General features: G+C 30.8%; 44 protein-coding genes, 1 tRNA gene and 1 riboswitch (1 of these 46 only partly in view). Of the genes, 20 read left to right on the forward strand and 25 right to left on the reverse strand.

Annotation, left to right across the window (positions count from 1 at the left end):
- Positions 1 to 31: 31 nt before the first annotated feature.
- The gene (locus ASC36_RS06800) at positions 32 to 1,549 is read right to left on the reverse strand and encodes a DUF4270 family protein (protein ID WP_055425742.1); all 1,518 of its coding nucleotides are present in this window, start codon (positions 1,547 to 1,549) and stop codon (positions 32 to 34) included.
- 7 nt (positions 1,550 to 1,556) lie between these two features.
- Complete coding sequence (locus ASC36_RS06805; protein ID WP_055425743.1) at positions 1,557 to 2,366, reverse strand: glycogen/starch synthase; 810 nt, start codon at positions 2,364 to 2,366, stop codon at positions 1,557 to 1,559.
- Between the two features lie 105 nt (positions 2,367 to 2,471).
- Here ASC36_RS06805 and panC point away from each other — a divergent pair, with 105 nt between their 5' ends.
- The 3 genes from panC to ASC36_RS06820 are packed head-to-tail and all read left to right on the forward strand — an operon-like array spanning position 2,472 to position 4,754.
- Entirely contained in the window at positions 2,472 to 3,314 is an 843-nt protein-coding gene (gene panC / locus ASC36_RS06810; RefSeq protein ID WP_055425744.1) for a pantoate--beta-alanine ligase, read from the forward strand.
- A 47-nt stretch (positions 3,315 to 3,361) separates the two neighbouring features.
- Positions 3,362 to 3,712, forward strand: coding sequence for an aspartate 1-decarboxylase (gene panD, locus ASC36_RS06815; protein WP_055425745.1), 351 nt, complete (start codon positions 3,362 to 3,364; stop codon positions 3,710 to 3,712).
- 10 nt (positions 3,713 to 3,722) lie between these two features.
- Entirely contained in the window at positions 3,723 to 4,754 is a 1,032-nt protein-coding gene (locus tag ASC36_RS06820; protein ID WP_055425746.1) for a lysylphosphatidylglycerol synthase transmembrane domain-containing protein, read from the forward strand.
- A 152-nt stretch (positions 4,755 to 4,906) separates the two neighbouring features.
- Here the strand turns inward: ASC36_RS06820 and ASC36_RS06825 are convergent, their stop codons facing one another.
- From ASC36_RS06825 to ASC36_RS06840, 4 genes are all read right to left on the reverse strand, one after another.
- On the reverse strand, positions 4,907 to 5,488 hold the full coding sequence (locus tag ASC36_RS06825) for a 50S ribosomal protein L25/general stress protein Ctc (RefSeq protein ID WP_055425747.1): 582 nt from the start codon (positions 5,486 to 5,488) through the stop codon (positions 4,907 to 4,909).
- A gap of 6 nt (positions 5,489 to 5,494) precedes the next feature.
- On the reverse strand, positions 5,495 to 6,430 hold the full coding sequence (locus tag ASC36_RS06830; RefSeq protein ID WP_055425748.1) for a ribose-phosphate pyrophosphokinase: 936 nt from the start codon (positions 6,428 to 6,430) through the stop codon (positions 5,495 to 5,497).
- Between the two features lie 117 nt (positions 6,431 to 6,547).
- Positions 6,548 to 7,963 (reverse strand): SGNH/GDSL hydrolase family protein, encoded by a 1,416-nt coding sequence (locus tag ASC36_RS06835; RefSeq protein WP_073961239.1) that lies wholly within the window; start codon positions 7,961 to 7,963, stop codon positions 6,548 to 6,550.
- 10 nt (positions 7,964 to 7,973) lie between these two features.
- Positions 7,974 to 9,212 carry an OmpP1/FadL family transporter gene (locus ASC36_RS06840; RefSeq protein WP_055425750.1) on the reverse strand — a complete coding sequence of 413 codons (1,239 nt, stop codon included), beginning with the start codon at positions 9,210 to 9,212 and terminating at the stop codon, positions 7,974 to 7,976.
- Positions 9,213 to 9,438: 226 nt separating this feature from the next.
- On the opposite strand from ASC36_RS06840, the gene ASC36_RS06845 reads away from it, so the two are divergent.
- The 9 genes from ASC36_RS06845 to ASC36_RS06885 all read left to right on the forward strand — a co-directional run bounded on the left by ASC36_RS06845 (position 9,439) and on the right by ASC36_RS06885 (position 22,014).
- Positions 9,439 to 9,678 carry a FeoA family protein gene (locus ASC36_RS06845; RefSeq protein ID WP_055425751.1) on the forward strand — a complete coding sequence of 80 codons (240 nt, stop codon included), beginning with the start codon at positions 9,439 to 9,441 and terminating at the stop codon, positions 9,676 to 9,678.
- Between the two features lie 7 nt (positions 9,679 to 9,685).
- Positions 9,686 to 11,716 (forward strand): ferrous iron transport protein B, encoded by a 2,031-nt coding sequence (gene feoB, locus ASC36_RS06850; RefSeq protein WP_055425752.1) that lies wholly within the window; start codon positions 9,686 to 9,688, stop codon positions 11,714 to 11,716.
- 571 nt (positions 11,717 to 12,287) lie between these two features.
- Positions 12,288 to 13,943 carry a fatty acid--CoA ligase gene (locus ASC36_RS06855; RefSeq protein ID WP_055425753.1) on the forward strand — a complete coding sequence of 552 codons (1,656 nt, stop codon included), beginning with the start codon at positions 12,288 to 12,290 and terminating at the stop codon, positions 13,941 to 13,943.
- Between the two features lie 220 nt (positions 13,944 to 14,163).
- Positions 14,164 to 15,390 (forward strand): isocitrate dehydrogenase (NADP(+)), encoded by a 1,227-nt coding sequence (locus ASC36_RS06860; protein ID WP_055425754.1) that lies wholly within the window; start codon positions 14,164 to 14,166, stop codon positions 15,388 to 15,390.
- Positions 15,391 to 15,571: 181 nt separating this feature from the next.
- Positions 15,572 to 15,823, forward strand: a complete 252-nt coding sequence (locus tag ASC36_RS06865; protein ID WP_055425755.1) for a type B 50S ribosomal protein L31 — start codon at positions 15,572 to 15,574, stop codon at positions 15,821 to 15,823.
- A 138-nt stretch (positions 15,824 to 15,961) separates the two neighbouring features.
- A complete protein-coding gene (locus ASC36_RS06870; protein WP_055425756.1) occupies positions 15,962 to 16,276 on the forward strand; it encodes a hypothetical protein in 315 nt (104 codons plus the stop codon).
- Between the two features lie 75 nt (positions 16,277 to 16,351).
- Positions 16,352 to 17,068: a bacillithiol biosynthesis deacetylase BshB1 gene (gene bshB1, locus ASC36_RS06875; RefSeq protein WP_055425757.1), complete on the forward strand. Its 717-nt coding sequence runs from the start codon at positions 16,352 to 16,354 to the stop codon at positions 17,066 to 17,068.
- A gap of 39 nt (positions 17,069 to 17,107) precedes the next feature.
- Positions 17,108 to 17,181: transfer RNA gene (locus tag ASC36_RS06880), tRNA-His, on the forward strand.
- A 1,272-nt stretch (positions 17,182 to 18,453) separates the two neighbouring features.
- Positions 18,454 to 22,014: a C10 family peptidase gene (locus tag ASC36_RS06885; RefSeq protein WP_167336875.1), complete on the forward strand. Its 3,561-nt coding sequence runs from the start codon at positions 18,454 to 18,456 to the stop codon at positions 22,012 to 22,014.
- A 73-nt stretch (positions 22,015 to 22,087) separates the two neighbouring features.
- Here ASC36_RS06885 and ASC36_RS06890 read toward each other — a convergent pair whose 3' ends face one another.
- The 8 genes from ASC36_RS06890 to ASC36_RS06925 form a co-directional block, all read right to left on the reverse strand.
- Positions 22,088 to 23,353, reverse strand: a complete 1,266-nt coding sequence (locus ASC36_RS06890) for an APC family permease (protein ID WP_055425759.1) — start codon at positions 23,351 to 23,353, stop codon at positions 22,088 to 22,090.
- A gap of 28 nt (positions 23,354 to 23,381) precedes the next feature.
- Positions 23,382 to 25,826 (reverse strand): TonB-dependent receptor plug domain-containing protein, encoded by a 2,445-nt coding sequence (locus tag ASC36_RS06895; protein WP_055425760.1) that lies wholly within the window; start codon positions 25,824 to 25,826, stop codon positions 23,382 to 23,384.
- A 109-nt stretch (positions 25,827 to 25,935) separates the two neighbouring features.
- Positions 25,936 to 26,034: riboswitch (SAM riboswitch) on the reverse strand.
- A gap of 85 nt (positions 26,035 to 26,119) precedes the next feature.
- Complete coding sequence (locus ASC36_RS06900; RefSeq protein ID WP_055425761.1) at positions 26,120 to 27,262, reverse strand: MFS transporter; 1,143 nt, start codon at positions 27,260 to 27,262, stop codon at positions 26,120 to 26,122.
- A 94-nt stretch (positions 27,263 to 27,356) separates the two neighbouring features.
- Complete coding sequence (locus tag ASC36_RS06905) at positions 27,357 to 29,888, reverse strand: ATP-dependent Clp protease ATP-binding subunit (RefSeq protein ID WP_055425762.1); 2,532 nt, start codon at positions 29,886 to 29,888, stop codon at positions 27,357 to 27,359.
- Between the two features lie 159 nt (positions 29,889 to 30,047).
- On the reverse strand, positions 30,048 to 30,383 hold the full coding sequence (locus ASC36_RS06910) for a DUF2149 domain-containing protein (protein WP_055425763.1): 336 nt from the start codon (positions 30,381 to 30,383) through the stop codon (positions 30,048 to 30,050).
- 9 nt (positions 30,384 to 30,392) lie between these two features.
- Complete coding sequence (locus tag ASC36_RS06915) at positions 30,393 to 30,989, reverse strand: MotA/TolQ/ExbB proton channel family protein (protein WP_055425764.1); 597 nt, start codon at positions 30,987 to 30,989, stop codon at positions 30,393 to 30,395.
- 49 nt (positions 30,990 to 31,038) lie between these two features.
- Positions 31,039 to 31,719, reverse strand: coding sequence for a hypothetical protein (locus ASC36_RS06920; RefSeq protein ID WP_073961240.1), 681 nt, complete (start codon positions 31,717 to 31,719; stop codon positions 31,039 to 31,041).
- Between the two features lie 19 nt (positions 31,720 to 31,738).
- Positions 31,739 to 34,852 (reverse strand): cobaltochelatase subunit CobN, encoded by a 3,114-nt coding sequence (locus tag ASC36_RS06925; RefSeq protein ID WP_082435419.1) that lies wholly within the window; start codon positions 34,850 to 34,852, stop codon positions 31,739 to 31,741.
- Here ASC36_RS06925 and ASC36_RS06930 point away from each other — a divergent pair.
- Positions 34,851 to 35,432 (forward strand): TonB-dependent receptor domain-containing protein, encoded by a 582-nt coding sequence (locus tag ASC36_RS06930; protein ID WP_260182351.1) that lies wholly within the window; start codon positions 34,851 to 34,853, stop codon positions 35,430 to 35,432. The two genes, ASC36_RS06925 and ASC36_RS06930, sit on opposite strands and share 2 nt — an antisense overlap.
- 240 nt (positions 35,433 to 35,672) lie before the next feature.
- On the forward strand, positions 35,673 to 36,725 hold the full coding sequence (locus tag ASC36_RS06935; RefSeq protein WP_055425768.1) for an HmuY family protein: 1,053 nt from the start codon (positions 35,673 to 35,675) through the stop codon (positions 36,723 to 36,725).
- Positions 36,726 to 36,765: 40 nt separating this feature from the next.
- Here the strand turns inward: ASC36_RS06935 and ASC36_RS06940 are convergent, their stop codons facing one another.
- The 6 genes from ASC36_RS06940 to rsfS all read right to left on the reverse strand — a co-directional run bounded on the left by ASC36_RS06940 (position 36,766) and on the right by rsfS (position 42,549).
- Positions 36,766 to 37,659 (reverse strand): bifunctional 5,10-methylenetetrahydrofolate dehydrogenase/5,10-methenyltetrahydrofolate cyclohydrolase, encoded by an 894-nt coding sequence (locus ASC36_RS06940; protein ID WP_055425769.1) that lies wholly within the window; start codon positions 37,657 to 37,659, stop codon positions 36,766 to 36,768.
- A 262-nt stretch (positions 37,660 to 37,921) separates the two neighbouring features.
- The gene (locus ASC36_RS06945) at positions 37,922 to 38,578 is read right to left on the reverse strand and encodes a phosphatidylserine decarboxylase family protein (protein WP_055425770.1); all 657 of its coding nucleotides are present in this window, start codon (positions 38,576 to 38,578) and stop codon (positions 37,922 to 37,924) included.
- A complete protein-coding gene (locus ASC36_RS06950; protein WP_073961234.1) occupies positions 38,575 to 39,438 on the reverse strand; it encodes a phosphatidate cytidylyltransferase in 864 nt (287 codons plus the stop codon). Before ASC36_RS06950 ends, ASC36_RS06945 begins: the two co-directional genes overlap by 4 nt.
- A 12-nt stretch (positions 39,439 to 39,450) precedes the next feature.
- The gene (locus tag ASC36_RS06955; RefSeq protein WP_055425772.1) at positions 39,451 to 40,020 is read right to left on the reverse strand and encodes a hypothetical protein; all 570 of its coding nucleotides are present in this window, start codon (positions 40,018 to 40,020) and stop codon (positions 39,451 to 39,453) included.
- 94 nt (positions 40,021 to 40,114) lie between these two features.
- Complete coding sequence (gene ftsH, locus ASC36_RS06960) at positions 40,115 to 42,127, reverse strand: ATP-dependent zinc metalloprotease FtsH (RefSeq protein ID WP_055425773.1); 2,013 nt, start codon at positions 42,125 to 42,127, stop codon at positions 40,115 to 40,117.
- A gap of 47 nt (positions 42,128 to 42,174) precedes the next feature.
- Positions 42,175 to 42,549, reverse strand: coding sequence for a ribosome silencing factor (rsfS, locus tag ASC36_RS06965; protein ID WP_055425774.1), 375 nt, complete (start codon positions 42,547 to 42,549; stop codon positions 42,175 to 42,177).
- A gap of 125 nt (positions 42,550 to 42,674) precedes the next feature.
- Between rsfS and ASC36_RS06970 the strand changes: the two genes are divergently transcribed.
- The 4 genes from ASC36_RS06970 to ASC36_RS06985 all read left to right on the forward strand — a co-directional run bounded on the left by ASC36_RS06970 (position 42,675) and on the right by ASC36_RS06985 (position 45,938).
- A complete protein-coding gene (locus ASC36_RS06970) occupies positions 42,675 to 43,370 on the forward strand; it encodes a biotin--[acetyl-CoA-carboxylase] ligase (protein ID WP_055425775.1) in 696 nt (231 codons plus the stop codon).
- A gap of 108 nt (positions 43,371 to 43,478) precedes the next feature.
- A complete protein-coding gene (locus tag ASC36_RS06975) occupies positions 43,479 to 44,855 on the forward strand; it encodes a tetratricopeptide repeat protein (protein WP_055425776.1) in 1,377 nt (458 codons plus the stop codon).
- Between the two features lie 46 nt (positions 44,856 to 44,901).
- Complete coding sequence (locus ASC36_RS06980; protein WP_055425777.1) at positions 44,902 to 45,543, forward strand: acyl carrier protein phosphodiesterase; 642 nt, start codon at positions 44,902 to 44,904, stop codon at positions 45,541 to 45,543.
- Entirely contained in the window at positions 45,540 to 45,938 is a 399-nt protein-coding gene (locus tag ASC36_RS06985; RefSeq protein WP_055425778.1) for a thiol-disulfide oxidoreductase DCC family protein, read from the forward strand. Before ASC36_RS06980 ends, ASC36_RS06985 begins: the two co-directional genes overlap by 4 nt.
- 53 nt (positions 45,939 to 45,991) lie before the next feature.
- Here ASC36_RS06985 and ASC36_RS06990 read toward each other — a convergent pair whose 3' ends face one another.
- The 5 genes from ASC36_RS06990 to ASC36_RS07010 all read right to left on the reverse strand — a co-directional run bounded on the left by ASC36_RS06990 (position 45,992) and on the right by ASC36_RS07010 (position 55,852).
- Complete coding sequence (locus ASC36_RS06990; protein ID WP_055425779.1) at positions 45,992 to 48,139, reverse strand: endonuclease MutS2; 2,148 nt, start codon at positions 48,137 to 48,139, stop codon at positions 45,992 to 45,994.
- 219 nt (positions 48,140 to 48,358) lie between these two features.
- Entirely contained in the window at positions 48,359 to 49,732 is a 1,374-nt protein-coding gene (gene dgt / locus ASC36_RS06995) for a dGTP triphosphohydrolase (protein ID WP_055425780.1), read from the reverse strand.
- Positions 49,733 to 49,914: 182 nt separating this feature from the next.
- Positions 49,915 to 51,609, reverse strand: a complete 1,695-nt coding sequence (locus ASC36_RS07000; RefSeq protein WP_245630756.1) for a formate--tetrahydrofolate ligase — start codon at positions 51,607 to 51,609, stop codon at positions 49,915 to 49,917.
- A gap of 156 nt (positions 51,610 to 51,765) precedes the next feature.
- Complete coding sequence (locus tag ASC36_RS07005; protein WP_245630757.1) at positions 51,766 to 54,192, reverse strand: TonB-dependent receptor; 2,427 nt, start codon at positions 54,190 to 54,192, stop codon at positions 51,766 to 51,768.
- Positions 54,179 to 55,852 carry a M23 family metallopeptidase gene (locus ASC36_RS07010; protein ID WP_055425781.1) on the reverse strand — a complete coding sequence of 558 codons (1,674 nt, stop codon included), beginning with the start codon at positions 55,850 to 55,852 and terminating at the stop codon, positions 54,179 to 54,181. Before ASC36_RS07010 ends, ASC36_RS07005 begins: the two co-directional genes overlap by 14 nt.
- Positions 55,853 to 56,301: 449 nt before the next feature.
- Here ASC36_RS07010 and ASC36_RS07015 point away from each other — a divergent pair, with 449 nt between their 5' ends.
- Both ASC36_RS07015 and ASC36_RS07020 read left to right on the forward strand, forming a co-directional pair.
- Positions 56,302 to 56,766: an energy transducer TonB gene (locus tag ASC36_RS07015; RefSeq protein ID WP_055425782.1), complete on the forward strand. Its 465-nt coding sequence runs from the start codon at positions 56,302 to 56,304 to the stop codon at positions 56,764 to 56,766.
- Positions 56,753 to 57,671, forward strand: partial view of a M28 family metallopeptidase gene (locus tag ASC36_RS07020; protein ID WP_055425783.1) — the 5' portion only. Its footprint extends 401 nt past the window's final position; only the first 919 of its 1,320 coding nucleotides appear in the window; its start codon is at positions 56,753 to 56,755; the stop codon falls past the right edge of the window. The genes ASC36_RS07015 and ASC36_RS07020 overlap by 14 nt, the downstream gene beginning before the upstream one ends.

Below are 57,671 nucleotides of genomic sequence, written 5' to 3' on the forward strand. Positions count from 1 at the left end.
TGTTTTTATTTCTTATTTATCAAATAAATATTTAATTTTTAGTATACAATATTTCTAATCTTAACTTTTTATTTCCTGTATTTTTATTTCCGTAAAAAGTTAATCGAAAGGGTTCGTAAGCCCTTGTTGTTTTATAATATCCTAAATACTCGTTACTATTTGTAGAACGTGTAATAAAATTACCCATCTCAACTAAAATTTCATCATTGGGTTTATTCTTTTCTACAATATCTTTGATTTGCTTGGTTATATTTAGCGTATAATACTGTGGATTAGTATCAAAATCGTACTTTGGATTAAAGAAATAACCTGCTAAGCCGGAATAGAAGGTTAAGTCGGGTAAAAACTTTTTTTGTGAATAATTATATCCATAAATATAGCCAGGCTTAGAGGAGACATTTTCTGTCAGATAAAATTTCAATTTTGCACCTGTAATAGCCCAGTTATGATTTTGTACAGAATCTTTAATGGCTTCTAATTGCGAATCATCTAATTTCAAATGAATAGAGGGTCCACCCATACCTTGTAAAAATAATATGGACTCTCCTGACTGCTTATCCGGATTATTCATTTGCTGTTTGAATTGAGAACTGGCTGTATTACGATTATAAAAATTATATTCTCCCACCATCGAATTATATGCAGAATTCATCGTAAATGAATAGGTTGTGGCAGTGTATTTATCTGATGAATTATCTTTATACTTATAATACGCAATCAAGGTCATTTTACTTACAGGAAAATTAAACATAAATTTTGAATTTTCATCAACCGGATATATTTTAATTCCCTTAAAATATTGAATAAACCTTGAATTATCACTGATATCTGAACTCCCTTTTTTACTAAAAAAATGTTGATAAAAATATTCGGGGTCCAATTTTATCCTATAACCTGCTACAGTTGGCTCTGAAATTATTTTCCCATCGCTCGTTTTTACCGATATACTGGTTAACGAATCAGCTAATAGTGCGCTTCCTAGTTTATCTCCAACCTCAATAATTTTATTTGAATAAAATTTTGAAGAAGTGGATTCCAAAAAAGTGTTCTTAATCCGGTTTACATTTACCTCCATTGAATTCCCGGCTTTACCTAAATATGATGCTAATGTATATTTTTTAACATATTTAATAGTATCGATACCGCTGGTACTTCCTGGGTTTAATATAATTTTCCTTTCCCTGTAAGAAGATGGATTAAATGGAGGATTAAGGCTTAATACAACTGAATCAACTTGCTGAATATTACCTTTTATCTTGTCTGAAGTACTTAATCTTACTTGTATACTAAATGAGGCTTTTGATTTCCCAAAAATATTGTCTTCATAAATACCCACCAGCCCATTATTAAGAGAGTTATAATCTGCTCTAATAGTATCATTATTATAAATATTATAAGCTACCAGGTCAACGAATGTGCTTTTTCCTTCTAATTTATCAGGTATAAGGTTAGCTCCAATATCAGTTGTATCATTTTCACAACTTAATAAAAAAAAGGTTGACAGTAAAGATAAAACTGATAACTTTACTTGTGAATTGAATATTTTCATATTTATTTTACTCTTGGATCTTTATTTCACTAGTAACTTGATAAATTACTTGGACATCTTCATTTTGAATAAAATCAAATTTAGGATTAGTTGAATCTTTGAACATGTCTTCCAATTCGTCAATTAAAACTTCTTCTCCTTTCACAATAGTATCTGAACCTTCCATAGCTTCTTTGATAATACTAACGTATTTATTATCGGTTAAGTAATTTAATTTACTTGTGTCTATATTATCAAATTCTAAAATGGCTTTAAGATTATTGCTAAAAGTTCCGTTACTTCCTTGATTATAAACTGATGTTATAACTTTAATATCACTAAAGAACGCATCATTAGCATAATTGTTTTTTAAATAAATTGGCAAAAAACTGGCCATCCATCCATGCAAGTGGATTATATCGGGTATCCAATTTAATTTTTTAATAGTTTCTAAAACACCCTTGGTAAAAAAAACAGCCCTTTCATCATTATCTTCAAACCATTCATTAGCTTCATTTTTATATGGCGATTTTCTTTTGAAATATTCATGATTTTCAATGAAATAAACTTGCATCCTTTCTCCCGGAAGAGAGGCAACTTTAATAACTAACGGCTGATCTAAATCATTAATAATCAGATTCATTCCCGATAATCTGATTACTTCGTGAAGTTGAAATCTTCTTTCATTTATCAGCCCAAATCTTGGCATAAAAATCCTAACATCATTTCCTTGTGCAAACATCTGTTTGGCTAAATTATAAACTCCTGATGAAATGGGGTTTTCATTAAAATATGGAACTAATTCAGAAGTAACATGAAGTATTCTTTTTGAACTCATTATAAATTGGTAGACTGATTATAATTTAACAAAGTTACAAAAAATTAATCAAACTGTAGTAAGTTTGCACTATAAACCATGACGTTTGTCATTAAAAATACCAGTATGTTAATAGTAAGAAACCGAAAAGATTTATATGATTTTACCCAATATATCAAAGCTAAAAAACTAACATTAGGATTTGTTCCCACTATGGGAGCTCTGCATAACGGGCACCTTTCGCTGTTTAAAAAAGCTATGGAAGATAATCAATATACTATAGGGAGTATTTTTGTAAATCCTACGCAGTTTAATAATCAGGCTGATTTAATTAAGTATCCTAGGACAGAAAATGATGACATAGCCAAATTGGAAAGTATTGGTTGTGATGCCTTATATCTACCAAGCGTCGAAGATTTATATCCCAATGGATTGGAATGCGAACCGATAAAGATGAATGGATTGGATTTAGTTATGGAAGGATCTTTTCGCCCCGGTCATTTCCAAGGAATGGCAACGGTTGTAAAACGCTTATTATTACAAGTACAACCTACCAGAGCTTATTTTGGTGAAAAAGATTTTCAACAATTACAAATTATACGTCACATGGTAAAAACCTTAAAATTACCTGTCGAAATTGTGGGAATGCCCATTGTTCGTGAATCAAATGGTTTAGCTATGAGCTCACGTAATATGAGGCTTACTGACGATTTTAAGAAAAAATCTATATTTATATATCAATCTTTATTAAAAGCCAAAGAATTATCTTCACATCATTCCCCGGAAACAGTAATATCTAAAATTGAAAGATTGTATTTAAATTCAAATTTAAAGCTGGAGTATTTTACCGTTACAGAAGAAGAATCTTTGCAAATGAATCAAACTTTTGAAATCTCTAAACATTACAGAGCTTTTATTGCTGTGTTTGCCGGAGATATACGTTTAATAGATAATCTTCAGATAAGATAATAACAAAAATAATATATTTGTACCTGTATAAATCATAAAAAAGAAAAATGTTAATCGAAGTTTTAAAGTCAAAAATTCATAGAGTAACTGTAACCGGGGCAGATATAAATTATATAGGCAGTATAACCATTGATGAAGATCTGATGAATGCCGCCGGAGTCATCACCGGTGAAAAGGTTAGTATTGTAAACATTAATAACGGAGAAAGATTCGAAACTTATATAATTAAAGGTAAAAAAGGTTCTGGAGATATAATACTTAATGGCGCTGCAGCAAGAAAGGTCCAAAAAGGGGATGTCATTATAATTATTTCTTATGCTTTAATGGAATTTGAAGAAGCTAAAAAATTCCAACCTACCATCATCTTTCCGAATGAAAGAAATAATAAAATAGAATAATTTGAATTTTATGAATAAAAAATTTAAGAATATTCTTACAATTACCGTTTCGATTCTAATTGCTTCTGTACTTATGTTTTTAGTGTCTAAAAGTTTAGGAGATAATTTTATTGAAAAAACCATTTCCACAGCTAAAAGAGCAAATTATTTTTGGATAAGTATGGCTGCATTTTTCGGTCTAGGAGCTTACTGGTTTAGAGCTATCAGATGGAATTTACTTTTAGAGCCTATGGGCTACAAAATCAAAAACTCGAACGCCTTATGGGCTCTTTCATTTGGGTATTTTTTAAACTTAGGAATACCCAGAATGGGAGAAATTGGTAGAGCAACAGCTCTGCAAACTGTTGAAAAGGTACCCTTTACCAATTCATTTGGAACAGTTGTAACTGAAAGAATTATCGATTTATTTTTTATGATATTTTTCATTCTCTTATCTTTAATTTTTAACTATTCTACTTTACTATCTTTTTTTGATTTACTTGGTAAAAATGAATCTAACAACGTTGAACAAAATTATACTATTTACTATGTATTGATTACTGTAATTTTACTATGCAGTATTCTACTTTATATATTTAGAAAAAAATTACTTAAATTATCCATTACTAAAAAAATATTACTTTTTTTAAAAGGAATTATTGACGGATTGGCTTCTGTCTTAAAATTAAAACAGAGAATAAAATTTGTTTTGCTATCCTTTGGAATTTGGATATGTTATTTTTTTGCATCTTATCTTGTAGTTTTTGCTTTACCCGAAACTTCTTCCATACCTGTACAAACAGGGTTTTATATTTTATCCATAGGAAGCTTAGGCATGTTAGTGCCGGCATCGGGTGGTATAGGTGCTTTTCACCTTGCTATGATGATAGGCTTTGCGGCTTTATATTTACAGTGGGGAAAATCTATTGATGAAGGTAAAGAAATAGGCTATTCTTATGCTATACTTGCTCACACCTTACAAATGGTATTAATGATTTTAATGGGAATAATTTCAATAATTGTGCTTGCAAGGAATAAAGATAAACAAGTCTTAAAAAATTAATTACTGAAATCTCATTTTAAAATTGAACTAATCAGTCCCTTTATAAAATAATTTTTTCACCAAAAATAAAAGCTGTCCGTTTTGAACAGCTTTTATTTTGATTTATATAAAAATTATATATTCTTATTAATTCGAAAACTATATTAAAATTATTAGTTTTCTGATTCATCATCTGTGGAAGCAGCTTTAACATTTCTTGATGTTTTTACAGCTGCAATAACTGTATTTGCCGGATGCAATATTTGATAATCATTTACTTCAACTTTAGACACCTCAAATTTATTACCTACATCTAAAGTAGTTACATCTATAACAATCTCATCAGGTAAATTTGCAGGAAGTGCTTTTACTCTAAGTTTTCTTAAATTAACACGCAATACACCACCTCTAACAACTCCTTTTGCTCTACCTGTAATTACCACAGGAACTTCCATAGTAACAAATTTTTCCGGATTTATTTGATAAAAATCAGCATGGATAATCTTATCTGTTACCGGATGAAATTGTAGATCTTGCAAAATAGCGTCAATCTTTTCTCCATCTATTTCTAAAGTAACTGTGTGTGCTTCAGGAGTATAAACTAAATTAGTAAAGCTTCTTTCTTTAGTAGAAAAATGGATTACATTTTTTTCTCCATAAACAACACAAGGAACTTTTTCAGCATTACGTAAGGCTTTTGATGAATTTTTACCTACGCTTTCTCTTTTTTCTCCTTGAATTGTAATTGATTTCATATAATATTACATTATAAATTTTTTACTTATTGATTCTCTGTTATGTACTAAGTTCATCACTTCTCCAAACAAAGGGGCGCAAGATAACACTTTTATTTTACTTACCAAATTATTTTTTAAAGGAATTGAATCAGTTACAATCACTTCCTCCAATTTAGAATCATTAATTCTATCATAAGCAGCTCCTGAAAAAATAGCATGTGTTGCCATTGCTCGTACGCTTGTTGCTCCTGCCTCCATTAATATATCAGCCGCTTTGGTTAAGGTTCCCGCAGTATCAATCATATCGTCTACTAAAATTACATTCCTACCTCTTACATCTCCAATTAAAGTCATATAATCGACATTATTGGCTTTTTTTCTCTCCTTATAACAAATTACCACGTCAGCATCTAAATATCCGGCATAGGTTCTCGCTCTTTTAGCTCCCCCCATATCCGGAGAAGCAATCGTTAAGTTGTCTAATTTTAGTGACTTAACATAATTAATAAATATAGCAGAGGCAAATAAATGATCTACCGGAATTTCGAAAAATCCTTGTATTTGATCTGCATGTAAATCCATTGTCATTACACGTGTTGCACCAGCAGCAGTTAATAAATTAGCGACCAACTTTGCGCCTATCGGAACGCGAGGTTTATCTTTTCTGTCTTGACGTGCTAAACCAAAATAAGGAATTACTGCTGTTATTTTATCTGCAGATGCTCTTTTAGCTGCATCTATCATCAACAACATTTCCATCAAATTATCTGCCGGGGGAAAGGTTGATCCTATAATAAAGACTCGGGAACCTCTTACCGATTCTTCTAAACAGGGTTGGTATTCACCATCACTAAAATCAAAGAAACTCATTTTTCCTAGGGGCATTCCATAACTTTGTGATATTTTTTCTGCTAAAGAAACACTTTCTCTAGTCGAGAAAATATGGACTGATTGAATCATTTTAATGTGTTAAAAAATATTTCTGAAAACGAGTACTGCAAAGTTATAATTTTTTTAATCATACCCTAATAAAACTCAACAAATTTCATTCAACTTTATTAAATAATAACTTTATCTTTATGGAAATTTAACAGATTGATACAGATTTGGATTAACCGAAGGAAGATTCGATTTAAATTTATGGTTTATACTTTTAATAAATTCATTAGCTATTAAAGCATACCCTCTTCCGGTTGGATGTATTCCATCTAAAGAAAAAAATCCTCCTGTTATAAATATATTTGTATAACTTACTCCATTGTAGAGAATTCCGTTTTTAGTTTTTAAATTTTTAATTAATGATTTTATATCAACAAATGCCAGATTATATTGTTTCGCTATATTTTCAATAATAGCATTATATGCTTGTGTAGCTTCTTGGATATTTCCAATTTCCTTATCGGTCAAAACATATTGATCCTCTATCGGTTTTGACGTTCCTCCTCCTGTTTTTAAAATGGAGGCCACTGATAACAGAAATAAATCTTTTGTTGTTGACATTCTTATAGAAGGAAGTCCCATCTTATCTAAATTAGTAAGATCTTTATCTATTATTATTGCTCCATTAGCTTTTGCTTCTGAGAAGACTATCCTTCTAATTTCAGCTTCATCCTTTGTGATTAAATTTTTCGCTTTTGCTTGATCCAAGCCGGAATTGTAACCTTCATAGGACTCGTTTAAATTTTTTATTTGCTGTGATGTTAATTGATTGGCTTGGAAAGGTAATGAAGTAATTTTATTGAAATAAGGAAAATCGGTCACATCCGGAATATTAGCTACTACTCCCTTGGCCGAATTTGAAGTAAGAGTTTGAATTAATTTAGTGTAGGCATTTTGAAACGTTGAAATGTCTGTTATAAAGGTAGACCCGTCTCCTCCTGAAGTAGCGTAACTCAAAATATCATTAATCCCAATCCATAAAGTAAAAAATGTTGGTCTTTGACTCATTGCATCTTCTAATACGGTAGAATTGGTTGTGGAGGCAATACGAACAAAATAAGGATTTGCTTTTTTCGAAGCTAAATCAGCAGGATTTCCATACCCGGTCGCAAGTAAATGAAATGATTTAGCACCCGGTATACCCATATTTTGATAAGCTCCCTTTGAATAAATATTTGCGAGAGTGGTGGTACCTGTACCCGGTGATGTTATGGGAGTAAGAGAGCCATCTGCTACCACCAATATTTTCTTATTATCAACTTTAGCATTTGGGATTCCCCCTAATTCATCAGCCATAAAAGGAATTTTGAAATCTTTACATCCCGAACGTTTCATTTGCTCAGCAATCATTAATGGAAATGATTCCTTTTGTCCTGCTACATAAAGTGCATTATCTCTAAACCCTGATGTAAACGCGTCTCCTAAGGCTACATATTTGGAAAAATCAGCATCGCCTGAGCTAAATTCAGTATCTATATCCTCATTAAAATCATTATTGCATGAAAGGAAAAAACAACAATTCCCCAGCAAAAGTGTTAGTATATATTTTCTCATATCTTGCATTTTAAAAAGGATTCCATGCTAAGCCCAACCCGAACATAAAGCTATGCAATTTGACATCTCCTTTGAAATTATAAAATTTATTAACTACTTTTCTTGAATTACCTATATAATACATCCCCGTCAAATCGAGCATTAATTTATCATGTAAGAATTTATATCCGACACCTCCTGTAATTGCATTATTATCAGTACTAGGCATTTCGGGACTCCAATAATCTTTGCTGATCGGCGAAGGATCATAGTAATAGCCTATACGAAGGTCTAATTTATCCGACACGGAATATTCTGAACCGATCCTAAATGTATGAGTGTTATGTAAATTTTTAGGGGTGGTGGATATGGTAGGATCGTTTGGATCGTTACCGACTTTATTTTGACGGAAATCTAACGTTAAAGCTTTATATTTATTCCAACCGGAAATATTTAAGTCTGTAGAAATCGTCCATTGAGGTAGAAGTCTGTAGGTTACTCCGAATGTAATTTCAGAAGCTAAAGGTAATCTTGCGTTAAAATTATCATTTTCCGTAGGAAATGATTCACTTCCAACTAATGATTCAGGCAAATAAAATCGGGCTTTCCCATTGACAGCATGAATATCAATATTGGAGCGATAGGCTATACTTACATCAAGATCTTTAATCGGTTTGAAATACATACCTACATTATAACCATTTCCGGTGGCATTTTTATCAACCAATTTCATTCTTCCGTCTACTGACGATATAGCTTTTTGCAAATTTACACTTCCTAATGCATATATATATCCTGCACCGATGCTAAACCAATCATTTAAACGATAGGCTACTGTAGGTTGAAAGTAATACGACCGGATGGTAATTTTAGTTATTAAATCTTTACCTTCCCAATTTTGTCCCCAGTCAACTCCACTACCAAACGGAGTAGTGAAGCTAAAAGCGACGGATAGTTTATCGGTAGCTTTATAAGCTATATTAAACATGGAGGGAGTGCTAACCGGATTATCCGTTTTGGTCCTGTATAAAGTAGGTTTATTTTGAAAATCAGCATTTCCCAATATTATAAAAGTTCCCGCTGCAATACTTAATTTTGAAGGAATAAATGAAATACCTGCCGGATTAAAGAAAGCTATACTTGCATCTCTTGTATGAGCACTGGTATGTGCCATAGCAGCCTGTCTTGCTCCTTGAAGCGATACTCTGAACCCTCCTCCTTGCATTATAATAGATGTTATAATAAAGAACATAAATACTGGTTTTCTCATAATTATAAATGTCAAAGTAAAGCAAAACTATATGATTTTTAATAAAATTATAAATTTCTATTTCTTTAATTTTTAATTTAATAATATATCTTAAGATTTTACTGTAACTATATTTTACAAATTGTCTGTAATTTGATTTATTAAATAATTTTATATTTTATTTAGATTAAATACAAATAATTCATATATTTGCCAAAGAATAATTAAGGTGTTTAGTTATAAAATCATGCTTACCCATAAATCTCTTTCATTTTTAAAACCTACTCAAGAAGCAAAAGTTATAGGATTTTCTGAAGAAGACATACCCACTAAAATTTTAGAAATGGGAATTGTTCCTGGTGTTTTTGTCAAATTGAAGCGTCAGGCACCTTGGAATGGTCCTCTATTTATTGAGTATGGTAAAGAGAAAAGCACTGTAATGTTACGTAAGGAAGAAGCCGATTATATATTGATTGAAATGCAATAGAAAAACGATGATTAGTAAAACTATTGCTCTCATAGGAAATCCAAATGCCGGAAAAACTACACTTTTTAATCAATTAAGCGGACTGCATCAAAAAACCGGAAACTATCCTGGAATTACCGTTGAAAAAAAAGAAGGTAAGTTTACATATAAAGATACTGACTATAGACTTATAGACCTTCCGGGGATATACAGTCTTTGCCCCTCATCTGCTGATGAGGAGGTTGTATTGACTATTCTTACCAACCCTGATAATTCTTATTATCCCGATATTATTATAGTAGTGGCCGATGTTCATAATATGAAAAGAAGTTTATTTCTGTATGAACAAATAAAAGATTTAAAAATTCCTACTATACTAGTTATCAACCAGATTGATAATATTGAAAAAGAAGGAATTTTAATTCGAGAAAAAAATTTGGCTGATTATTTTCATACTCCGGTAGTATTAGTTAGTTCCAGAAAAGGTAAAGGAATTGATCTGTTGAAAGAAACAATAAATAATGGCTTTATCAATGAATCGCTAAAAACCTTTCAATATCCCAGCGAATTTAAAGAGGCTGTAAAAGAATTAACAAATCTATTCAAGATTGATGATTACCTTGCTTGGCTTTTCCTAGCCCAAACTAAAACAAGCAATATTCCTCTTGTATATCGTGAAAAGGTCACGGAAATTGTAAAAAAATACAAGCTGACACCTAAAAGACTTCAACTTAAAGAAACTATTCTAAGGCATCGGCAAATTGATGATCTTGTTGAAAAAGTTGTATATAAAGATCCAAACTACCAAACCTTTACGAATAAATTTGATAAAATCGCCACTCATCATTTTTGGGGATATTTTTTATTTTTTTCAATCTTGTTTTTAATTTTTCAAGCATTATTTTTTTTGTCAGGCTATCCCCAAGATTGGATCGAAACTCTTTTTGCAAATACTAGCGAATTTCTTGAAACCTTTTTACCTGAGGGTCCTATATCAGAACTCATAACTCAAGGTATTATTCCGGGTATCAGCGGTGTTGCTGTTTTTGTTCCTCAAATTGCAATTTTATTTTTCTTTCTATTGATTATGGAAGAAAGCGGCTATATGGCAAGAGTTGTATTTTTAATGGATCGATGGTTTAGACCTGTCGGATTGAACGGAAAAAGTGTGGTTCCTTTATTATCCGGAGCTGCATGTGCTATACCCGCCATTATGTCAGCACGAAATATTGAAAATTCAAAAGAAAGATTAATAACTATTTTGGTTACCCCTTTTATAACTTGCTCTGCTCGTCTTCCGGTATATTCCATAATTATAGCTTTAATTATCCCTAAAGGAAGCGGTATTTTCAATTTACAGGGAATTGTTATGATGATCATGTATTTACTTGGTGTTATAATGGTATTTATAAGTGCTTCATTGGCCAATAAATTAATGAAATCTCACTATAAAAGCTATCTTATTTTAGATATGCCGAATTATAAAATTCCTTTCTGGAGGAATGTATTTTATGGTTTATTCGAAAAGTCACTAAGTTTTATTGCAAATGCTGGTAAAATTATCGTTGCTCTCAGTGTTATACTTTGGGCATTAGGAAAATTCGGAAGCTTAGAAGAAAATGGTAAAACTAATTATCTTGCTGATGTTACTTTAGAAAATTCCTATTTAGGACATTTTGGAAAAGCTATTGAACCGGTTTTCATACCTTTAGGATATGATTGGAAAATAGATATTGGTATTCTTTCATCATTTGCTGCAAGAGAAGTTTTTGTGGGAACCATTGCCTCTATATACAGCCTTGAGGATGACGGAAGTGAAAATCTTAAGTTAAAAGAATTGATGAGAAAGGATATTAACCATAATACCATGAAACCCACATTCAATTTAGCTACAGGAATCTCTATCTTATTATTTTATGCTTTTGCTATGCAATGCGTCAGTACTTTAGCAGTTGTTAGAAAAGAAACGAACTCTTGGAAATGGCCGACGATTCAACTATTTTATATGACGGGTATAGCTTATTTGGTTTCTTTATTAGCTTATCAACTCTTAAAATAAGATTAAAATATATTATACATTTCTATCAGTTCTAATTCGCATAATAAGATATAATTTAGGAAAATTATTTATATATTATGTGAAACAATTAAATATCCAAGCTATAAGAATTAACACTACTTCTCCCGATAAAACATAATCATTTAATACTTCCTACCTTATGAATTTATATTTTTCATAAGGAACTAACAACATCTGTCTGTATTTCCAATATTAAGTTAAGAAAAAAACATCACTAAAATTTTTCTTTTCACTCACTTTAAGCTTCTAAAAGATAAAAATTCTTATTTTTGAGTAATTCTTGTTTTCTAAAATCTGCTATGTCCAGAATCTGAAATTTATTACATAATTCTAAATATTCTAATGCAAAATTTTCTATAGATTTATGATGTTGATAAAACATATTTATTCCAATTTAATAAAACATACATTTATAACTTATCACCAACAAAATTACACTAATTTAGAATAATGTAATGGATTAAATGCTAATACAATAACAAGAAATTTAAAAAAATCATTAGCATAAAATATTATATTTTGTAAATTAGCGCATATTTAATAAATAAAGATGATATTTAAAAAAATTAACTCTGTAAAAAATGCCTATAAGTCTCCTCTGCTCATTAAAGGATTATATGATTATTGTACCACTTTAAATCCTGATAATGAAATTATTTATAAAGATGTTTTTAGATATAATTATCGAGAATTCAAAAAAAGAGTTCAACGATTTGCCAATATGCTTAGTAACCTTGGAATAGAGGGTGGAGAAACTATTGCTGTAATGGATTATGATAGTCACCGTTATCTCGAATCATACTTCGCTATACCTATGACCGGAAATGTTCTCCATATGATCAATTGGAGACTATCTGCAGAACAAATTCATTACACTATTAATCATGCCGAAGATTTGGTTATCATAGCACATTCGGATTTTCTACCTATTTTAGAAAAATTTGCCGGAAATATGCCTTCTTTAAAATATTTAATTATATGTAAAGATGATGATACTAAAGTATCTTCTGAAATTTTAGATATTTATGGAGAATATGAAGAATTGATGGCTGAATCTTCTGATGAATATGAATTTGAGGATTTTGATGAAGATGCCGTAGCAACAACTTTTTATACTACAGGTACAACAGGCGATCCCAAAGGCGTATATTTTACCCATAGACAATTAGTACTACATACATATAATACTGCCGCCAGTTTTGGTTTTTCCGGATCTGTTGCCTGTCGTATAAACTCAAATGATGTGTATTTACCGTTAACACCCATGTTTCATGTACATGCGTGGGGATTTCCCTATGTTGCTACAACATTTTCTTTAAAACAAATATATCCCGGAAAATTTAATTTAAATGGATTTATCGATATATTCACTAAAGAAAAACCAACATTTTCTCACTGTGTACCGACCATCTTACAAATGATTTTAGAGAGCAATGAAACTAAAAATATTGATTTTAACGGATGGAAAGTTATTATTGGTGGTGCTTCATTAACTAAAAAGTTAGCGAAAAGTGCTTTGGAAAAAAATATTGATATTATGTCAGGATATGGAATGTCAGAAACTTGTCCTATCATAACATTAACTCATATAGACCCGAAATATAAAAATTCCGATATTGATCAACAGTCTGAAATGAGAATAAGAACCGGTACTCCTGTTTTATTTACAACCGTTAAAATTATTAATGAACAAGGAAAACCCGTACAAAACAATGATATAGAGCAAGGTGAAATTATTATTCGTGCGCCATGGCTTACTCAAGGCTATTATAAAGATGAAAAAAGAGCAATGGAATTATGGCACGAAGGATATTTACATACAGGGGATGTAGCCACTATAAATTCCAATAATTCCATAAATATCACGGATAGAATAAAAGATATAATTAAAAGTGGCGGTGAATGGATATCTTCCGTTCAATTAGAAAATATTATTACAAGCCATGAATCTGTAGCTGAAACCGCTGTAATCGGTATTCCGGATGAAAAATGGAGTGAAAAGCCTTGTGCTTGTATCGTTTTAAAACCGGGTATGACTTTATCACATGATGAATTAAAAAATTACTTAAAACAATATACTGAAACCGGAATATTAAGTAAATGGGCTATACCTCAAAATATAAAATTTGTTTCAGAAATTCCCAAAACCAGTGTAGGAAAATTAGATAAAAAATTAATTAGAAATCAATTCGTAGAAAGTTTATAATTGTTTAAATACTTATTTTTATGTCAAAATATAAAGGTTAATAAATTTGATTTATTAACCTTTTTTAATCTTAAATATTTTTCATCCATCTCTAGAAACTCCTATATTCAACATTAGCTTGTAATAAATATTTTTATTCAACTTATTAAACTAAAATTAGGTTAAATATTTGCTTAACTAATATAAGTATTGTTATATTTGATACAAATCAATAGTTATCATGCAAAAAATAAAAGTACTTAATCCTGTTGTTGAAATGGACGGAGATGAAATGACAAGAATTATTTGGAAGTTTATTAAAGACAAACTCATTCTCCCCTATTTAGATATAGATCTGAAATACTTTGATTTAGGTATTGAAAACAGAGATAAAACTAACGATCAAGTTACCATAGACTCTGCAGAAGCAACAAAAAAATATAATGTTGCTGTAAAATGTGCAACTATAACTCCTGACGAAGCCCGTGTTAAAGAATTTAATTTGAAAAAAATGTGGAAATCGCCAAACGGTACTATTCGTAATATTGTAGGAGGAACAGTATTTAGAGAACCTATTATTATGAGTAATGTTCCCAGATATGTTCAAGGATGGACTCAACCGATTGTAATTGGCCGTCATGCTTTTGGAGACCAATATAAAGCTACAGATGTTGTAACTAAAGGCCCCGGTAAATTAACTATGACTTTTACACCCGAAAACGGTGAACCTCAAACTTGGGAGGTATATGATTTTAAAGATGACGGAGTTGCTTTATCCATGTATAACACCGATGAATCTATTAAAGGATTTGCACATTCATCATTTCAAATGGCATTAGCAAAAAAATGGCCTTTGTACCTTTCGACTAAAAACACCATCTTAAAAGCATATGACGGAAGATTTAAAGATATTTTTCAGAAAATTTATGAAGATCATTATCAATCAAAATTTGAAGAGCTGGGAATCAGCTATGAACACCGTCTTATTGATGATATGGTAGCCTGTGCAATGAAATGGAATGGAGGCTTTGTATGGGCGTGTAAAAACTATGACGGTGACGTGCAATCAGACACAGTTGCTCAAGGTTTTGGATCCCTAGGTTTAATGACCTCAGTGTTAGTAACCCCAGATGGTAAAACAGTTGAAGCAGAGGCTGCCCATGGAACAGTAACCCGACATTATAGATTATATCAGGAAGGAAAAGATACATCTACCAATCCCATCGCATCAATCTTTGCATGGACCAGAGGCTTAATACATAGAGGTAATTTAGATGATACCCCTGAGGTAGTCAATTTTGCAGAAACACTCGAAAAAGTTTGTATTGAAACTGTTGAAGGAGGTAAAATGACTAAGGATCTTGCTCTTTTAGTAAAAGGGAAACAAATGACTCGTGAAGATTATCTTAGCACAGAAGATTTTTTAGATGCAATTGACCAAGGTTTAAGAAATAAATTAGTTAAATAAATAAGTTTTAACAAGGTAAAATAAATTCTCTTAACAAATATTTTATTTTTATTAATCCATTACTTATGATACTAAATATTACCGAAAATTTCTAATATGAGGGATATCTCACTTTTTTTCAAATTGATTCTTGATTATTTAGAAATAAAATTGTAATTTCGCAATTCAAATTTTTAGAGAAATGAAAAAAGACATTCATCCGGATAACTATAGATTAGTTGTTTTTAAAGATATGAGCAACGACGAGATGTTTTTATGTAAATCTACAGCAGAAACAAAAGATACAATTGAATATGAAGGCGTAGAGTATCCTTTAGTTAAGATGGAGATTTCAAGTTCTTCTCACCCTTTTTATACAGGTAAAGTTAAATTGGTTGATACTGCGGGTAGAGTAGATAAATTCTTTAATAAATACAAAAATTATAAAAAATAATATATTTAGTACTATATTATAAAAAAATATACCCATAGTAGTAATTACAATGGGTATATTTTTTTATCTTTTTGGCATAAATATTGATGAAACGAATAATAAAAATAGGTTTTCTGTCTTAAGTAAAAACGACATATTATGAATGCTAAAATTTTAATTCTTTATGTAACAATGTCTTTATCTTCTTTACTATGTTTTTCACAAGAAAAATTTAAATACAGAGAAGAAATACAATCTACTAATGAAAAAGTACATAAAGTAGAAACTTTGGTACAACAAGAATTTGGTTTACCATCTTCACCCGGAATTTGGACTTCTACAAATCCTGATTATGGTCTTATGATAAGAACAAAAGGAAATACTTTTACTATAAGTGCATGGCAAATATCTGATAATATAGACATAAAAGCAAAAATTGAGAAACTTATGTTAAAAGTAAAATCTGAATTATAATTTAATAAAGTATAAAAAAATTAAAAACTTCAGTAATAATTTTACTGAAGTTTTTTTGACTTCATAATTTGATCAATGAAATTAGATATATTAGCAATAGGAGCCCATCCTGATGATGTGGAGCTTGGCTGCGGAGGAACTATAGCCAAAATGGTTTACGAAAACAAAAAAGTAGGAATATTAGATTTAACAGAGGGTGAATTAGGTACTAGAGGAACAGCCATCACCAGAAAATCCGAATCGAATGAAGCTAGTAAATTACTTTCAATTTCTTATCGTGAAAATTTAAAATTTAGAGATGGTTTTTTTATAAATGATAATAATCATCAAATTGAACTAATTAAAATAATTAGAAAATACAAGCCTGATATAGTTTTAGCTAATTCGATAAGTGATAGACATCCAGATCATGGAAAAGCTGCCAAGTTGGTATATGATGCCTGTTTTCTTTCAGGATTAATCAAAATACAAACAAACTATAATGGTATTTCACAAGAAAAATGGAGGCCAAAACATATTTTTAATTATATTCAATGGAATGAAGAAAAACCAGATTTTATAATTGATATATCCCATTTTTTGGATAAAAAAGTAGAAGCCTGTATGGCATATAAAACACAATTTTATGATCCTAATTCATTGGAACCCAATACACCTATTACTTCACTTAATTTTAAAAAAAGTATTATATATAGGGCAGAAAATTTAGGTAGAATTATTGGCTGTGATGCCGGTGAAGGATTTACTTCTCAAAGATGGATTGGCCTAAAAGATTTTGAAAATTTTGTTTGAAAATTTAAAATCTATTCATATATTTGCATTCCTTAAATGGTGGCCATAGCTCAGTTGGTTAGAGCGTCGGATTGTGGTTCCGAAGGTCGTGGGTTCGAGACCCATTGGCCACCCAAATCTTAAAAGCACTTCTATTTACAATCTTGGAGCATTCTTGAAACCTATGAAGTGTATATTTGTTAAAAATAGCAATGTAATTAATTGCATATGATAACTATAACAAATATTCGCTACTCTTAGTCTGAAATTTGGGTACCTCCCCTAAGTTTTATTTAATTTCACAATTTTAAAAATTTCTTATCTTACTCTAAAATCTTTATACTTCATTTATACCAATTACACTAAATATCGAGTAGATTCTGGTCTTTTCAAAGTAATTTTTAATAATTGTTGTAAGTATTGATCAAATTAATACTAAAAATGGATTTTCCAATAGTATAGACTTTAAGAACTTTATTCAACTAAAATGATTTTATTATATTAACGAGTTAATATTTATTATTTTTTATTACAATTTCTAAACAATATGCACCAAATTTATCATTTATTTAATCACTTAATCATATACATGACAAACTTATAAGTATATTTTCTAAATTTTAATTTTTTTGAAAACTAACTGTTTTTTAAAGTTAAACCCTTCATTGATATAATTAAATTATTAATAGGATTAACAAGTCAAATAGTATACTTAAAAAATAACTATTTATGATTTAAACTAAATTTAATTTCTCTTTAGCTAATAAATTAATTCTAACTTAAAAATTAGTTTCATTTTGACTATTTCAGTTATTATTACTGTTAAACCATATTCATCAGAAATTAAATAAAAAATAAAGAATTAAAATGAATATATATTAGATAAATAGAGCCTGATCTTCCATAAATTTTAGCGTATTACAAAGTTTTCAGTTAAATGTATAACAGGCAATCATTTTAATAAAGAAATGGATTAGCCGAAATTTATTTTCATATATAAAAATTAAATTCACATAATATTAATTTTAAATATAATTAAATAAAATAAATACACAATTATATATCATATTATTAATTATCCTCTAATATTAAATAAAAATATAAGATTATATTTATCAATATAAATAAACACATTGTTTATAATGTATTATCATAATTTAAATTATTTTTATATATTTGCCCCCTGTTAACCACAAAAATATATGTATATGAAAAAAAAATGATTAAGTTTTAAAGAATTAATATGTAAAATTTATACCTTTTTATATAGGTAATTTTGCTCATTAATATTCTTATTATTTAATTTTTATAATATAATAAGAATACTTGTTATTCAAATTAAACAATATTTTATGTAGTAATTTAATCTTAATAGTATTATGATAAACTTTAAACAATTACTTTTTATGTCCGTTTTTTTTGTATCAAGTGTATTACAGGCGCAGGACATTTCAGAAAAAACTGCTCAAAAAGTAGCAAATAATTTTTTAAAGCTTAAAATAAAAGATCCTTTAAAAAAACTATCTAAACAACTAAATTTAGTAAATATTACTTCAACTATTGACAAAAAATATAACGGATTTTATGTATTTACAGTCGAAAATGGAAATGGATTTTGTATAGTTTCATCTGAAAGTGCAAATCATCCAATTTTAGCTTATTCAACTAATTCTACCTTATTTAATAGTAAAAAGAAATCTCCAGAGTTTTTGAATATTTTAAATAATTATCAGGATGTAAGCCAAAAGCTTAGAAAAAATGTATTAAAAAAAACTTATAGTAAAGACAGCGAATTAATTAAAAAAGAATGGGAAACTTTAATTTCCGACAATGAGCTTTATAGCTCACAAAATTTAACTAAAAGAATATCTAACGGTTCATCATTACCTGAATCAGTAGCACCTCTTATAAAAACTGAATGGGATCAAAGTCCACTTTATAATAAATATACTCCGGTTACTTATGAAGGGGAACCAACATATACAGGTTCCGCCGCTACAGCTATGGCTCAAATTATGAAATATTGGAATTATCCTACAACTGGTAGTGATTCAGTATCATACCGAATTCCTCAAACTTATTTTTATTACTATTATAATTGGAGATGGAAGAAGTTGAGTGCTAATTTCCAAAAGACAACGTATCATTGGAATAAAATGCCTATAGCACTATCAAACAGTTCTTCAGAAGATCAGATAGATGCAGTAGCTACTTTGATGTTACATGCTGGGATTTCTGTTAATATGATGTATGGACCTATAGGATCCGGAGCACACAGTGATAATGTTCCTTACGCATTAAAAAAATATTTCAAATACAGTTCAGATATTAAATTAAAAGAAAGATCCGATTATAATTCAGATGAAGAATGGTTAAATGTAATTAAAGGTCAAATTTCTAAAGGTTACCCTGTTTATTTTTCATCCATAAGATCCGATGCAGAACATGCATATATTGCTGATGGTTATGATTCCAATAATTATATACATCTTAATTTAGGCTGGGCTGGGGAAGCTAATGGTTATTATTATATTAATGACCTTCGTGGATATTCCTCCAGTCAGTTAATAGTTATAAATATTTATCCTTCAGAATACAATTGTCAACCTCCGACAGGACTGTCTACTTCAGACATAACCTCTAATGCTGTTACCTTCGCTTGGAATAACGATATAACATCTAAAAATTATAAAATACAATATAAAGAAAATGGAGATAAAGATTGGACTATAGCTGCTGAAAAGACGACAGGATCATCTTTTATATTATCTAATTTATCGGCAAATACAACATATACGGCGAGAGTAATAGCTAATTGTGATACCATTGACTCGAAATCAAATAATTTTGCTGAAATATCTTTTCAAACTAAAGCTGATAAGACACATACAATAGGTTCGTGTATTAATAATTTTGAACCTAATAATTCTTTTGATGATGCCCATTTGATAAAAACAGACTCTACTTATTATGCTGGTATAGGTTCTTCTAATGATGTAGATTATTACAAATTTGTTATAACAAAAAATTCAAATTTAATAATAACTCTTAATAATTTTTTTAAGGATTACGACATAAAATTATACAATCGGTATAAAGAAGAAATAGGACAAAGCATTGCTGGTAGTAATACAAGAGAAAAAATCAAAGTCGAAAATATTTTACCCGGAACTTATTACTTAAAAGTATATGGATATGAGGGAGCCTTCGATGAATCACAATGTTACGAATTAAATATTCTTACCTCACCTACTACCCCTTTATGTAGCAATAATTACGAGCCTAACGATTCTTTTGAAGAAGCTTATCCGATCGATATTTTTACTACATACTATGCCAGTATAGGGTCCTCTAGAGATAAAGATTATTATAAATTCTCTTTAGATACAGATTCAGATGTTAATATTATTCTTCAAAATATTTACTATGGGTATGATTTTAATCTATATGATTCTTCTAAAAATTTGATAGGAAAAGGTTTATCTGATCAACATAATAACAAAATTATTCATGCTAAAAATCTTTCTTCAGGCACCTACTATGTTGAAATAACAGGTAGATTTTATCCTTTTGAATGTTATAATCTGTCAGTTGATACTAATGTTTCCAGTAATTCATGTATTAATAATTATGAACCTAATGAATCATTTAATAATGCGATTGAAATTAAAACGAATAATGTCTATTCTGCAGGAATAAAAGTTCCGAATGATCTAGATTATTATAAGTTTACTTTAGACAATAAATCTAATGTTACTGTAACTCTTCAAAATATAACTGATAAATATGAATTAAAACTATTTAATTCTTCTCAAACAGAAATTGGAAGTAGTTATAATGAAGATAAAAGTGATAAAATTATTAACATTAACGATCTTGAACCGGGAACATATTATATACTGGTACAAGGAATTGAAGGAGCATATAATATTACACAATGTTATGGTTTATTGGTTGAAACCAACTCTTCATTTTCTCCATGTAATAACAATTATGAATCTAATGATTCCATACAAGATGCAACTCCTATAGATATAAATACTAAATACGAAGCCGGAATAGGTTCTTCAACCGATAAAGATTATTATATGTTCACTATCAATGAAACTTCTGACATTACTATTTTGCTTCAAAATCTTCCTAAGAATTATGATTTAAAACTTTATGATGATTCTGGTTATGAGATTGAAAATAGTACAAATAAAGGTAATACAAGTGAAAAAATTGAGGAAAAGGATTTACCTGCCGGTAAATATTATGTATATGTATACGGATATGAAGGCGCATTTGATACAAATCAATGTTATAATTTAGAAGTTAGAGCTACTTCAACTATTAGCAAATCTTTATGTAGCAATAACTATGAACCTAATGACTCTTTTGATTCAGCTTATGCTATTAGGAATATTTTAACTTATTCATCAGATATTAGCTCACCTACTGATCAAGATTATTACAAAATCTATATAGGAGGAAATTCTGATTTACTGGTTATTTTAGAAAATCTACCTCATGATTATGACCTTAAACTGTATGATAGTTTTAAAAGAGAAATAGGAAGTAGTGCTAATAACGGAACTACAAAAGAAGTTATTAATGCTAAAAATTTAACTGGAGGCATTTATTATGTATATGTATACGGGAAAAATGGTGCTTATGATCCCAATAAATGCTATAATCTAAGTGTAAATTTTGTCCCTGCTGAAAAATCAACTGAGTCTAGCAATATAAAGAATTCCATTATCTTATATCCTAATCCTGTTCACGATGTTATTAATATAAAAGGTTTAAATATCTTAGAAAAAGAAGGCCTTACAACTTTAACAATTCTAGACAGGAATGCACGAGTTGTTAAAACTTTGCAAACTAAAGTTGAGGATAATACACTTATAAATGTTTCAGATCTACCTCCAAATCACTATTTTTTACAGATTCAGGGAAAAAATTACAGATTCATTAAAAAATGAGTTTTTTAATGAATAATTAAAAGAAACCGAAAGAATAATCTTTCGGTTTTTTAATTTTCATAATTCATAATTACTAATTAACTTTTTTTTTGTCAAAAAAATAAAGTATCATACCTATTCCTACAATACCTAATCCAATAATACTTTCACGAGGATGATTAATAAATGTAAAATACAATATATAAATGCTGAAAAGTAAAAAGATTATGGGCATCAATAAAAAAATATTCCTTTTAAATAATACTCTATCCTTTTTCTTGATAAACAAAGAAGTACTCACAGCAGCTGTTGAAAGAAGTTGAAGAACAAACGCAGTATAGATAAAAATTTCCTCAAATTTACCGCTTAATATAATTAATATGCTGATAATTGTATGAGCTATTACAGCATAAATGGGTATTTGGTTTTTATTTTCTTTACCTAAAATACTCCATAGATGATTTTCTCTAGCTGTTGCCTGTGTGACTCTCGATCCAACCCATAAATAACCACTAATGGTTGAAACTAATTGTAAAGCTATCAAATAACTGATCCATTTTACACTCTGTGATCCTAGAATATTAGTAAATGCTATGTTGGCAATATCTTCTTTTCCTTCCATTTGTTCTATCGACGCATGTTTTAAAAAAACGAAATTTACCAGGACATAACTTACTGTGACAAATATAGTTCCTGTTATCAGAGCTTTAGGAAGATTTAATTTAGGACTATCAATTTCTTCAACAATATAAGAAGCTGAGTTCCAACCGGTATATGCATAGGTAACAAATACTAAGGAACTTGCAAAAGCCGGTAATACCAGTTCATAAGTCCATGAGTTATCCCACAATAAAGCATTGGATGGAGATGGGTTAATACAAATTCCTATTAAAATTATCATAATAATAAATGCAACTTTGAGGACTGCAAATATATTTTGAAAACGACTACTTACCTTTAGGCTAAAACATTGAAAAATAGCTATAATAAAAATTATAAGTATAGCAAAAATTCTTTCATTTTGAAACCCTAAATATTTAGACATTGCCAATGCTGCTAAGGCAATAGGGCCTGAGAAGCCTACAATCATCGAAACCCAGCTGCTAATATATCCCATAATGGGATGATAGGTGCGAGAAAGATAAATATAATCCCCACCCGATTGCTTAAAATGAGCACCTAGCTCTGCATAAATAAAAGCCCCTATTAAAGCTAGTATTCCTCCTATGGTCCATAAAAGAATGATCGTAAAAGTATTGTGTAATTCCGGCACTTGATATCCTAAACTTGTAAACACTCCGGTTCCTACCATATTGGATATGACTATGGCAGTTGCTGTCTTCCAGCCTATTTTTTTCATATTTATTTCAAATATATATGCATATTTTTTAAAAATTCATAGATAACTTAGTAAACCAATTTGCTCCGGTCATTCCCATCTGAACCGGTGCATATTTGAACACATTATAATAAGAGTTTTCATATATCTGCTTATCTGGGAAAACATCAAAAATATTATTACCTCCTATAGTTAATGTTAAATCCTTTCGTATGATATAGCTGATACTAAAATCTGTAACTAACTTAGGATCATGATGTTGTACCGAACCGTACGGATATCCGTCTCTGGTAACTTTACCGAAATAGGTATTTCTTATTAAAAGATTCCATTTCATTATATTATAATTTAAACCTAAAGTTGCCTTTGTTTTAGGACTTAATGATTCAATGATATTAGTTTGATCCGGCCCAAAATATTCATTTCTATCTCCTTCAAATACTTTTGGAAAATGATAATCAACAATTTCAGTTTCTGTATAATTCCCTGATAAGCTTACATTAAGAATTCCTGTTCCTAAGCCAACATTATAAGTGGCTACTACATCAATTCCTTTAGTTTCCGTATCTATCGCATTTGTAAAAAATCTTGCACCCTCCACTCCATAAGATTCAACTTTTGAATTTACAAATTCACTGGTAAGCACGATACGATTATTAACCTTTATATAATAAGCATCAGCCGTTATATATATTTTTTTAGAAGGTTTGAAAGTTAAACCTACACTTGCATTAATTGACTTTTCCTCTTTAAGTTTTTCAATACCTAAAGCTCTTGCCAGAGGACTATCATTGGTAAATATTCCTTTTGTAACCACGCCTGATCCTGAAGATGATATGCTTGCAAAAGAATTGTTAAAATATTGCTGTTGCAAGGACGGAGCTCTGAATCCATTACTAAATGCACCTCTGATTGCAAATCCGCTTAGATATTCATAACGTAATGCCAACTTTCCTATCCAAGAATTACCAAAATCTGAATAATGTTCGTACCTACCAGCTAAATCACTCGTAAATTTTCCATTTTTAAATGCGATATCAGCATAACCGGATGCATTATTCCTGTCTTTTTTTAATGCATTTTCGGGAGAAAAACCTATAAACCCCTGTGCTCCCCCCTCTCCTAATATATCTGAGGAATGGGTAGAAGAAGTTACCGGATTTCCAAATCTATCATAGTGCATCCAAGAGCCTTCTTCTCCAGCCTTTATTCTATATTGTTCGTATTTAAATTCTCCTCCGAAAGCAACCGTAAAAAGATTATTGATTTTTTTAGAAATATCCATGTTTACAGTATTTTGCTTAAATTCATGTCCTCCGGCTTTAAATTCTTTGGGTGAATGTATTCCTAAAGAAGCGTTATTTGTATGTGATGCTTTATAATTAAATAGGTTTTCCCCAAATGTATTACTTATATCTATAAACCAATTATTATAGGCATATCTTACTCCTGCAGAGTTGGAAATATCATAAATGGTTGATTTTAATAATGGTTGAAAACCTATAGGATAGAGTTCTTTAACCACCTTATTTTTATCGCTTGGAAGCCTTCTAAATTCAGCCCCTTCGCCTTGCCTTAAACTAGCTCCACCAAATAGATAGAACTCAAGATTTTCGGACAATGGATAAATGGAATTGATAAAAAACTGTTGATTTTTTATTTGTGCATCTCCTGCTCTGAAGCGAAAATCTCTTTGAGTAAGCCCCATTTCAGCCATAATTTTTTCATCATTTATTCTGGCCTGATTAGGGTCTGGTGCAAAGTCGTACGCAAAATTACCACCAAATTTATCCAAGTTGTTATCATAGGATCGATTAGTTTTATTTCTTTGGCTGACCACAAAAGAAAGATTGATGCTTCCTCCCTTATCCCCTAATTTAGACCCATAATTCCCGCTAAAATTATAATTTTCTCCATCGTTTCTATTGGTTAATCCATATGTTACTGATGCCGATCCTTTCTCATTCTTTTTTAAAATAATATTAATGACTCCTGCTATCGCATCCGATCCGTATTGAGCTGCCGCTCCGTCTCTTAAAACCTCTATTTTCTCAATTGCGGAAACCGGTATGGCACTTAGATCCGTTCCTACAGAACCATTACCTACTGTATTCTGATAATTGACTAAAGAAGTAGTATGTCTTCTTTTTCCATTTATTAAAATTAAGACCTGATCGGGTCCCATTCCTCTCAATGTTGCCGGATCGATATGTTCTGTACCATCTGAAGAAGACTGGCTAACAGAATTAAATGACGGAACTAAATAATTTAACAAATTATTAACGGTTAACTGGGGAGATGCTTTTTCTATTTTTCTGACATCAATTACATCTATTGCAACGGGCGAATTTATTTTAGTCCGTTCAGAACTTCGACCACCTACTACAACGATCTCTTCGAGGTCTAAGGGGTCTACCACCCGTTTTTCTTGAGCATCGATAAAATTGGTAAATTCTAGAATTAAACTTACTATTAACAAAGAAATTTTTTTCATTATTTTTCCTTACAGTTACTAAATTATATTTAATTAAAACTGTATCAAGAAAAACCGGAAAGGAAAAAGAAATTATTCACTGATCATATGTATCATAAAAAAAGCGAATCACTCATCTCCCCCATCAGGGCTGGAATTAGCACCAAGCCTAAGTAGACCGGTTGCCAAGGTTTCACAGGGCCAGTCCCTCCACCTTTCTTGATAAGTAATGTAAATATACTATAATTTTTATAAAAAAATAATTTTATATCATATAATTCATCATTTGATTTATGTAAAGAAATAAATTTGCTTTATCTTAAAAATTTTACCAAGAAAATGATTCCAATTCCAAATAAGGAAATAAAGGAAAAAGAAATCTGTAGCGAAAATTTTTCAGCTAAAAAACCTATGCCAGGAGGACCTAGAAAAAAACCTATAAAGGCAATGCTTGTTATAACTGTAAGTGCCTGTTGCGGCGTAGTAGTTTGGGAATTTCCTGCCAATGTATATACTATCGGCACTACTGCAGAAATACCCAATCCAACAATAATAAAAGAGATGAGTGTGGTTAAAAGAGTTGGAAATAAAACAGCACTCATCATTCCAATAAAAATTAGTGTACCACTAATGATCAATGTAATTTTGGGCCCAAATTTTCGAACAACATAATCCGAAATAAACCGTCCAATAGCCATAGCTGCCATATAGGCAGTTAAACCATATCCTATATATTTTTTATCTGACTTAACAATATTCCTCATATATTCGTTGGACCAATCGGTCATAGTTCCTTCTGAAACCATTGCAAAGAAGGCTAAAAATCCTAAAATTATAAGATTTTTATCATCCAATATATATTGAGATTTTTTCTTATTTTCAATCGGTTCTTCTTTAACTTCATCAAGTAACAAATACCTGAATAATAAAAGGGAAACTATGATTCCTACTGAAGAATATAAAATAAAATGCTCAAAAGGTGGAACATTTTTGGCTATCATTACCGCACCTAACCAAGATGCAAAAAATCCGCCTATACTCCAAGTACCGTGCATGGAACCTATAATCTGCCCCTTATAAGATTTAGATACATCAACTGCCTGAGTATTGATAGCTATATTGGTTAGATTTCCTAAAGCACCATAGACTATTAAGTTTAACTTCAATTGCCATAATTTATCACAAAATCCAATTCCAATTAAAAATAAAAAGTAAAGTACGATAAACAAAAGGGTGGATTTTTTACTTCCCAGCTTTTTTATAAGATTTCCGGCAAATGGTAATGTAATGAGTGTTCCTATAGATAAAAATAATAATACAAGACCCCAATCGGAATCAGAAACGTTCATCGATAATTTGATGGTTGGAATTCGTGAAGCCCAGGTTGCTGAGCTGCCTCCAAAGAAAAAAAATAAAAAAGTTACGGCCATCCTTGGCAAATGCTTTTTGTTTATCATTTTTAATTCAATACTATTTTATTTACAATATTCATATTCATAACGTAAAAAAGCCTGCTTGATTCAATCAAACAGGCTTTGCATTATGCGTTTTTTATTCTTTAGTAGGAGATTCTTTTTCAACCTCCATAATTTTAATTTCTGTACTGTCTTTTTCTTTATTTAATTGGATATAGAGATGATCTCCATCATGAATAGATGAATTGATAATTTCTTCAGCAATTACATCCTCCACATATTTTTGTATGGCTCTTTTAAGCTGACGTGCACCAAAATTGTTATCCCAACCTTTTTCAATAATAAATTCTTTAGCTTCCGGGGATAATTCAACTTTATATCCTATTTTGATAATTCTATCGTATACATGTTTCAACTCTATATCTATAATTTTGGATATATCATCCTTTTCCAGATTATTAAAGATAATAACATCATCTATCCTATTTAGGAATTCCGGAGCAAAGGTTCGTTTTAATGCATTCTCTAAGGTAGATTTTGCTCTTACATCAGAGGACGATTTTTTTGCTGACGTTCCAAATCCAACTCCATCACCAAATTCTTTTAGCTCACGTGTACCAATATTGGAAGTTAAAATGATTATAGTATTTCTAAAATCTATTTTTCTTCCTAAGCTATCCGTAACATGTCCATCATCTAAAATTTGTAAAAGAATATTAAATACGTCTGGATGTGCTTTTTCTATCTCATCTAATAGGATCACAGCGTAGGGTTTTCTTCTTACTGATTCAGTCAACTGTCCCCCTTCTTCATATCCCACATATCCCGGAGGTGCCCCTACTAATCTCGATACTGCAAATTTTTCCATATATTCGCTCATATCTATTCTAATGAGAGCATCATCTGAATCAAATAATTCTCTTGCTATAACTTTTGCTAACTGAGTTTTCCCAACTCCTGTTGCTCCTAAAAATATGAAAGTTCCTATAGGTCTATTAGGATCTTTTAATCCTGCACGGTTTCTCTGTATAGCTTTTACTACTTTATTAACCGCCTCGTCCTGGCCTATAATTTTACCTTTAATTAAATCTTTCATTTGGGCAAGTTTTTTAAGCTCACCCTCTGCTACTCGTTGTACAGGAACACCACTCATCATGGAAACTACCTCTGCAACATTATCTTCGGTTACAATCTCCCTGTGTTCTCTTGAAGATTTTTCCCATTCTCTTTGTGCATTAGCTAATTTTGATTCAACTTCTTTTTCGGTATCTCTTAACTTGGCAGCTTCTTCATACTTTTGGCTTTTAATAACTTTAGTCTTTTCTGCTCTGATTTTTTCTAATTCTTTTTCATAATTCACTATTTCTTTAGGAACCTTGATATTTTTGATATGAACTCTAGAACCTGCTTCATCTAGTGCATCAATTGCTTTGTCTGGTAAATATCTGTCTGTGATATATCTTATAGTAAGGTTTATACAGGCTTTAATCGCATCGTCTGTATAAATTACGTTATGATGTTCTTCATATTTATCTTTAATTTGATTCAATATAATAATGGTTTCTTCCGGAGAGGTTTGTTCCACCATTACTTTTTGAAAACGCCTTTCTAATGCCCCATCCTTTTCAATATATTGTCTATATTCATCCAAAGTAGTCGCTCCTATACATTGAATTTCTCCTCGTGCTAAAGCCGGTTTAAACATATTTGAGGCATCCAAAGAGCCTGTTGCTCCACCAGCACCTACTATAGTATGGATTTCATCTATAAAGAGAATAATATCTGAATTTTTTTCGAGCTCATTCATTATAGCCTTCATTCTTTCCTCAAACTGTCCTCGATATTTGGTACCTGCTACCAGGCTTGCTACATCTAGGGTAACCACTCTTTTATTGTATAAAACTCGTGATACTTTTTTTTGTACAATTCGTAATGCAAGGCCTTCAGCAATGGCTGATTTACCGACTCCGGGCTCGCCTATCAATAGCGGATTATTTTTTTTTCTCCTGCTTAATATCTGGGATACTCTTTCTATTTCTTTTTCTCTTCCTACCACCGGATCTAATCTACCTTCAATGGCAGCAGTTGTTAAATCTCTACCAAAATTATCTAAAACCGGAGTCCTGCTTTTAGATTGATTGGATCTACCTCCTTTGGGTGCTTCATATTGGTTTCCTTCACTGACTCCTTCTTCTTCTGAAAATTCATTAGCAGGTTGGTCGGTGAAATCGTCTTGAAATTGAAATCTATATTCTTCTCTTACGGTATTTGCATCAATATTATATTTTTTAAAAAGCTGGGTAACAGGATCACTTTCTATCCTTAATATGCATAATAATATATGTATGGTTTCTATTTCTGGACTTCTAAATAGCTTTGCTTCTAAAAAACTGGTTTTTAAAGCTCTTTCGGCAGCTTTAGTAAATGGGATACTATTTCTATCTACTTTTATACTAATATCAGGTTTATTAAGATTTTCAATTTTTTGTCTTAAGTCACCTAAATCAACATTTAAACTTTGAAGTATGGTAATAGCTTTACTATTACCCTCACGTATGATTCCCAGTATAAGATGTTCCGTCCCTAAATGGTCATTACCTAATCGTAATACTTCTTCATTACTGAAGCTTATTACATCTTTTACTTGTTGTGAAAAATTTTCATTCATGTATGACTTACTGTTCTATATTATAATATTTTACGATTTTAATGATGCATTTATCATGCCAGCTTAGTTTTCGGCTATTTTGTCATATTCCCTGATAAAGTATAATCTTTTTTATGATAAATGTACCATAATAATTTAAAATATCATATAATGTTGAAACTATTTTTCGGGAACATATATGACTTCACCATTTTCAAGTTCATAGGCTGTCCCTACTTTTCTTCCTTTTTTATTTGTAGATTTTTCTTGAGATGGGATATACTTATTTATTTTATTTCCTTCTTTGGTTAGGATCTCCATATCTTCTTTTCCGGGATTTTTAACAATTGTAAAATCTTCTTTTGAAAATACTTCACTCATATTTAAATTCATTACCATGGCTACCATGAGGGCAACGGCAAACACCATAGCTACATCAAACAGGTTAACAATTACGCTAAGTGGATCGGTATCTTCTTCTTTTAAAAACCGGTTAATTCTTCTTGGTCTTTTCATTATTTACACTTATTTTGCATTACCTGTTACCATGCTTGCTATATAGTCCAAATTATTAACTTCTTTTGCATACCATCGTTGCTTGACTTGTAAGGTAACCAGCCCAATGGCACTTACTACCAATCCGATTACGGTTGTTGCGAAAACTACTTGCATATTATAAGCCATACCTGAGACATCTCCTGTGGAAAGCCCTACTAATGCCGGGCTCATTGCTATCAGTGTACCAATTAAACCTAATACCGGACCTAATTTTGCCAGCATTTTAGATAATAAGAGGTCTTTATCAGCCTCATTTTCAAAATTTGAAATTGTGTAATCGGCATAAGCTTCATAGTTTGTATTTTCTAATAGTGTTCTTAAATATTTTATATATAAAGAGTTATTTTTTTGAGGTAATGTTGCTTGTAAATCTTTCAATTTTTCTTGGGTAAAATTTACAATTATCGGATTTATTTTCTTGTCATTTTTTCTTTTTACAATAAATTGATTATAAAAGCTTCCCAATAGAAGTAAAGAGCGAGCGAATAACAGGAGTAATATAATGATATCCGGAATTAATAAACTATTCGCTACCCAAAATAATACATTTGATATAATTTCCATATTTATTTAGTTATTTTTATATTCTTTTCTTACTGTTTTAATAATAGTTTTATTGGGTTAATTTCCATTTAATTTTATTTCCTATACATCCTACTAGGAAAAACAACAGAAAAAGTCCTGCAGTTAAAAGTATATTTCTAAAATTAAGGGTTTCATTCGAGGTTTTGTATACAATATTTCCATCAACGGTTATTATTAGTCCAAGAATACAAATGATTAAGCTGACTATAAAATGTATTTCAAGTCTTAAATCAAAATCAGGAAGGGATTTCTTAATTGCTATGATTGCCAAAACCATAGATAATATAACTGTCGAAGCATAGAGAATTGCCATAGTTAAAAAATTGAAACCGGTACATGTAAAGGCTGCTTGGGTTAGTCCATAAAACAATACTAAAAACAATAATACCCCGGGGTAATAGTGTAATACTAACCTAAGTATCTGATGTTTTTTATTTTCATACCATCCCATTAATACGGCAAAACAAAAAGCAAAAAATAAGCCCGATTCTACTGTAACCAGCACAGAAACGTTTTGCATCATAACACTATCAGCTAAAAAATTTTCTATTTGAGTTTTAGATTGTTTAATGGATAAAGGATAAATCCATAATATAAATGCTGTATAAATAAGCAGCATTATGCCTATTTGTCTTTTTTTCCAAAAACTCAGCTTAATAATAGCATTTATTAGTATTAAACCCATTAATAATTGTTTGATGAGTTCCATAGAATATTCTTCTTTTATTTTAACCGTTTTTTTTTCTTTTCCTGATATATAATGTAAGTGAAAGGACAACAATGCTTATAACTGTGATTAATATAATGCCGTTTACTGCTGTTTTTTCTGATTTGTTATTACCTCTGAAAACTTCTTCTTTTTTTAGAACCATCCCCTCTTTATTGCTGGATGAAATCTCTCCTATTTTCATTTTAGTTATTTGTTGTTTATATTCCGTAGATTGTTGTGGTTCAACTTGAGTTGCAATATAATCTTGTAATTTTTTATTGTTTCCTGAAAAACCTGCCCCGGAATGTCCGAATTCTTTAACTGTTTGTGTATGTACGAGAGCTGTTTTCTTTAATTGCTCCTTAGTTGCTTTCCACATCCCTTTTCTTGAGGTTTCGAGCATAATTGCTGTGATCTCTTCTAAAGCTGCCGGGTTAACTTTTTTGAAAAATTCTTTAGTTCCTAAATTCGCTTTATAATTTACATAGGTATCATAAATTTGATTCCACATTTCATTATCGATGGCTTCGGGCTTCATTACGTTCCAACCGTACGTATTGGTTATAATCTCTGTTATATCGGCTGCACTGGAGGCTCCTCCTTTCATCTTTTCTTTAATATATACAGGATTGAAAAGGGTGGTACGTGCTTCTACTCCAATAGCTTCTTTTAATTCCTGCATTTTGAAATTATTATGGTTTCTATAATCAGCAAAGTACGCAACCGGATCTTTTCCTGTAACGTGGCGAATGGCAAGATTCATTCCTCCCATAAATTCATATACATGATCTAAACTTAAAGCTCCCCAAGTATTGCTTTGTCTTGGATGAACAACCATATCCGTATTTTTTAATACAGCTTTTAACAATCCTTTGTGAAAATCACCCCAATTTTTATCACTGCCATAAATTGCACCCATATTATTGATATAGGTTTCCGCTATTTCTTTTTCATTTTCCCATTTATCTCCGCTGGTCACCATTTCTTGAATTCCTGTTCCATACATTCCATTAACTCCGCCAAATATTCGTTGCGTTGAAATTTGGCGAGCTTCTTGCGGAGATACCCCTTCATCTACCAAACTTTTTTCTATATCTGTAGTGCTTTGAGCAACTAAATTTTCATAGTTGGAATCTTTGGCCGATGCGGCTATTTCTACGGCTCTGGATAGTAACGCTAATCGTGAGGCTGCTAAATCTCTAAACTGTCCGGAAGTTTGCACCACCACATCGATTCTCGGTCTGCCTAAATTCGCGGATTCTATGAGCTGTAAATCGGATACTCTTCCAAAGGCATCCCAAACCGGTTCAACTCCCAGCATATATAAAACCTGTGCTAGGGTTGTTCCTTCACTCTCAATAAATTCACTGCTCCAAAAGGTATAATTAACTTTTTTAGGGTAGGTTCCATGACTGGCTTTATATTGTGCTAAGGTTGTATTAACAAGTTCTTTACCTCTCTCCCAAGCTATTTCTGTAGGTGTCGATTCTGCATTTATGGAATATAAGTTTCTACCGGTTGGCACTCCGTTTGGATTCGCCACTGCATCTCCTCCTGAAGATGGCTCAATATAGCCTCCGGATAGAGCATTGATCAATGCTTCAAATTCCAATTCGGGACTTTCTTCTAAACTCTTTTTGTATTTTTTTATGTTGGTTATGGTTCTTTCCATTTCTACAATAGCTCTTGCTCTTGATTTTTGCTCTTTGGTATATACAATCTTTTTATCCGCCATTCCATGCATTGGCTTTTTTTCTGAATCCTTTATAGCAGGATGTGCTGCTGTTTTTGATTGGGTATTTTTAGAAGGATCTGAAGAACTAATCGGTATAGAGGGTTTACCGTCTGTGCGTTTATTACTTTTTTTAAACTTTCTTTTCAAAGGAGAAATAATCATTTTAGATTGTTCCAATTCTTTTTCATCAATTCCGGAAAAATTGCAAATAAATGCAGGGGTCACTTCTCTCCCGGATAAGATTTGAGTTACTAAATTTTTGGCAACGTCTAAATATCTCTGTTTAAAGTATACTTTATTTTTTAATTGCTTCTCGGTTACTATTCCTCTTTGCTTATCTAAGGCTGCTAAGCTATAGGCGATCGGATCTGTACTCATAGCCTGTACGGATGATATGATTTGGTCTTTTGTATAAGGTATTCCGGATGTATAGAGATGTCCGGACATTTTCTCATTGGAAATTTCTTCAGCAAAATTTTCAATTCTTTCTATTTCCTCTAAATTATAAGGTTGAGTTAATATACTATCTAAACGTAAATCTCTATGCAGTCCTATTTTTACCGCTATTTTTTTTACTTCCAAAGATATTGCGGGTTGATTGATTTCATCGGTTTTATAGTAATTTTGTATCTTATCTTGCAATTCTTTAAATTGTGAACAGGTCTGATTTTCCATAAATGCAGGAGTTAAATAAGATATTAGGGTGGCATAAGAGCGTCTTTTAGCCATCATACTTTCACCTATATTTCCTATGGTATAATAGTAGAAGTGAGGTAACGTGCCCACTAATCTGTCCGGCCAATCCTCATTGCTTAAGGCGACTTGTTTTTGCGGTGTAAACTCAAGGCTTCCATGTGTCCCAAAATGGATAAGAGCATCTGCTCGGAAACCATGCTGTACCCAAAGGTATGAGCCTATATAGGTATGAGGAGGTGCTGTTTTTTCTCCATGTATTATAGCAAAGGTATCACCTCCCAATCCGGCCATGGGTTGCGGCAACAAAACAATATTTCCGAATTGAATTCGAGAAATTGCCAGATAGGAATTTTCTTTTACTTTTTTACTCATATAATTGCCCGGTGCTTCATCATAAACCGCAGTTACTTCAGCATACTTTTCTGGTGTAAGTGTATTTTTAATCCAGCTTTCATAGGTATGTTTATCGATCAACTCCGGATTACCCTTTTTTAAAAATTCATCAAAGGCTCCTTGGGCATAGGTACTCATTACTGAGCCCTGTGTCATCAACAATCGTTCAAAATCTCGTTCATTTTCAGGTAATTTCTCAACTTTATACCCTTCTTTTTTCAACCGTTTTAAAAAATTATAAAGTGAAGGCACCGTTTCTAATCCTTGAGCGGTTAATGATTCTTTACCGGGACCTTTATAATAGTAGATAGCTAGTTTTAATACGAAATTTGATAATCAGTATTCTTATTCACTTGCCATGAAATATCAATTATCGCCAAACTCCAATTTTCGTACGGAAATAACTTCTACTAACAGAACTCCAAATTTTGATGAATTATATACTTATTTTGTAGATACCAATCACAATATACAAGGTAATGAGAATTTACTTCCTGAAAAAGGATATTCCAGCTCTGTCTATTGGAATCAAAAATTCAAATTTAAAGATAATTGTAAAGGAGAGATTACCTTAAGCACTTTGTATATTAATTTAAAAGACAAAATTGAATTGGCAACAGTCAATATCCAGCCCTTAGAATACAAATATTTGAATGTGGATAAGTTCAAAAGATGGGGGATACAGTTCAATTCTAATTTGAAAATACATAATTTGCATTTTAACCTTAATGCCTCTTATTTTGGAGTTTCACGAACATTAGAAGATAACATTAAGGGAATTCATATTGCAAGGCCTGACAATGATTACTTGTATACCTTCCATTTAAACTCAAATGTTAATTATACAAGTAAAAAATGGAAAAGAATCTTCATATGTGTTAAATTCTAAAACGGATTCCTATTATCTGGGAAAACAAGATGATTTTGATTTACTTGATTTTTCAGTAAGAAAAACATTGTTTAACAAATTTATGAACTTACGGCAGGTGTAAGAAATATTTTTGACGTTAAAAAAGTAAATACGACAGCAGCAAAAGCAGGAGCTCATGAAGGACCGGTGAGAGGTATAAATTTATTTTATGGCAGGTCCTACTTCACTAAACTTGGTTTTAATTTTAATATTTAAATGATGAAAAAATATTTTTCACCTATACTAATTTCTTTTTTTATAATCTTAAGTTGTAAAGAAGATGATAGTCCTATATATGTACCCCAACCTGGAGCAACTTTAGATATTCCTGTAGGAGGACCCACTGAGCCTAATCAGGTTTGGGTAGATTTAGATCAATGCACAGTTAATGTAAATCAACGGGATTCTTGGGATTTTGGTTTTTATTTTGATGAAAATTTTCGTGTTATTTTGAATAATTCAACAGGGATGGCAGCAGGAAAATTAAATTCAACTAATATCGATGAGGTTAAAGAATCCGATATCGCTTCCTTAAAATCTGTAGTAACGGTCGGTAATTTTCAAGCTGATAATGTACAATATGTTGATGATATTATGGGAAATTACTTGGAACGAACAGCCATCGATGAAATAAGAAAAAAAGACGAAGAAAACCATGTTTATCTTGTTAACATGGGATATTTTGTATTTAATGGCAATACAAATGATTTAACGGTTATAGGAGATCATAGAGGTTGGAAAAAAATTAGAATTCTTCGTAATGATTTTAATAGTTATAAAATTCAATATGCAGATATTTCCGATATTACACATAAAGAAGTGATTGTAAAAAAGAATAAGGGTTATCATTTTTCATATGTAAGCTTATCCGGAGGTATGATAAAAGTCCAACCTCCTAAAAAGTTATGGGATATGTGCTTTACTGTTTTCATTAATGAAAACAAAGGGCATGGTACCTATACCTTCGCAGATTTTATAACTATTAATACCATGAGCAACACAGGCGCCTATCAAGCAAATATATCAGAGGTGGGTAGTTATGAAGATTTTACCAAGGAAAAAGTAGATTTTACTAAATTCGTATATAATGACCAAAGAGTCATTGGTTCAAGCTGGAGAACTACTTATGGTGGTGCTAAGGTATATACGGATCGGTTTTACGTTCTTAAGGATTCAAAAGGTAATTTATTTAAGCTTAAATTTATAAATATGACTGATAAGAACGGACATAGAGGATACCCGAAATTAGAATATAAAATACTTACTAATTAATTCTTCATTATTTACAGGTTGTTATACATTAACCTGTTTATTATTTATTCTGTTTTTTTATTTCTTTACTATAAGCAAACAGGGTGTTTTTCAGAAGCATGGCTCTGGTCATCGGACCTACCCCCCCAGGAACAGGAGTTATCCAAGATGCTTTTGGGGATACTTCAGGAAAATCGACATCTCCGGATAAATAATATCCTTTTTCACTGGTGAAATCCTCTACCTTAGTAATACCAACATCTATAATCACTGATCCTTGCTTTATCATGTCTGCTTTTAAAAATTGGGGAACTCCTAAAGCCGTAATTATTATGTCTGCATTCCGTGTATGCTTAGGTATATCTACCGTTTTAGAGTGTACCAGAGTAACCGTTGCATCTCCCGGATTTCCTTTTCTGCTTAAAAGAATGCTCATCGGACGCCCCACAATCCTACTTCTGCCAATAACAACCACTTGTTTGCCTTCAGTAGATATTTTATATCTTGACAACATTTCCATAATACCGTAAGGAGTCGCCGGTAGAAAACTTTCAATTCCCAAGGCCATTTTTCCAAAATTAACGGGATGAAAACCATCTACATCTTTATCAGGATTTATTGCTGTTATAATTCTTTCTTGATTTATATGTTTAGGAAGCGGCAATTGAACTATAAACCCATCTAATCCATCGGTTTCATTTAATTTTCCTACTTCTTTAAGTAACCCTTCTTCTGTTATCGTATTCTTAAGCTTTACTAGTGAAGATTTAAAGCCTACTGCTTGGCAATCTTTGATCTTGTTATTTACATAGGTTACACTTGCTGCATTCTCACCCACAAGTAGAGCTAATAAATGAGGTCGGCGATACCCTTGATTTACATATTGGATAACCTCATCTTTGATTTCCTGTTTTATTTGTTTGGATAATTTAATTCCATCCAAAATATTAGCCATATTTTTACTATTAATTAGTGATACAAATGTAAAAATTAACTTCTATTAATTATGTATAAAAAAGAGTATGTATCTGATTGTGTAACCTAATTAAGATACTTAAAGCTTAAAATTATTAATTATTTTAAATAAAATCAAACTAAAATTATAATATTAATAGCATAATAAATAATCCAGATCTTTGCCTAATTCATACTAGGCCCTTAAAGAATAAAATTCAATAAAAATTAGCTAACTATATTAAAATAAGGTTATTATATTTTTAATTTTTTAATCTGGCAATAACTCTTTCTCCTCCATCAGGTATCATCTCTCCAACCTTAACTAAAATTTCAGTTCCTAAAGGAAGAAAAATATCCATTCTTGAACCGAATTTTATAAAACCAAAATCTTTACCTGCTTGGGCCATATCTCCTATTTGAGAATAGATTACTATCCTTCTGGCCATAGCACCTGCGATTTGTCTAAATAGTATTTTTTGTTCTTGTTGAGTTTCAACTGCTACAGTAGTTCGTTCATTTAATTCCGATGATTTTTCATGCCAAGCCACTAAAAATTTACCCGGGTGATATTTTTTAAATATTACTTTTCCACTTACCGGATATCTGCATACATGTACATTCAATGGAGACATAAAAATAGATACTTGGATGCAATTGGTTTTAAGAAATTCTTTTTCATAAACTTCTTTTACAATTACCACCTTTCCATCTACCGGTGCAATAATTTCATTATCCTTCGCTTGACATTTTCTTATCGGATTTCTAAAAAACCAGATGATAAAAAATGATAATACCATAGCCGGTATAGCAATTATAAGTCCCCAATAGTAAAGACAATAAATGGAAAGTATACTTATTACAATGCTTATCAATAAACTTATATTTATAATAGATTTACCTTCTTTGTGTAATCTCATACGATAGTACTTAATAAATAATAGGCAAATACAGCAGGAATACAAAAGATAAAACTATCTAATCTATCCAATAATCCGCCATGTCCAGGAATTAAATTTCCGGAATCTTTAACATTAAATTTTCTTTTCAACTTAGATTCTGCAAGATCACCTATGGGTGCTAATATAGCTATAATTATACTAATTACAATCCAATTTCCGCGTAATCTCGGTTCATAATATTCAATAATTAATCCGGCTATCAATGTTGACACAATTCCCCCGATTAATCCTTCGACAGATTTATTAGGTGAAATATGGGGAGCAAGTTTTTTTTTCCCAAATTTACTACCTATTAAATAGGCAAAGCTATCACTTATCCATAGCAGTAAAAATATATAAAATATTTCTGGAGTCAAAGGATTATTACTTCTTGGTATAGATAAACTAAGCCCAAAGGGAAGACTTAAATAGGCAATTGCAAAAATTAGTTTTGCACTATCTGTGTAAAGCTCATCTGAAAAATAAAACAGAGTTAAAATGCAAAGGACAAATAGTACTAATACAAGTATGTACCTCCAATAAAGTAATTTTAAACTAAAACTGCCATTAAAAAAATTTTGAGTAAAGGTATAATATACAATTCCTATTAAGATAAAGGTCAGTATTTTATAGATAAGGTTAGTGTATTTTAAAAGCTTAACTGTTTCGTAACTGCTACCTATAAGAAATAGAGTTAGTAAAGCATATAATAAATGATAAGAATTAATTTTATGATCAAAGTAAACATATACTATATCTGAAAGAAAATTGGTGGTGCATAAAAAAATAAGCAGCACATATACTAAACCAGATAAGGAACGGACAAATATTGTTTTCACCTGTTTTAAAAATTATTCTTCAACTAAGAGTAAATATAGTTTTTTTGCTGTTGATATACTGCTAAACCCTTGCACCTGATTACCATGAATAGAGGTAATATTAGAAGGAATATTATTTTTTTTAGCATATCTTATCTTAGCCAATCCAACACTTGAAGAAGAGATTATCTGACTAGGAGTTGCCCAAACTATTATTTTTTTAGGTAAATCCGATTTTTTTAAATGATGAGTTTGATCTGAAGATATCATAATGGAACCATCCAAAGCTACTAAATATTCACAGTTTATCAAGGCTATATCTTGATCACCTGTGCTTTGAGTAGAATAATTACAATCTAAGAGATTAATCATAGATATTAGCTTTGGGTCTACACACAAAACTTCACTTATGTCTTCATTTTTAAGTATTTCTTGTAGATAATGTAAAGATTCTTCTCGATTTATGCAGTAGAAAAACATTCCTCCTCCGGCTTTAAATTTCCTAGCAAACGCTACGTCTTCTTCTTCTCCTTCATTATAAAAATCTAGATTAGTAGTCTCGTCTTTGTTTTTTTTCCCAAATATTTTGTTAAGAAATCCCATTCACTTTTTAACACTTAAAAATCAAAATTATTTTCATATCAAATCAAATATATAAAAAACTTTTTATTTCATATGATTTTTAGAATTTATCAAATTACTTGCCATTATTTGGATTCTTTGATTCATTAGTGTAAACATTTTCTTCAAGACCTTTATCTTTTAATTCTTCTGAAAAAGTTTCTTCATCGAATTTTCTTTTTCCGAAAATTTCTTCTAAATCCTCTTTGAATATTACTTCTTTTTCTAATAATTTGTTAGCTAACCTAGTTAATTTATCTTTATGATCAGATAAAATTTGAACAGCTCTTTTATATTGAGATTCAATGATCTTTGAAATTTCTTTATCAATAGTTTCTGCAGTTAATTCTGAGTAAGGTTTAGTAAAACCGTATTCATTGCCCGAACTATCGTAATAAGATATATTTCCTATTTGATCGCTCAATCCATAAATGGTAACCATGGCATTGGCTTGTTTCGTCACCCTCTCCAAATCGGACAAAGCTCCTGTAGATATATTATTAAAAATCACTTCTTCTGCAGCTCTACCTCCTAAAGTAGCGCATATTTCATCTAACATTTGTTCAGTGGTTGTCAATTGTCTTTCTTCGGGAAGATACCAGGCTGCCCCTAAAGAGCGTCCTCTTGGTATGATAGTTACTTTTAATAAAGGAGCTGCATGTTCTACCATCCAACTAATGGTTGCATGACCTGCTTCGTGAAAAGCAACTCTCTTTTTCTCATGGGGTTTGATTACTTTATTTTTCTTCTCTAAACCACCGATTATTCTGTCAACCGAATCTAAGAAATCTTGTCTTCCAACACTTTCTTTTCCTTTACGTGCAGCTATTAATGCGGCTTCATTACAAACATTGGCAATGTCTGCACCACTAAACCCGGGGGTTTGTTTAGCTAAGAAATCTATATCTAAATCTTCATCTAATTTTAAAGGTTTCAGATGAACTTGAAATATTTCTTTTCTTTCATTTAAATCCGGTAGATCAACATAAATGGATCTATCAAAACGCCCCGGACGCATTAGTGCTTTATCCAAAATATCTGCTCGATTGGTTGCAGCTAATACGATAACGCTGGTGTTAGTTCCAAATCCATCCATTTCCGTTAACAATTGATTCAAGGTATTTTCTCTTTCATCATTGGATCCGGTGATATTATTTTTACCTCTTGCCCTACCAATAGCATCTATTTCATCAATGAATATAATTGAAGGTGATTTTTCTTTTGCTTGACGAAATAGATCTCTTACTCTGGAGGCTCCTACTCCTACAAACATTTCTACAAAGTCTGAACCTGATAACGAAAAAAACGGAACTTTGGCTTCTCCCGCAACTGCTTTGGCCAAGAGTGTTTTACCTGTTCCCGGAGGCCCAACTAATAAAGCTCCTTTTGGTATCTTACCACCCAATTTGGTATATTTTTGAGAATTTTTTAAAAAATCAACTATTTCTTCTACCTCTTCTTTTGCGCCTTCCAATCCGGCTACATCTTTAAAGGTAACTCGTACATTATCGTTTTCATCAAAAAGTTTAGCTTTTGAACGACCTATGTTAAATATCTGTCCACCTCCCCCGGCACCACCACCGGCCATTTTACGAAATAAGAAAAACCATATTAAAGCAAAGAAAAGAATTGGTAATAACAATTGAATAAACACATCACCCCATTGACTGGGGTTTTCAAATTCCAAATTGGTATTTAAATTATACTTGGCTTTATCTTCATTGAATCTTTTCTCAAATAATTGCTTGTCTCCAGCTATAAATGAAAATTGTGGAGAATCGGAAATTTGCTTAAAAGGACTAAAACCTTGGTTATCCATATTGTATACTTCAGGATTCTTCATTGCATCCTGTGTCAAATACACTTTGACTTCAGAAGAGCCATTAACGAAAACAACATTCTTAACATATCCCTTCTCTAAGTAGGTAAAAAATTTAGCTGAATCTATTTTTACGTCCTTTCCGGAATTTAAAAATTCTTGAGATAATAGTAGTATAGCAAAAATGATTAGTATACCGTAAAACCAATTAAACGAAAATGCTTTATTATCTTTTTTCCTCTTATTATTTTTATTATTTGTTTCCAAAATTAAGTCTGATTTTTATAATTATCGGATTTATTATATTTTAAGATCTATTATTTACCCGGATTAGGTATTTTAGTAATTTCCACATCACCCCATAAATTTTCTAAATCATAATATTCTCTATATTCGGGTTGAAAAATGTGAACAACCACGGATACATAATCCATTAAAATCCACTGCTGATTATCAACTCCTTCAATATGCCAAGGTTTGTCTTTAGAATTCTTTCTTACAAATCTTTCCACGGAATTAGAAATAGCTGAAACTTGGGTATTAGTTCCACCGGTACATATGACAAAATAATCTGTAATTGTATTTTCTAATTTGGTAAAGTCCAAAATAGTTATATCATATCCTTTAACTTCTTCTATCCCTTTTATAATATTTTCTAATAATGCTTTTTTTTCGATCTGTGTATCAATCATTTAATCTATTTCTAGTATAGTGTATCTTCTATGAAATTTTATGAATTATGCAAAAATAATCAATTTATCACTTATATTAATTATTATTTAATAATTTTATCATTTAATTGTATTTGTCAAAACCTATGCCATTAGAATATTTTGATAGAATTGGTTCTACTAACGATTTTGTCAGAGAAAATTTAAAACGATATTCAACTAATTTCCATGGAGTATATTCTTTTAATCAAACGAAAGGAAAGGGTGTTAACGGTCATCAATGGATTTCAGAATCTGAGAAAAATATTGCCCTGACATTTTGTCTTACTGACCCTGCCATACATAATAATTATATTAGTTTTTGGGTAGCCATCAGGGTTTGTTATTTTATAAAAAAAATAACTAAAACCGATGCATTAATCAAATGGCCAAATGACATTTTAATCAATAAAAAAAAGGTAAGCGGAATTCTAATTGAAAAATCTGCAAATACCTTTATTATTGGAATAGGTATCAATGTTCTTCAAAAAGAATTTTCTGGTGTTCCTCATGCCTCCTCATTAATTTCATTTTCATCTCAAAATTATGACCTTAAAGAATTAGTTCATGCTTTAATGAAAGATTTTAAAGACTATTTTCATATATTAAAAGATCCTTTTTATCTTCTTAAAAAGTATAATGAATATTTATTTGGAAAAGGTAAAGTAATGGTGTTTAAAATTGGTGAAACCAAAAAAAACGGAATTATTCAAAAAGTTGAAGAAGATGGACTTTTAGAGGTCGAAGTTGAAAACGCGGGTATTATGAAATTTAGAATCAAAGAAATCGAATTTTTATATTGAATTATTTAAATTTTGTTAAATACTTGTTAATAACAAATCATTTCATATAGTTATATTACTTTTTTTTAATTATCTTTACATAAATTTAAAAAAGAAATTATAATCTAAGTGGAAGATTTTTTAGACAATGAGCTGGTAAATATGTTCGAAGAAATGTTGGAAGAAAATAAATCCGTTTATTTTGAAGCGGATGAGTTTTGCGAAATAATTTCTTTCTACTTGGATATTTATGATTTTGAATACGCCATAAAAGCTCTTGATATTGCATTTTCTCTTTATCCTAATAACATTGATATCAAAATCAAGCAGCTCGAATATTTTGTGGGAACTGAAGATTTACATAATGCTTCCGATTTAATTGATGAACTAAATGAATTATGTTTTGCTGATACGGATTATTTAATTGCAACTGCAAGATATTGGTCTTTACGTAAATTTCCTTATAAATCTATAGATTTTTATATGGCTGCATTAGAAAATGAAGAAGATGAAGATTATATTTATAATTGTTTAGGTAACGAATATCTCGAAATTAATGAGCCAATGCATGCCTTAAATTCGTACAAAAAAGCATTGGAATGTAACAAAAATGACGAATATTCCTTATTTTCTTGTATCCATTGCTATGAAATTCTACATCAACACAGAGAATGTATTACTTTTTTAAATCAGTTTATCGAGGTAAATCCTTATTCTGAAGAAGCTTGGTTTCAATTAGGTTTACAATATTTAAATCTTAATTGGTACGATAAAGCCTTAGTTGCTTTTGATTATACTATTGTTATAAATCCAAAAAGTATTGCCGGATATACTCAAAAAGCTTTCTGTTACGAAAAATTAAATAATTGGGAACAAGCAATCTGTGTGTATAATGAATCTCTGGAATTTGATGATACAGCAGCTTTTACTCTTTTTAAGATAGGACAGGCTTACAATAAACTTCATAAACCTATTCAAGCTCTTTCTTCTTTTCAAAAAGCGGTAAAAGAAGACCCGCAATTTGATAAAGCTTGGTATGAAATATCAGATCTTTATGATTCATTAGGTAATAATGAGGAAGCTCTTCATTATATAAAAAAAGCCTTAGATATAGAAACTAAACAAGTAAGCTATTGGAAAAAATATGCATATCTTAATATTCAGCTTGGTAAATATGAAGAAGCTTCGGATACGTTTGAGATTATTATTGAGTTAGAACCTCATCATTTTTATAATTGGTTGGCTTATTCTGAATTGCTAATCAGCTTGGGAGATTATGCTAAGGCAGCTTTATTACTGCACACAAGTTTTAAGAAATTTCATAGAGCAGAACTATATTACCAATTAAGTAATTGCTATTTCTTGTTGAAGAATAATGAAAAGAGTGTAAAATTTTTAAAAATGGCACTAAAATTGAATCCTTCCATCAAACAAGAAATGCAGGAAAAATACTCAATTTCACTTAGGGATCATACTATAAAATATAAAAATCCCGGCATTATTTAAAAAAAAATTATTAACAAATACTATAAAGAATAATTGATAAAAGTCAATGAACATTGTAGCCCATCAATTGCTATCTTATCAAATTCCTGATATACAATTAGGAAATGTGTTGGGTGAAATTGTTCGGGGAAAGGGTTATCAAAATTATCCTCAATCTATAGCTACCGGCATATTGTTACATAGACATATAGATTCATTCACAGATTCTCATCCAATTGTAAAAGAAACAACAAGTATCTTCCATCAATCTTACGGGAAATTTGCTCCTATAATCACGGATGTTATTTATGATTACTTTTTAATAAAAAATTGGCATCTTTTCTGGGATGAAGATTTTGAACTTTTTAAAAAGTCTTGTTACGATTTGGTTCAATGTACGGAAATTTTGTTTCCCAAAAAATTAGATACCATTTTAAACTCTTTAATTGAGGATGATTGGTTTGAAAAATACAGTACATACGAAGGTATTGAATGGACCTTACATCATCTTACTAAAAAATCTAAATTTAACCAAAGTATTGCGGATATGGGAAATTCAATTAAAGAGATTTATTTGCAGGAAAAAAAAATTGAAAGGCATTTTCTGGAATTTTTCCCACAACTTCAAATTTTTTGTAAAGAATTTATTATCAAGTTAATGCCTGAATATGATATATTAATTCAGCAAAATAACGCACATCGTTTATGAAAACATATATTGTTTTATTTGATGGCATTTGTAATCTTTGTAATTCAACTGTTCAATTTATTATTAAGAGAGATAAAAATAATGTATTTAAATTTTCTTCTCTCCAGTCAGAGTTTGGACAAAATTTTTTAAAAGAAAGAAATCTTTCTTCTACCGATTTCAATTCCATAATTTTATATGAACCAGGAGTTGCCTATTATACTAAAAGTACTGCAATACTAAAAATAGTGCAAAAACTAGGTTTCCCTTATAAGATTTTATCTGTTTTTCTTTTAATCCCTTCTCCTATAAGAGATAGTATATATTCTTTACTTTCTAAAAACCGGTATCACTTATTTGGTAAAAAAGATAGCTGTATGGTTCCTACTCCGGAAAACAAAAAAAAATTTATTTAGCATTTTATATTTTATTATTATTTATTAATTATATTTAGCTTCATAAAAAGCTATTATACCTTTTCAATTTCGTATACCGAAATTTTGGTGGTGAATAGTCCATAATTCAAAAATGCGGTTTCTCCTTCAATCTTATCTATAGTAGCAACACTGGAGCTACCTTTAATTCGAACTCTTTTACCTTCCTTCATCCATTTTTTTGCTTTATCTGCAGTAGTTCTAATTTCCTCTGCTTTAGTTTCTTCCAACTGCTTTTTTATCTCTTGTTTTTTTAATTCTGTCTTTACTTTAGTGCGTTGCTTTTTAGTTTGAATTTTTTCAACTTCAGTTACTTGTGTTTTTTTATATTTTTCTTGTTCAAGGATTTTTGCAAAGTCTTTTATAATATCTCTTTTTTTCTTGCCATTGGAATATGACTCTATATATTTTTCGAATTTTTGTCCTAACTGATTTAATTTGGTTTCCTCATCATACAACTTCTGAAAATTAATCAGTTTCTGTTTGTAATTATTTATGGTATCGGATAGTTGTTTTTTCTTTTCTTCAGAATCATCCATTTGCTTATTTAGATCTCCCTTTAATTTTTCAACTTGATATTTTTCTTGTTGTAAGCGAACAATAGTTTTATCTAAATTGACCTTATCTTTTTCTATTTTTTGCTTGGCAACCTGAATAATCTCTTGAGGAATTTTATTTTTTTCTGCAACTTCAAATGTAAATGAACTTCCAACCTGCCCTATTTCTAACTTGTATATGGGTTGCAAAGTTTTCTCATTAAATAACATAGATGCATTTTTAGTATGGTTCAACTCTTCAATTTTTAATTTGATATTTGTATAATGAGTTGTTATTATTCCGTAAGACTTCTTATGATAAAAATACTCTAAAAATGCTTCGGCTAATGCACCTCCTAATTCCGGATCAGATCCTGTTCCAAATTCATCAATTAGTAATAAAGTTTGGGAATCTGCATGTTTTATGATTTGCTGCATTTTCCTTAGTCGTGAACTATAAGTACTAAGCTGATTTTCAATGGATTGATTATCTCCTATATCGGTAAGTATTTTATTAAAAAAACCTACTTTAGATTTAGGATGTACCGGAATTAATATTCCACTTTGTATCATGAGTTGTAGTAATCCTACTGTTTTTAAAGTAATACTTTTGCCTCCGGCATTCGGTCCTGAAATGCAAATTATCCTAATATCTTTATCTAAAGTAAGTGTCTGAGGAATTGTTGTTTTTTTATCTGTTTTGTTAGTTAAAAATAGTATCGGATGGTAGGCATTAATAAGATTAATTTCTGCTTGATCAGTAATCTCCGGTAGTACTGCATCTAAAGCTTCTGCATATCTTGCTTTAGCCTGTATAAAGTCTAACTTATAAACATAGTGTTGATACTTTTCCAATAATGGATAAAATTCAACCATTTGTTGAGTTAAGTTAAAAAGAATTTTTTGGATTTCATTTTTTTCCTTATTTAATAATTCCAATAATCTTATATTAGGTTGAATCACAGATTCCGGCAAAATAAAACATATGGATCCTGTTTTTGAAAAACCTAATACCCTTCCTTTAACCGATTTTTTGAAGGAAGATTTTACAGCCAAAACTCGTTGATCATCAATAACACTTTCCCTTATTTCATCTAAAATTCCTGTTTGGGTAAAATGGGAAACTGTTTGAGCAAAATTCTCCTGAATGTTTTTTTTTACTATCTGAATATGCTCTCTAATATTTTGTAAGGTAACCGATGCATCATTTTTAATTTCTCCAAAACGATTGAATATTTTATTTACCATCAATACAATCTCTTTCGTGTATTCGATATGAGAGAGATTCTTGTGAAGAGTAGGAAAATAATCCTTAAATTTTTCAAAATGTATGATGAGTGAATTCACTAATTGAGATAAATCTCTGATTTTATGAAATGATTTCGCTTCCAAAGTAAAATTTTCAATGAGAAGCATCTTTAATTCCATTTCAATATCATCGTATTCTCTAAAAGGGATATAATTTTCATTGGAAAAACTTCCTAAGTATTCATTAACACAATTTAAGTCCTCTTTAATTTTTTCTTTTTTAAGCGGTTTAAGCTGAGCTACTAAATTTCTAGATTTATCCGAGTAGCAAAAGGGTATAATTTCTTCAATAATCTTTTGAAATTCTAATTCTTTTAATGTATCTTCTGATATTTGCATATTATCCTATGTAATGTATACACGTATACAAAAATAAGGCTTTTTTCTTCTCCTATATTTACTCTTAGATAAACTTCGTTCAAAATCATGATCAAATAAAGTTTTTAAAAACTATCATTTTCAATCTCATGATAAATATTGGATTAGTATATGTTTCGAATACCAATTAATTATCAATTTGATGGTGGAGAAAAATTCAAATAAATAATTCGTATTAAATCATAAAGTCATGCCTATATCTATTCCTTTAATCTTTCTGTATAAATCCGTTGCGTAATTATCTGTCATTCCCGATACAAAATCTATTATTCCTAATACTTTTTCATAGTCGTTTTCATTTTCATAAAGAAACTGTTTCGGGATAAGTTTCACTGCTTTTTTTTCATATCCCAAACGATTTTTTTCTGATTTTAAAATTGACGGTATAAAATGATCTAATAGTTCATACATTACATTATAACCTGCATTTTCTATTTCAACTACTGATCGGTGATTATAGATATGAGTCTCGGAAAATTCTTTAATGGTTAGAAGTGCTTTACATTCCTGCTGAATTAAGTCATAAATGGAGATTTGCAAAGTACCCTCTACTATTTTTTCAAAATTTTGTTTAAACAGCTCTACTGATCTTGAGATTAATGCACATATGGACACTGCACGTAAAAAAGAAATACGATCATTTTTATCTTTAATACTATCCAACTTTTTTTTTACCCTGCACCATTTATCGTTACCGTGAATTTCTGTAATTATTTGCTGCAAAAGATTTTCGCATGTCTGAGCATTTATAAATCCTAATCGTTGTGCATCTTCCAGATCTATTATGTTATAACAAATATCATCTGCAGCTTCTACGATCCAAACAAACGGATGTCTATAATAACACAAAGGATCTTCTTGTACCAGTTTCATAGATGTTTCATGAGCAATATCCTGAAAAGTTTTTTTTTCGGATTGAAAAAAACCGAATTTTTTTCTTTGTAATAGTTTTTTATCTTTTGCTATAGATTCACATGGATACTTGACAATAGATGTTAAGGTCGAATAAGTAAGCATAGCTCCTCCTTCAGACTTACCGTTTTGTTTTTGAGTGAGTAGGCGTATAGCGTTAGCATTTCCTTCAAAATTTAAAAAATCAGTCCATTGGGCTTTGGAAAACCGATCTTTTAACTGAGATGCATTTCGATGAAAATAACTGGCAATAGCGTCTTCTCCGGAATGTCCAAACGCAGGATTTCCTATATCATGGCATAAACAGGCAGTGGAAATTACGTTATAAAGGCTGTGTCGATATAATTCTTTATTATTTTCTGTTAAATCCGAAGCAAAAGCAGTTGCTATAAAATTCCCTATTTCACTTCCTAAAGACCTTCCTACTGAAGCCACTTCCAATGAATGCGTTAGTCTATTGTGTACAAAAACACTTCCCGGAAGGGGGAAAACCTGCGTTTTATTTTGCAATCTTCTAAACGAAGTAGAAAATATAACTCGATCAAAATCTCTTTGATATTCACTTCTTGCATCTGCATGTTTCTCCGTCGATTTATATTGTATTCCCGTTCGTTTTTCTGAGAACAATTTATTTATGTTCATTATTTTATGTAATGATAATTAATGATAAAAATTAGGTTATGTTTTTGATAAATGTAATTACTTGTTATTCACCGAATCTTTTTGTATAAACTATTTTTATTGCAACAAAATTTATACAATAAAATAAATTGCTCTTTAATTAATTTAATCAGGCGCATAATTAAATGATTTAAAATTTACCTTCAACTGAGACCTTCCACTAAACCATTAACCAAATCTATATGCATAGCCGCCGGATTTTTTGGTAAACCGGGCATACGCATGATATCCCCTGCAATCACAACAATAAATTCAGCTCCTCTATTAATTATAATATCCCTTATTTCCAGATCAAAGTCTCTAACTACTCCATAAGCGGTCGGGTTTGCTGAAAATGAAAATTGTGTCTTTGCGATACAAACCGGGAACTTTCTCATATCGCTATCTTCTAGTTTTTTGAGTTTTTGATTTGCCTGTTTACTAAAAGTTATCGATGATGCTCCGTATGTATTTTTTGCTATTTTTTCTATTTTTAGTTTAAATGAATCCTCATCTTTATAAACAAATTTTAGTTTTTCGGAGGGATTTTTTTCAATAGTCTCCACTACTAATTCAGCCAGATGCACTGCGCCTTTTCCTCCTTCCGCAAAAGCATTATTCATAGCAAAACCTATTTCTCTTTCTTTACAAAATTCTTGTACTAAAGAAATTTCTTTTTCCGTATCAGTTGTAAATTTATTAAAAGCAACTACTACGGTTTGCCCGTATGATTTAATGTTTTCAATATGCTTTTCCAGGTTTTCAAGGCCTTGCTTGATTCCGTTAATATTTTCCTCTTTTATATGAGTTATAGGAACTCCTCCATGCATTTTCAATCCTTGAGCAGTAGCTACCAGTACAGTCAATTTAGGTTGTAATCCCGATTTCCTGCACTTAATATTATAAAACTTTTCAGCGCCTAAATCAGCACCAAAGCCGGCTTCTGTAATCACATAATCTCCATGGCTCATCGCCATTTTAGTTGCTATTACGGAATTACATCCATGAGCTATGTTGGCAAATGGTCCCCCATGTACAAATGCAGCTGTATTTTCAGTAGTTTGTACTAAGTTGGGAAGTAAAGCGTCTTTTAATAAAACCGTTATAGCTCCCGCAATTCCTAAATCTTTCACAGTGAAAATGCTACCATCTGTTTTGTAGCCCAATAAAATATTTTCAATCCTTCTTCGTAAATCTATTATATCTGTTGCTAAACATAGTATAGCCATAATTTCAGAAGCCGGAGTAATATCAAATCCCGATTCCTGAATTACACCGTTGCCATTTTCTCCCAAACCGGTAACTATGTTACGAAGATAACGGTCATTAACATCCAATACTCTTTTCCAAACTACTTCTTTTAATACATCCGATGTGCCTCTGTTTTGATAATTATAATTATCCAGTAAAGCGGTAATCATATTATGCGCTGAGGTTATTGCATGGAAATCTCCGGTAAAATGAAGATTGATATTTTCCATTGGCAGCACTTGGGCGTATCCTCCTCCGGTTGCTCCTCCTTTCATCCCAAAACAGGGTCCTAACGAAGGTTCTCGAAGGGCAACTACTGCTTTTTTACCGATTTTGGTAAGTCCTAGTGCTAAACCTATGGACACTGTTGTTTTTCCTATACCTGCTTTAGTAGGTGTTATGGAGGTTACTAAAATTAAATTAGATTTTTTTATTTTATCTTCTGATTCTAATTCAAGTGGAACTTTTGCGATATATTTTCCATAAGGTATTAATTCTTTTTCCGGAATGGTTATGCTTTGAGCTATTTCGGTAATAGGTTTTAACTTTATCGAACGAGCTATATTTATATCAGAACTTATTGTTTTATATTTATGTTTAGTTTCCATTTTAAAAATTTTAAATACATAATTCCAAATATATACAATTTATACCAATAAACTTTAATTTATGTTTTTTATTCCTTACGGTTATTAAAAGTATGAAATGTATAACAACAGTAAAAAACTGTGAATTATAAGTTGTATTTAAAAATAGATTAATGATTATAATTTTACATTCAATTTAACATTAAAAAATCTTCCGGTGAGTTTATTGGGCACCGCATAATAAGATGTTGAATTTATATCTCTTATCCATTCATTGCTTATAGTATTTCTAACATTAAAAACATTGAATATTTCAAGACCTAAAGATAGTTCCTTAAATCTTTCCCACCCTGTACCGATACGCGCTTTATTCTTTTTTTGATCAACAAAAACATAGGTCAAGCCAACATCGGCTCGTTTATAGTCCGATAAGGTCGTTTGATAATCATAAGGATCCGAATATAAAGGAGCTCCATTGGGAAGACCGGATGCATACACTAAATTCACATTGGCTTTAAATCGAGGATAATTTTTCATATAATCTTGAAAAAATAATCCTACTTTTAATCTAGGATCAGTCGGACGCGGTATATATCCTCTTCCGTCAATATTTTCTTCGGTTTTACCATATGAAACCGATAACCAAGATTCTGCTCCACTTACAAATTCACCATTCAACCGAGCATCTATCCCATAGGCATATCCTTTGGAATTATTTTCTCCCGTATAAATTACCCTAACATTATCCAAAAAGTATGGGATAAGATCATCTAACTTTTTATAATAAATTTCTGTTGTCAATTTAAATGGATGCTTATTTAGCATTTTAAATTCAAAGTCATTACCTAAAATAAAATGTATGGAACGTTGTGATTTTATTTTATCATTGAGGATACCATCCAATCGCATGGCTTCTTTATAAAAAGGAGGTTGATAGTAGAATCCTGTGGCAAAACGAAATAACATATCTATTTTCCAATCTGGCTTTAGAGCGATTTGTGCTCTTGGGCTGAAATTGGTTTCTCCGTTGAAATCCCAATAGGTTGCCCTCACTCCCGCATTAATTAGCACACGCGACGTATTCCACAAAAATTTAGTTGAATATTGCAAATACCCATTAATTCGATTGGACAAAAGCTTATTATTAGCTGAAACATGATGTAATAAAATTAGATCTGATTCGTCTAGATCTCCGGGCGGCAATATAGGTCTTGGTATTGAATATCCTGCTGAATCAATAAGCTGCCATTCGTTTTTAAGATTACGTATATCTTCATGCTGATACTGAAAACCTGCCTCCAATGCGGAATTAATGTTCAGATTGTATTTAGATTTTAACTGTGTTCCAAGAACTAACATATCCAAATTGTTTCTTCCATGGTTAATTTGTCCTCCCGAATTGAAGGAAGGAAGAAAGTCTCCTGTATTGTGATCTGCTTCTTGCAGCATATATCCGGCTGAAATATCAAAATATTCATGCTCTTTGGAATGAAAAGCATATCCATCTAAATTAAAGGCTAAGTTATCTGTCGGTTTAAATTCTAATGATAAAGTTCCGTTAGCTGTTTTATAAGTATCTTTTTCATTTCCATTATAGGCAACGTTTAACTTAATTGGTTGATGTAAGGTTCCAAATTCTACTTCCCTTTTTTTAGGTACCATTTTATACTCATTGGAAGCATAATTTCCTAAAAAAGATAGTTTCCATTTAGGAGCCCATGTATATTGAAGGAAAGTTTGTACATCAAAATATTCCGGATTGAAATCCGTATCTCCATCAAAAGTATTCAAAATAAGATCCGTATTTCTATATCTGGCTCCTAAAATTCCTGAAAATTTATTTTTTTTATCCGCAAAGCCGAAAGTTGTTCCACCGCCTAATAAACTGGCTTCCAATTTAGTTTCAAATTTTTTGGGTTTTCTGTATGCAATATCTAGCACACTGGACATTTTATCACCGTAACGAGATTCAAAACCTCCTGCAGAAAAATTTACCGTAGAAACCATATCCGGATTAATGATGCTCATACCTTCTTGTTGTCCACTTCGAACCGATAACGGTTTATAAATTTCAACCCCATTTATATAAACTAAATTTTCATCATAATTTCCTCCTCTGACTCTGTAAAATGAGCTTAACTCACTGGCTGTACTGACAAAAACTGTATTTAGGATCTCTTCTACTCCTCCGGAAAGAGTCGGAGTATTATCTAAATTTTTCATATCGATTGGATGCATGGTAATATCTGCCGATTTTTTTCGGGCTCCTTTGAATACAATTTCCGGAATCACTTTTTCTTTAATCGTCTTAAGTTTAAAATCAACTACAATATCTTCATCAGTCGTAATAATACTTTTAGAATCTACTGAAAACCCAATATGTTCAACGGTTAAGATAATAGATGTATGGGAAGGTACCTGCAATCGATAATTTCCTTTTATATCGGAAGTTGAAAATTGGTCAGATTTTACATAAACATGGGCCCCTTTTAAAGGATTTCCTTGTTCATCTTCTACTTTTCCTGAAATATTTATGGCCTGCCCCCATACGGTAAAAGAGACCGTCCATAAGACTAAAAATGATAGAATTTTATAATTTTTCAAAGTCGCTCGTATATATCTTTTTATTATTTACTTTATCGGTAACTATAACTTCCACTTGATGTTTTCCTGCTCGAATGCCTTCTTTCTCTAAATTGGAAATAAAAAGGCTGTTTTGCTTATACTCGTATTCTGCGAGTATCCATTTTCCATCAATAAAAACATCATATGTGTTTATTCCCGACCCTGTGTCCTTTATTTTAAACACTAATTTATTTCCAATTTTTTTTGATTTTGAAAGCATGGGACAACTAATTGAAGGAACTGATTCATCTAATGCTAGATAAAATTTACCAAAATCTTTGGGATTTGCTTTATATGTACCGCTTTCGTAGGAAGTATCTAAATATTCCTTTTTTAAGGGACCAAAATTAGATTCTCTAATAATTACATATTTGTCCGCTTTAGATTTATCCAAGTTGCTCCAATCAGGAGTTATAATCATTTCGTATTTTTTGTGTATAGGGACTGAAGATTTATGAACTTGATATTCATTATTTCCCATTTTTTTGTAATTAAAAATAAAATCTTCATAAAAAGAATCTTTCTCAAAGTTTATAAACAATCCGTCCTGTTTAAAAATATAGGGACTCTTAAAATTAACCACTAATTTATCGTTTTCTATTTTCGATTTACCATCTTCATCCGGGTTTTTATAAGCCACACCATTCATAGTAAAACTTCGGGTGGTTACATTCCCGGCATAATCTCCTACTTCTATTTTTACTTTATAAGTTTTTCCTGCCTCGACTTTTACTATCCCTCTATTTACTTTTTGTTCATACATTTGCAAAGTATTACCCGGTAATAAATAGGTACGGTATATCCAATTATTATGAGCTATTAACTCAGGATAATCCACACTCGCATTGATATAACGCGTTTCACTAAAGGAATGCTTATCCGCTTGAAAAGTCGATAATAAATTATCATTAACAAAGATTTTTATAAAATAAATTCCATTTAAATTTTGGGATCCACCCTGTTGATCATATGCTTTTACACCAAAACCTACTTCTCCGGACACAGTATAATTTCCACCTTCTGAGGCTACAACTTTACTGGCACTTCCATTCACCGTTCCTTTGATGGGATAAATCCAGGAACCTCTCAGCATAGGTTTTATATGATCATTAACATCATATCCGAACAAAAATGGATTTAAAATTTCTTCTGTTTGCGTATCTCGAACTTCAAAATGTAAGTGTGGCCCTCCTGAACCTCCGGTATTTCCTGAAAGTGCTATAACTTCTCCTTTTTTAACCGGAATTTCTCCCGGTTTCAGATAAAAATCGACAGAATAGTTTTTATTTTTATATTGTTCTTTACGTGCTCTTTCTTCAATTGCACCTTTCAATTCGCTTAGATGACCATATACAGTAGTGTATCCATTAGGATGATCTATATATATTGCTTTGCCGTATCCATAGGCTGAAATATTAATTCTAGAAATATAACCCTCTTGAGCAGCCAACACTGACAAACCTGATCTTTGCTGGGTTTTCATATCCAAACCGGAATGAAAATGATTTTTTCTTAATTCTCCATAATTAGCAGATAAAGAAATTGATATAGTTAAAGGAGACACAAAATCTTTAGGATAACGTTGTGCTTGGGATAAGATCGTGAATAATAGGGCTGCTGTTACTGCTATTTTTTTCATGAGAATTTTCAAATAAATATCTTTACTGTGTATAATTATCGTCAAAAAATTTAATCTTTCTCAAAATTAAGAATTTCATTTTTATTTAGATTCTTTTAACACTTAATTCAGTTAAATTTTGTTTTTGAAATTCTTTATATTAATGAGCTTAATCCGTACATTTTATAATATACCATTTAACGTTAATGCTTAGATTGGTTTTGATTGGGATGGCTATTATGAATGTAATGATGTAGATGGGGCATGCTTTATGTAAAGTATCAAAATACATTAAAATATACGATTGAAATAGTACGTTAAATCTTTATATTTGATGGTAATTCCCTTTCCATATTGTAAACTACCTTTTAATTTGTAATTAAAAATAAATAGTTACATATTTGAAAAATATTATTAATTTACCTCGTATACTTATTTAATACATATAAATTTTAACTAAACTACCAATTATGTTGAGAAAAACCATACACACATTCATATCTTATTTAACTGTTATATTACTTATCAATAGTCTTAATGCTCAGGAATTTAAAAAAGCTTCTCACACAAATAAAATATATGAGCCGAGTCAAGTCCGTATAAAAGGAGAATATGAAGGCGGTAAACAACAATTATTTAAAATTTTATCCTCTAATCTTGAATACCCAACCAAAGCATTACAAAACCATATACAAGGGAAAGTAATTGTAAAATTTATTATTGAGAAAAACGGCACAATTACTAATTTTGAAATCTTAAAAGATATAGGATACCAATGTGCTGATGAAATTATTCGGGTTTTAAAGAAGACTCAAGCCAGATGGAATTCGGCTAAAATAAATAAAAAGCGTGTACGGTCTTATTATATTTTACAAGTTAATTTTAAAATACCATCAGATCAATCAAAACCATATATTCAAGATGATAATAACTAACTTAAGATTTATAAACTGTTATACAATTTTAATTCTTTTTCTGTTTAATTTTTCTAAAGCGCAAACTTCTAAAGTTTATGCGGAACAGGTCATTAAAAAATTAACTTCTTCTGAATTTGCCGGCCGAGGCTATGTAGAAGATGGGATGGAAAAAACATCGAGAGAAATTGCTTCTCAGTTTGAAAAAATAGGATTATTAAAGTTCCATAATTCTTATTTCCAACCTTTTACCTATTCAATTAATATTATCGAAAAAAGTTTTGTATCTATTAATGGTAAAGAACTGAAACTAGGAACTGACTATTTAGTGGGCGCCGGCTCTCCTTCATTACAAGGAACATTTTCTCCTGTTGTTTTTAATACTTCAGTAATTGATAGTTTATTTGAATGGAATGATCGTTCTTATTTTGATAAGGAATTGGAAAAAATAAATACACATTCTGTGGTTTTTCCCAATAAAATATTCTCGGATAATATGATCATACAGGATGAATCAGCGAATCAACTATACCGTGATGTACCTCAAATTATATCTAATGGAGATTTAGGAATTTCAACCCCACTGGTAATACAGCAAACTACTTCAAAATTTATACATTCGTTGAGCCCTATACAAACTAAAACCGTTAATTTATTTATCAATGATCAATCACTAACTGACACTATTAAATCCATATCTTTAGATATAAAAACTCATTTTGAACCTAATTTTGAAGCTAATAATATCGTAGGATATATAAAAGGTAAGCGTTCAGATAGTCTTATCGTATTAACAGCTCATTATGATCATTTGGGTAAAATTAATGATGTTGTATTTTCCGGTGCTAATGATAATGCCAGTGGGATAGCCCTATTACTTTCAATGGCTAAAGTGTTTGAAAAAAATAAGCCTAATTTTGACATAG

This window comes from Apibacter mensalis (genome assembly GCF_001418685.1).
Lineage (GTDB): Bacteria > Bacteroidota > Bacteroidia > Flavobacteriales > Weeksellaceae > Apibacter > Apibacter mensalis.

Coding starts and splice junctions, on each gene's coding strand:
- ASC36_RS06885 (WP_167336875.1), top strand. CDS start 18,454: ATGTCCGTTTTTTTTGTATCAAGTGTATTACAGGCGCAGGACATTTCA.
- ASC36_RS06860 (WP_055425754.1), top strand. CDS start 14,164: ATGCAAAAAATAAAAGTACTTAATCCTGTTGTTGAAATGGACGGAGAT.
- ASC36_RS06985 (WP_055425778.1), top strand. CDS start 45,540: ATGAAAACATATATTGTTTTATTTGATGGCATTTGTAATCTTTGTAAT.
- ASC36_RS06945 (WP_055425770.1), bottom strand. CDS start 38,578: ATGAGATTACACAAAGAAGGTAAATCTATTATAAATATAAGTTTATTG.
- ASC36_RS06800 (WP_055425742.1), bottom strand. CDS start 1,549: ATGAAAATATTCAATTCACAAGTAAAGTTATCAGTTTTATCTTTACTG.
- ASC36_RS06970 (WP_055425775.1), top strand. CDS start 42,675: ATGCCATTAGAATATTTTGATAGAATTGGTTCTACTAACGATTTTGTC.
- ASC36_RS06900 (WP_055425761.1), bottom strand. CDS start 27,262: ATGATAAACAAAAAGCATTTGCCAAGGATGGCCGTAACTTTTTTATTT.
- ASC36_RS06895 (WP_055425760.1), bottom strand. CDS start 25,826: ATGAAAAAAATTTCTTTGTTAATAGTAAGTTTAATTCTAGAATTTACC.
- ASC36_RS06910 (WP_055425763.1), bottom strand. CDS start 30,383: ATGAAAAGACCAAGAAGAATTAACCGGTTTTTAAAAGAAGAAGATACC.
- ASC36_RS06940 (WP_055425769.1), bottom strand. CDS start 37,659: ATGGCTAATATTTTGGATGGAATTAAATTATCCAAACAAATAAAACAG.
- ASC36_RS06820 (WP_055425746.1), top strand. CDS start 3,723: ATGAATAAAAAATTTAAGAATATTCTTACAATTACCGTTTCGATTCTA.
- bshB1 (WP_055425757.1), top strand. CDS start 16,352: ATGAAATTAGATATATTAGCAATAGGAGCCCATCCTGATGATGTGGAG.
- ASC36_RS06935 (WP_055425768.1), top strand. CDS start 35,673: ATGAAAAAATATTTTTCACCTATACTAATTTCTTTTTTTATAATCTTA.
- dgt (WP_055425780.1), bottom strand. CDS start 49,732: ATGAACATAAATAAATTGTTCTCAGAAAAACGAACGGGAATACAATAT.
- ASC36_RS06990 (WP_055425779.1), bottom strand. CDS start 48,139: ATGCAAATATCAGAAGATACATTAAAAGAATTAGAATTTCAAAAGATT.
- feoB (WP_055425752.1), top strand. CDS start 9,686: ATGATTAGTAAAACTATTGCTCTCATAGGAAATCCAAATGCCGGAAAA.
- panC (WP_055425744.1), top strand. CDS start 2,472: ATGTTAATAGTAAGAAACCGAAAAGATTTATATGATTTTACCCAATAT.
- ASC36_RS06825 (WP_055425747.1), bottom strand. CDS start 5,488: ATGAAATCAATTACAATTCAAGGAGAAAAAAGAGAAAGCGTAGGTAAA.
- ASC36_RS06890 (WP_055425759.1), bottom strand. CDS start 23,353: ATGAAAAAAATAGGCTGGAAGACAGCAACTGCCATAGTCATATCCAAT.
- ASC36_RS06905 (WP_055425762.1), bottom strand. CDS start 29,888: ATGAATGAAAATTTTTCACAACAAGTAAAAGATGTAATAAGCTTCAGT.
- ASC36_RS06845 (WP_055425751.1), top strand. CDS start 9,439: ATGCTTACCCATAAATCTCTTTCATTTTTAAAACCTACTCAAGAAGCA.
- ASC36_RS06840 (WP_055425750.1), bottom strand. CDS start 9,212: ATGAGAAAACCAGTATTTATGTTCTTTATTATAACATCTATTATAATG.
- ASC36_RS06835 (WP_073961239.1), bottom strand. CDS start 7,963: ATGAGAAAATATATACTAACACTTTTGCTGGGGAATTGTTGTTTTTTC.
- ASC36_RS07015 (WP_055425782.1), top strand. CDS start 56,302: ATGTTGAGAAAAACCATACACACATTCATATCTTATTTAACTGTTATA.
- rsfS (WP_055425774.1), bottom strand. CDS start 42,549: ATGATTGATACACAGATCGAAAAAAAAGCATTATTAGAAAATATTATA.
- panD (WP_055425745.1), top strand. CDS start 3,362: ATGTTAATCGAAGTTTTAAAGTCAAAAATTCATAGAGTAACTGTAACC.
- ASC36_RS07000 (WP_245630756.1), bottom strand. CDS start 51,609: ATGGAAACTAAACATAAATATAAAACAATAAGTTCTGATATAAATATA.
- ASC36_RS06980 (WP_055425777.1), top strand. CDS start 44,902: ATGAACATTGTAGCCCATCAATTGCTATCTTATCAAATTCCTGATATA.
- ASC36_RS06955 (WP_055425772.1), bottom strand. CDS start 40,020: ATGGGATTTCTTAACAAAATATTTGGGAAAAAAAACAAAGACGAGACT.
- ASC36_RS06805 (WP_055425743.1), bottom strand. CDS start 2,366: ATGAGTTCAAAAAGAATACTTCATGTTACTTCTGAATTAGTTCCATAT.
- ASC36_RS06915 (WP_055425764.1), bottom strand. CDS start 30,989: ATGGAAATTATATCAAATGTATTATTTTGGGTAGCGAATAGTTTATTA.
- ASC36_RS06830 (WP_055425748.1), bottom strand. CDS start 6,430: ATGATTCAATCAGTCCATATTTTCTCGACTAGAGAAAGTGTTTCTTTA.
- ASC36_RS06865 (WP_055425755.1), top strand. CDS start 15,572: ATGAAAAAAGACATTCATCCGGATAACTATAGATTAGTTGTTTTTAAA.
- ASC36_RS07010 (WP_055425781.1), bottom strand. CDS start 55,852: ATGAAAAAAATAGCAGTAACAGCAGCCCTATTATTCACGATCTTATCC.
- ASC36_RS06920 (WP_073961240.1), bottom strand. CDS start 31,719: ATGGAACTCATCAAACAATTATTAATGGGTTTAATACTAATAAATGCT.
- ASC36_RS06855 (WP_055425753.1), top strand. CDS start 12,288: ATGATATTTAAAAAAATTAACTCTGTAAAAAATGCCTATAAGTCTCCT.
- ASC36_RS06870 (WP_055425756.1), top strand. CDS start 15,962: ATGAATGCTAAAATTTTAATTCTTTATGTAACAATGTCTTTATCTTCT.